At 70.2% G+C, this 56,186-nt stretch carries 52 protein-coding genes (2 of these 52 running past the window's edge); 25 read left to right on the top strand and 27 right to left on the bottom strand.

Annotation, left to right across the window (positions count from 1 at the left end; translation table 11 throughout):
• The 4 genes from ABTX18_RS17235 to ABTX18_RS17220 form a co-directional block, all read right to left on the bottom strand.
• Positions 1–4,496, bottom strand: partial view of a polymorphic toxin-type HINT domain-containing protein gene (locus ABTX18_RS17235; RefSeq protein WP_352123514.1) — the 5' portion only. The gene continues 2,245 nt to the left of window position 1, outside the view; the window shows 4,496 of its 6,741 coding nt (coding positions 1–4,496); the start codon lies at positions 4,494–4,496; its stop codon lies beyond the left edge, outside the window.
• Between the two features lie 179 nt (positions 4,497–4,675).
• On the bottom strand, positions 4,676–8,254 hold the full coding sequence (locus ABTX18_RS17230) for a laminin G domain-containing protein (protein ID WP_352123513.1): 3,579 nt from the start codon (positions 8,252–8,254) through the stop codon (positions 4,676–4,678).
• 113 nt (positions 8,255–8,367) lie between these two features.
• The gene (locus ABTX18_RS17225; RefSeq protein WP_352123512.1) at positions 8,368–9,897 is read right to left on the bottom strand and encodes an FG-GAP repeat protein; all 1,530 of its coding nucleotides are present in this window, start codon (positions 9,895–9,897) and stop codon (positions 8,368–8,370) included.
• A gap of 458 nt (positions 9,898–10,355) precedes the next feature.
• Positions 10,356–10,760, bottom strand: coding sequence for a hypothetical protein (locus ABTX18_RS17220; RefSeq protein ID WP_352123511.1), 405 nt, complete (start codon positions 10,758–10,760; stop codon positions 10,356–10,358).
• An 84-nt stretch (positions 10,761–10,844) separates the two neighbouring features.
• Between ABTX18_RS17220 and ABTX18_RS17215 the strand changes: the two genes are divergently transcribed.
• From ABTX18_RS17215 to ABTX18_RS17195, 5 genes are all read left to right on the top strand, one after another.
• On the top strand, positions 10,845–11,660 hold the full coding sequence (locus ABTX18_RS17215; protein WP_352123510.1) for a helix-turn-helix domain-containing protein: 816 nt from the start codon (positions 10,845–10,847) through the stop codon (positions 11,658–11,660).
• Positions 11,660–11,905, top strand: coding sequence for a DUF397 domain-containing protein (locus tag ABTX18_RS17210; protein WP_352123615.1), 246 nt, complete (start codon positions 11,660–11,662; stop codon positions 11,903–11,905). The genes ABTX18_RS17215 and ABTX18_RS17210 overlap by 1 nt, the downstream gene beginning before the upstream one ends.
• Positions 11,906–12,111: 206 nt before the next feature.
• Complete coding sequence (locus ABTX18_RS17205; RefSeq protein WP_352123509.1) at positions 12,112–13,341, top strand: FG-GAP-like repeat-containing protein; 1,230 nt, start codon at positions 12,112–12,114, stop codon at positions 13,339–13,341.
• A 277-nt stretch (positions 13,342–13,618) separates the two neighbouring features.
• Positions 13,619–14,866, top strand: coding sequence for an eCIS core domain-containing protein (locus ABTX18_RS17200; RefSeq protein WP_352123508.1), 1,248 nt, complete (start codon positions 13,619–13,621; stop codon positions 14,864–14,866).
• 40 nt (positions 14,867–14,906) lie between these two features.
• A complete protein-coding gene (locus ABTX18_RS17195) occupies positions 14,907–15,536 on the top strand; it encodes a hypothetical protein (protein ID WP_352123507.1) in 630 nt (209 codons plus the stop codon).
• 21 nt (positions 15,537–15,557) lie between these two features.
• Here ABTX18_RS17195 and pspAB read toward each other — a convergent pair whose 3' ends face one another.
• The 3 genes from pspAB to ABTX18_RS17180 all read right to left on the bottom strand — a co-directional run bounded on the left by pspAB (position 15,558) and on the right by ABTX18_RS17180 (position 17,890).
• Positions 15,558–16,142 carry a PspA-associated protein PspAB gene (gene pspAB, locus ABTX18_RS17190; RefSeq protein ID WP_352123506.1) on the bottom strand — a complete coding sequence of 195 codons (585 nt, stop codon included), beginning with the start codon at positions 16,140–16,142 and terminating at the stop codon, positions 15,558–15,560.
• A 36-nt stretch (positions 16,143–16,178) separates the two neighbouring features.
• The gene (gene htpX / locus ABTX18_RS17185) at positions 16,179–17,090 is read right to left on the bottom strand and encodes a zinc metalloprotease HtpX (RefSeq protein ID WP_352123505.1); all 912 of its coding nucleotides are present in this window, start codon (positions 17,088–17,090) and stop codon (positions 16,179–16,181) included.
• A gap of 107 nt (positions 17,091–17,197) precedes the next feature.
• Positions 17,198–17,890: a pyridoxine/pyridoxamine 5'-phosphate oxidase gene (locus ABTX18_RS17180; protein ID WP_352123504.1), complete on the bottom strand. Its 693-nt coding sequence runs from the start codon at positions 17,888–17,890 to the stop codon at positions 17,198–17,200.
• A gap of 172 nt (positions 17,891–18,062) precedes the next feature.
• On the opposite strand from ABTX18_RS17180, the gene ABTX18_RS17175 reads away from it, so the two are divergent.
• The gene (locus tag ABTX18_RS17175) at positions 18,063–18,341 is read left to right on the top strand and encodes a type II toxin-antitoxin system Phd/YefM family antitoxin (RefSeq protein WP_352123503.1); all 279 of its coding nucleotides are present in this window, start codon (positions 18,063–18,065) and stop codon (positions 18,339–18,341) included.
• Entirely contained in the window at positions 18,334–18,738 is a 405-nt protein-coding gene (locus tag ABTX18_RS17170; protein ID WP_352123502.1) for a type II toxin-antitoxin system VapC family toxin, read from the top strand. The genes ABTX18_RS17175 and ABTX18_RS17170 overlap by 8 nt, the downstream gene beginning before the upstream one ends.
• Before the next feature lie 20 nt (positions 18,739–18,758).
• Here the strand turns inward: ABTX18_RS17170 and ABTX18_RS17165 are convergent, their stop codons facing one another.
• A complete protein-coding gene (locus ABTX18_RS17165; RefSeq protein ID WP_352123501.1) occupies positions 18,759–19,931 on the bottom strand; it encodes a thiolase C-terminal domain-containing protein in 1,173 nt (390 codons plus the stop codon).
• A 161-nt stretch (positions 19,932–20,092) separates the two neighbouring features.
• Here ABTX18_RS17165 and ABTX18_RS17160 point away from each other — a divergent pair, with 161 nt between their 5' ends.
• Together ABTX18_RS17160 and ABTX18_RS17155 are read left to right on the top strand one after the other, a co-directional pair.
• Entirely contained in the window at positions 20,093–21,310 is a 1,218-nt protein-coding gene (locus ABTX18_RS17160) for an acyl-CoA dehydrogenase family protein (protein WP_352123500.1), read from the top strand.
• Positions 21,310–21,807, top strand: coding sequence for a nitroreductase family deazaflavin-dependent oxidoreductase (locus ABTX18_RS17155; RefSeq protein WP_352123499.1), 498 nt, complete (start codon positions 21,310–21,312; stop codon positions 21,805–21,807). Before ABTX18_RS17160 ends, ABTX18_RS17155 begins: the two co-directional genes overlap by 1 nt.
• Before the next feature lie 149 nt (positions 21,808–21,956).
• Here ABTX18_RS17155 and ABTX18_RS17150 read toward each other — a convergent pair whose 3' ends face one another.
• The gene (locus ABTX18_RS17150) at positions 21,957–22,604 is read right to left on the bottom strand and encodes a TetR family transcriptional regulator (protein ID WP_352123498.1); all 648 of its coding nucleotides are present in this window, start codon (positions 22,602–22,604) and stop codon (positions 21,957–21,959) included.
• Positions 22,605–22,930: 326 nt separating this feature from the next.
• On the opposite strand from ABTX18_RS17150, the gene ABTX18_RS17145 reads away from it, so the two are divergent.
• Both ABTX18_RS17145 and afsK read left to right on the top strand, forming a co-directional pair.
• Entirely contained in the window at positions 22,931–23,731 is an 801-nt protein-coding gene (locus ABTX18_RS17145) for a VOC family protein (protein ID WP_352123497.1), read from the top strand.
• 179 nt (positions 23,732–23,910) lie between these two features.
• Entirely contained in the window at positions 23,911–26,286 is a 2,376-nt protein-coding gene (afsK, locus tag ABTX18_RS17140; protein ID WP_352123614.1) for a protein serine/threonine kinase AfsK, read from the top strand.
• 153 nt (positions 26,287–26,439) lie between these two features.
• Here afsK and ABTX18_RS17135 read toward each other — a convergent pair whose 3' ends face one another.
• Complete coding sequence (locus ABTX18_RS17135; RefSeq protein ID WP_352123496.1) at positions 26,440–27,042, bottom strand: hypothetical protein; 603 nt, start codon at positions 27,040–27,042, stop codon at positions 26,440–26,442.
• Positions 27,043–27,291: 249 nt separating this feature from the next.
• On the opposite strand from ABTX18_RS17135, the gene ABTX18_RS17130 reads away from it, so the two are divergent.
• Positions 27,292–27,852 carry a hypothetical protein gene (locus tag ABTX18_RS17130; protein ID WP_352123495.1) on the top strand — a complete coding sequence of 187 codons (561 nt, stop codon included), beginning with the start codon at positions 27,292–27,294 and terminating at the stop codon, positions 27,850–27,852.
• A gap of 13 nt (positions 27,853–27,865) precedes the next feature.
• Here the strand turns inward: ABTX18_RS17130 and ABTX18_RS17125 are convergent, their stop codons facing one another.
• From ABTX18_RS17125 to ABTX18_RS17115, 3 genes are read right to left on the bottom strand one after another with little or no spacing between them, the layout of a single operon-like run.
• Positions 27,866–28,642, bottom strand: coding sequence for an enoyl-CoA hydratase/isomerase family protein (locus ABTX18_RS17125; protein ID WP_352123494.1), 777 nt, complete (start codon positions 28,640–28,642; stop codon positions 27,866–27,868).
• 6 nt (positions 28,643–28,648) lie between these two features.
• On the bottom strand, positions 28,649–29,092 hold the full coding sequence (locus tag ABTX18_RS17120; protein ID WP_352123493.1) for a Zn-ribbon domain-containing OB-fold protein: 444 nt from the start codon (positions 29,090–29,092) through the stop codon (positions 28,649–28,651).
• A gap of 13 nt (positions 29,093–29,105) precedes the next feature.
• Entirely contained in the window at positions 29,106–30,254 is a 1,149-nt protein-coding gene (locus ABTX18_RS17115) for a lipid-transfer protein (protein WP_352123492.1), read from the bottom strand.
• Positions 30,255–30,369: 115 nt separating this feature from the next.
• Here ABTX18_RS17115 and ABTX18_RS17110 point away from each other — a divergent pair, with 115 nt between their 5' ends.
• Positions 30,370–31,932, top strand: coding sequence for a FadD3 family acyl-CoA ligase (locus ABTX18_RS17110; protein ID WP_352123491.1), 1,563 nt, complete (start codon positions 30,370–30,372; stop codon positions 31,930–31,932).
• Positions 31,933–31,959: 27 nt separating this feature from the next.
• On the opposite strand, the gene ABTX18_RS17105 is transcribed toward ABTX18_RS17110, so the two are convergent.
• Together ABTX18_RS17105 and ABTX18_RS17100 are read right to left on the bottom strand one after the other, a co-directional pair.
• Positions 31,960–32,358, bottom strand: a complete 399-nt coding sequence (locus ABTX18_RS17105; protein WP_352123490.1) for a type II toxin-antitoxin system VapC family toxin — start codon at positions 32,356–32,358, stop codon at positions 31,960–31,962.
• Positions 32,355–32,636, bottom strand: coding sequence for a hypothetical protein (locus tag ABTX18_RS17100; protein WP_352123489.1), 282 nt, complete (start codon positions 32,634–32,636; stop codon positions 32,355–32,357). Before ABTX18_RS17100 ends, ABTX18_RS17105 begins: the two co-directional genes overlap by 4 nt.
• Before the next feature lie 170 nt (positions 32,637–32,806).
• Here ABTX18_RS17100 and ABTX18_RS17095 point away from each other — a divergent pair, with 170 nt between their 5' ends.
• Both ABTX18_RS17095 and ABTX18_RS17090 read left to right on the top strand, forming a co-directional pair.
• Positions 32,807–33,082, top strand: coding sequence for a hypothetical protein (locus ABTX18_RS17095; protein ID WP_352123488.1), 276 nt, complete (start codon positions 32,807–32,809; stop codon positions 33,080–33,082).
• Positions 33,082–33,477, top strand: coding sequence for a hypothetical protein (locus ABTX18_RS17090; protein ID WP_352123487.1), 396 nt, complete (start codon positions 33,082–33,084; stop codon positions 33,475–33,477). The genes ABTX18_RS17095 and ABTX18_RS17090 overlap by 1 nt, the downstream gene beginning before the upstream one ends.
• 55 nt (positions 33,478–33,532) lie before the next feature.
• Here ABTX18_RS17090 and ABTX18_RS17085 read toward each other — a convergent pair whose 3' ends face one another.
• From ABTX18_RS17085 to afsR, 3 genes are all read right to left on the bottom strand, one after another.
• Entirely contained in the window at positions 33,533–33,700 is a 168-nt protein-coding gene (locus ABTX18_RS17085; RefSeq protein ID WP_352123486.1) for a hypothetical protein, read from the bottom strand.
• A gap of 197 nt (positions 33,701–33,897) precedes the next feature.
• Positions 33,898–34,062 carry a hypothetical protein gene (locus ABTX18_RS17080; RefSeq protein ID WP_352123485.1) on the bottom strand — a complete coding sequence of 55 codons (165 nt, stop codon included), beginning with the start codon at positions 34,060–34,062 and terminating at the stop codon, positions 33,898–33,900.
• 206 nt (positions 34,063–34,268) lie between these two features.
• Positions 34,269–37,229: an SARP-family global regulator AfsR gene (gene afsR / locus ABTX18_RS17075; protein ID WP_352123484.1), complete on the bottom strand. Its 2,961-nt coding sequence runs from the start codon at positions 37,227–37,229 to the stop codon at positions 34,269–34,271.
• Between the two features lie 233 nt (positions 37,230–37,462).
• On the opposite strand from afsR, the gene ABTX18_RS17070 reads away from it, so the two are divergent.
• Positions 37,463–38,683, top strand: a complete 1,221-nt coding sequence (locus ABTX18_RS17070) for an amidohydrolase family protein (RefSeq protein ID WP_352123483.1) — start codon at positions 37,463–37,465, stop codon at positions 38,681–38,683.
• A gap of 61 nt (positions 38,684–38,744) precedes the next feature.
• On the opposite strand, the gene ABTX18_RS17065 is transcribed toward ABTX18_RS17070, so the two are convergent.
• Both ABTX18_RS17065 and ABTX18_RS17060 read right to left on the bottom strand, forming a co-directional pair.
• Positions 38,745–39,572, bottom strand: a complete 828-nt coding sequence (locus ABTX18_RS17065; protein ID WP_352123482.1) for a MerR family transcriptional regulator — start codon at positions 39,570–39,572, stop codon at positions 38,745–38,747.
• A gap of 313 nt (positions 39,573–39,885) precedes the next feature.
• Positions 39,886–40,089, bottom strand: coding sequence for a cold-shock protein (locus tag ABTX18_RS17060; RefSeq protein ID WP_003967102.1), 204 nt, complete (start codon positions 40,087–40,089; stop codon positions 39,886–39,888).
• A gap of 388 nt (positions 40,090–40,477) precedes the next feature.
• Between ABTX18_RS17060 and ABTX18_RS17055 the strand changes: the two genes are divergently transcribed.
• The 4 genes from ABTX18_RS17055 to ABTX18_RS17040 all read left to right on the top strand — a co-directional run bounded on the left by ABTX18_RS17055 (position 40,478) and on the right by ABTX18_RS17040 (position 45,574).
• Positions 40,478–41,356, top strand: a complete 879-nt coding sequence (locus ABTX18_RS17055; RefSeq protein WP_352123481.1) for a menaquinone biosynthetic enzyme MqnA/MqnD family protein — start codon at positions 40,478–40,480, stop codon at positions 41,354–41,356.
• Between the two features lie 386 nt (positions 41,357–41,742).
• A complete protein-coding gene (locus ABTX18_RS17050; RefSeq protein ID WP_352123480.1) occupies positions 41,743–43,569 on the top strand; it encodes a serine/threonine-protein kinase in 1,827 nt (608 codons plus the stop codon).
• Positions 43,570–43,720: 151 nt separating this feature from the next.
• Positions 43,721–44,920 (top strand): cyclic dehypoxanthinyl futalosine synthase, encoded by a 1,200-nt coding sequence (gene mqnC / locus ABTX18_RS17045; protein WP_352123479.1) that lies wholly within the window; start codon positions 43,721–43,723, stop codon positions 44,918–44,920.
• A gap of 12 nt (positions 44,921–44,932) precedes the next feature.
• Positions 44,933–45,574 carry an imidazolonepropionase-like domain-containing protein gene (locus ABTX18_RS17040; protein ID WP_352123478.1) on the top strand — a complete coding sequence of 214 codons (642 nt, stop codon included), beginning with the start codon at positions 44,933–44,935 and terminating at the stop codon, positions 45,572–45,574.
• 15 nt (positions 45,575–45,589) lie between these two features.
• Here ABTX18_RS17040 and ABTX18_RS17035 read toward each other — a convergent pair whose 3' ends face one another.
• From ABTX18_RS17035 to ABTX18_RS17020, 4 genes are all read right to left on the bottom strand, one after another.
• Entirely contained in the window at positions 45,590–46,285 is a 696-nt protein-coding gene (locus tag ABTX18_RS17035) for a DUF3152 domain-containing protein (protein ID WP_352123477.1), read from the bottom strand.
• 101 nt (positions 46,286–46,386) lie between these two features.
• Entirely contained in the window at positions 46,387–47,148 is a 762-nt protein-coding gene (locus tag ABTX18_RS17030; protein ID WP_352123476.1) for a DUF3152 domain-containing protein, read from the bottom strand.
• A gap of 91 nt (positions 47,149–47,239) precedes the next feature.
• The gene (locus ABTX18_RS17025) at positions 47,240–48,148 is read right to left on the bottom strand and encodes a hypothetical protein (protein ID WP_352123613.1); all 909 of its coding nucleotides are present in this window, start codon (positions 48,146–48,148) and stop codon (positions 47,240–47,242) included.
• 16 nt (positions 48,149–48,164) lie between these two features.
• A complete protein-coding gene (locus ABTX18_RS17020; protein ID WP_352123475.1) occupies positions 48,165–48,674 on the bottom strand; it encodes a SigE family RNA polymerase sigma factor in 510 nt (169 codons plus the stop codon).
• A gap of 231 nt (positions 48,675–48,905) precedes the next feature.
• Between ABTX18_RS17020 and ABTX18_RS17015 the strand changes: the two genes are divergently transcribed.
• Positions 48,906–49,598, top strand: coding sequence for a demethylmenaquinone methyltransferase (locus ABTX18_RS17015; protein WP_352123474.1), 693 nt, complete (start codon positions 48,906–48,908; stop codon positions 49,596–49,598).
• A 92-nt stretch (positions 49,599–49,690) separates the two neighbouring features.
• Here the strand turns inward: ABTX18_RS17015 and ABTX18_RS17010 are convergent, their stop codons facing one another.
• Positions 49,691–50,215, bottom strand: coding sequence for a GNAT family N-acetyltransferase (locus ABTX18_RS17010; RefSeq protein WP_352123473.1), 525 nt, complete (start codon positions 50,213–50,215; stop codon positions 49,691–49,693).
• 97 nt (positions 50,216–50,312) lie between these two features.
• On the opposite strand from ABTX18_RS17010, the gene ABTX18_RS17005 reads away from it, so the two are divergent.
• Positions 50,313–51,596, top strand: a complete 1,284-nt coding sequence (locus ABTX18_RS17005) for a geranylgeranyl reductase family protein (protein ID WP_352123472.1) — start codon at positions 50,313–50,315, stop codon at positions 51,594–51,596.
• Here ABTX18_RS17005 and ABTX18_RS17000 read toward each other — a convergent pair.
• Positions 51,593–52,792 (bottom strand): MFS transporter, encoded by a 1,200-nt coding sequence (locus tag ABTX18_RS17000; protein ID WP_352123471.1) that lies wholly within the window; start codon positions 52,790–52,792, stop codon positions 51,593–51,595. The genes ABTX18_RS17005 and ABTX18_RS17000 overlap by 4 nt on opposite strands.
• Before the next feature lie 224 nt (positions 52,793–53,016).
• A complete protein-coding gene (locus ABTX18_RS16995; RefSeq protein ID WP_352123470.1) occupies positions 53,017–53,865 on the bottom strand; it encodes a C40 family peptidase in 849 nt (282 codons plus the stop codon).
• 781 nt (positions 53,866–54,646) lie between these two features.
• Here ABTX18_RS16995 and ABTX18_RS16990 point away from each other — a divergent pair.
• The 3 genes in view from ABTX18_RS16990 to ABTX18_RS16980 are tightly spaced (at most 17 nt apart) and all read left to right on the top strand, a layout consistent with a single transcriptional unit that may run on beyond the window.
• The gene (locus ABTX18_RS16990; protein WP_136328529.1) at positions 54,647–55,006 is read left to right on the top strand and encodes an NADH-quinone oxidoreductase subunit A; all 360 of its coding nucleotides are present in this window, start codon (positions 54,647–54,649) and stop codon (positions 55,004–55,006) included.
• Between the two features lie 17 nt (positions 55,007–55,023).
• Complete coding sequence (locus tag ABTX18_RS16985) at positions 55,024–55,578, top strand: NuoB/complex I 20 kDa subunit family protein (RefSeq protein ID WP_111337185.1); 555 nt, start codon at positions 55,024–55,026, stop codon at positions 55,576–55,578.
• Positions 55,575–56,186 carry the 5' portion of an NADH-quinone oxidoreductase subunit C gene (locus ABTX18_RS16980; protein ID WP_352123469.1) on the top strand. The gene runs 108 nt beyond the window's last position, so only the first 612 of its 720 coding nucleotides appear in the window; it begins with the start codon at positions 55,575–55,577; the stop codon falls past the right edge of the window. The genes ABTX18_RS16985 and ABTX18_RS16980 overlap by 4 nt, the downstream gene beginning before the upstream one ends.

Here is a 56,186-nt window from a genome sequence, read left to right as displayed (position 1 = left end):
CCGCCGGCGTCGTAGGTGTAGCGGGCGTCGTACGCCACCGAGGTGGCGTTCTCCACATCGACCCGCGCGTTGATGAGGCGCGAAGTGCCCTGTTCGTATGAGTAGGACAGCCAGGTCTTCTTCGCACCCGTCTCGCCGGTGGTCAGTTCCAGCTGCTCGACGTTGTTGGTTGGCGAGTAAGCCACCTTGGAGACGTAGCTCATCCCACCGAGCGAGGTGTCCAGTGCGGTCGGGCGCTGAAGGTCGTCGTACTGGTAGCCCAGCGTCTCTGCCGGGAGACCGCCTGCGGCCGGGGAGTTCTGTGTCCTGACCGTGCCGTCCTGGTTGTACTGGGTGTCGAACTGGTAGGTGCCGCCCAGCTCCGGCTCGGCCGTCTTCGACAGGTAGTACTTGGTGGTGGTCGGTTCGAGGTCGTCGCTCAGGGCCGGGTAGGTCACCGACGAGAGGACGGCGCCGTCCTTGTACGTGTACGTGCCGTACAACTCTCCCTTCGCCACCGTGTCGTACTTGGAAACGGACAGCTTGGTCCCGGTGGCCGGGGCACCCTGCCATGTCTCCGTGACGCGGCCGATCTTGTCGTAGACCGTCGCCGTGGCGTTGGACCGGGAATCCGTGGTCGAGATCAGCCGGTCCAGGTCGTCGTACTCGTAGGTCGAGGAGCCGGCGTCCGGATCGGTCGCGGTGTGCTTACGGCCGCGCTGGTCGTAGGTGTACGTCCAGGCGTTGGCCTTGTTGTCGGTTACCTTCGACAGCTGTCCGGCCGGGGTGTACGCGTACTTGGTCGCGACGTAGTCGTTCGCGGTACCCGGCAGGACCGGCTTGTCACCCTTGTACTGGCGCAACTCGACGGTGCGGTCTCGCGCGTCCGTGATGGTCGTGGTGGGCGTCCGGCCGTTCGGGGGATCAATGGTGACCCGGTCGCCACCGTAGGTGTAGGTGGTGCGGTTCTTCTCGGTGCCCGCGACATTGAGGACCGTGGCCGTTGTACGGCCGGCTCCGTCGAACTCGGTCACGGTCTGCGCGTCGATGTCCGCGTTGCGGGGGACGAACAGCGTGGCCGACGGGGCGCCGGTGGCGTAGTAGGTGTCGTTCGTCTTCACCACGCGACCAGAGCCGTCGTAATAGGTGTCCGCGAGCAGGCGTCCGCCGCCCTGACCCTCGGTCTGGACCTGGCGGGGCCGGAGCAGGCCGTCGTACAGGGTGTACTCGTGGCCGTACGACGCTCCGTCCTTCTCGATCTTCTGCGTGTGCAGGTAGCTCGGTCCGGTGTTCCGGATGCCGTACTCGTATTTGATGCTGGGGGTGAAGCTCCCCTTGGCGCGGTCCGGCATCCAGACGGAGACGACACGTCCAAGGGCGTCGTACTCCAGATCGGTGCGCTTGCCGTTCATGTCGGTCTGCGACGAGAGCGTGCCCCACTCGGGCGCGTACTCCGTGGTCGAGACCCAGCCGATCGTGTTCGTCTCGGTCTTGGATACCGCCAAGCCGTAGGCGTTCTCCTTGTAGACCGTGGTCGTGGGCGTCTTCGCCGCGTCCGTGACGACCAGCGGTCGGCCGTAGGCGTCGAACGTGGCGGTAGATACCTCTTGGTAGGTGGCCGTGGTGCCGTTGTGCGATGCCAGGCGCTTCACCAGCGTCGGCTCACCTTTGGTCGGCGCCGCTGCGAGCGTCGTCGAGCTGTCGTAGAAGGTCAGCTCGTCGGACACGACGACCTTGGAGCGGTCGGGGGCGGTCGTGGCGCAGTCGACGGACAGGGTCTCGACGCGCGATACGTAGCTGTAAAGGTGCTTGCCAGAGTTGTCGGCATACTCCGTGCGTGTGCACTGGTTGTCCGCGACGTTCGTTTCGCCGTAGTCCGCGACCTGGACGGCCCGGCCCTTGGCGTCGTACGACGTGGTGGAGGCGGTCTGCCGCCACGTGCCGCCTTCCAGAGCCTCGTAGGTGTCGGACCTGCCGGCCCGCACGAAGCGGGCGTAGGACGTGCCCCAGTCCTTGACCCGGGTCGCGGTGACCTTGGTCCAAGGGGTGTTGATCGACTTGGAAACGACCTTGTCGCCGTTGTAGGTCGTCGTCTCCAGTTCCGTACCGGACTTCCAGTCGGAGTCGTCGTACGTGGTGCCGTTGGTCCCGGTCACGCTGACCGACCGTGTGCCTCCGTCGGGGTCGGCGTCTCCGTCCAGACCGCGGAAGAAGACGTGCTCAGTCTTCGTGTTGGACGGCGTGATGCTGCCGTCGGAGGTTTCTACCCGGACCTTGCCGTAGCCCCGCCAGTCGCTCCAGGTCAGGTAGTCGGTCTTGGACAGGCCGTCGGGCTTGCCCTTTCGCCAGCCCGCGTCACCGAGGTATGTGTACGTGGTGATCTGGTCGGGGCTCTCGCCGACCAGGTCCGTATCGATCACCGAGGTGACCACGTATTTGTTGAACCAGTCGGTGATCGGGTCGGTGACCCCCGGCGGGTTCCATTTGACGGGGTAGCAGCGGACCGTCGACTTGCCAGGAGTGGGCAGACTGGAGGATGTGCACTGCGGGGCGGAGTAGTTGGCCGTCAGTACACTGCCGGACTCGCTCTCCACACCGCTCAGGCGGAAGCGGTTGAAGGACTGGATGTTGTCGTTCGGGACATCGACGCGGTTGGGGAGCTGGTTGCCGTACAGCCGGATGGAGGGGACGGGCTTATCGGTCCCTACCAGGCCGGTGTGGTCGATGGTCTTGAGCCAGAGGGACTTCGACCCGTCACCGTTGTCCACGTACGAGTGGTCGAGCTTCCATCGGTCGACGTCCTCGTAGGTGTCGTCACCGTTGCGGATCTGCGTGGTGATCTCGGTGAGCTTCTGACGTGTCCAGAAGGTCGGGGAGTTCTGACCGGGGCACTTGGTTCCGGCCTTGCAGTTGCGGTCCCACGGCACGTCCGGCCAGTCGCTTGCCGTGCCGTCGTTCAGCGCGGCGGGCGAGCAGTCTGTGAGGTCACCCACGCAGCGCTCGAGGGTGCTGAACACCACGCGGCCTGCGGCCTTGGTCGAGTATGTCTTACCCTCGCGCTGCCCGTAGTCGATGCGCTTGAGGTACCCGCCGCGGATGTACGGCTTGCCATTCTCGGTGGTCTTCAGACCCTGTGTGTAGTAGTTCGTCTCCGTGCCGTAGAAGTACGACATGGTGTTTCCGTGCGGGTCCACGACGTAGTCGAGGTTCCAGCGCCATGCCTGGTTGCAGTAGGCGTCCGCGAAGGTGGCCTTGTAGCACGGCTCACCGGCATCGTCGCCGTAGACCGGAACCGTCCAGGCCGAGTTGGTGGCCTCGTTGCCGGATACGTAGCCCGGAAGCTGGTTGCGGCCGAAGAAGTACTGGGTGCCGTCTGCGGACGTGACCTTCCAGTACTCGCCGTCATTGTCCACATTCGTGGTGCCGGTGACCCTCTCCACCTTGGAGAGGTCGTCGGAGCTGACGTGCCACTCGCCCGTGGTGTCGTCCTTGATCAGCTCACCCGAGGTGCCGCCGGCCAGGGAGATCGTGGCGTTGTCGTAACCCCAGCACTGGTCGCTGTTGGTGTCGTCATGGCCGTCCTCGGCGCAGGGCTTGTAACGGCGTTCGATGAAACCGGGTTCATAGCTGAAGCCCTCGCCGATCCACGATCCCTGGTTGTTGGTGGTGGCGGTCTGCCCGTCCACCGACTGCGAGGTGTAGGAGAGGGAGACGCCCGGAGCCAGCCCCCCGGGCACCGGCGGTGCAGTGATCGGGTAGGACCAGTTGAAGGCGCCGGAGGAGTTGGAGACGCTCCACTGCGACGAGGGCTGGAGTGAGGTGGCGCCGAAGTCACCCTGGTCGCCTGCGGCCCCGGCCGTCGCGGCCAGCACCGTCACCGAGGGCATGGAACGGGCGCTGCCCGCGGCGCTCACTGCCGTCGAGGCCGGAACGGCGGAGACCTTCGCGCTGAGCGTGGTGGTGTTCGTGTCATTGGTGGTGACCAGAGGAGTCGCTGTGGCGCACTCCGGACGGTCGGGCGTGGTGAGCACGCACTCCGGATAGGTCACCAGGCGCAGCCGCGAGCCGTAGCCGCCTCCGTATGCCTCGGCGAAGTCTCCATAGTCGAGGGAGACCTTGACCGGTCCGCTGCTGGCTGTGCCATCGGTCCGGGCCACTGTCATCAGGGGGCCGTCGGCACCGGCCGCCGTGGCCTTCTTTCGGTCCAGGACAGCCAGCCGGACGGATCGAGGGCTCGTGCTGCCGGTCGCCGCGGCCTTCAGCGGGAGACCTTCGGCCTGGGTGCCCTTGGACCCCTTGGCACCTACGGTCACTTCGTCGGCGGTTGCCTTGGGCCAGCGTGTGACCGCGGCCTTCGTGACCTTGGCACGGGTGGCCGGGTCGGTCTTTGACTGCTTCCGGACCGTGCCGTTCCTGCCGGTGACCGGATCGTCCAGATTGCTCTGGGTCTCGGGCCGCGTGACACCGTCACGCGCGGCCGCTTGCGGGGCGTACTGGGGCAGCAGGCCCAGTGACAAGGCGACAGTCGCCGTTAGTACAACACCACGCACCGAGCGGGCTGATATGCGGATAAATGGTCTTCCGAAGGGCGAGGCTCGCATGAGAACTCCGTCAGGTAATGAAGGGATCAGTGTTCTGAGGACGGGGCGCGGCCGGGGCCGGACCCTGTGGTCCGGCCCCGGCCGCGGTGATCGGATCAGGAAAGGGTCGCCTCGATGCTGGAGTCATCGGCGAGGCCGGTGACGACGTTGACGAGGCTGGCGTCCAGGGCGCCCTGGAACAGCCGCACTTCGTCGACCGAACCGGACAGGAACGAGCTGGGCGTGGGCCCGTCGAGCTTGCGCCCCACCTGGACCGAGGCAGTGGTGAAGTCCCAGGTGTTGTCCCAGGGCACGCGTGCGCCCTCAGTGCCGTTGACGTACAGCACCACGTCACCGAAGACCGCCGAGTACACGAGGGCGAGGTGGTCGCCGTTGTTCCCGGTGCTGGGCAGGAAGCCCGTAGCCTTCGCGGTGGTGGTCACCGGAGTGGCCGTGTCCGCGTCGGTGGCCGTAAGGACCCAGCGGCTGTCGGCTGCGGAGTAGCCCACCGTGATCGCACTGCCCCGGCCACCGGAGAGCGCCAGCACGGTCTGGTTCTTCGTCGGTGACACGGAGGAAAGCCGGGCACGTGCGGTGATGGCGAAGCTGTCCTGCTTCGACAGCAGGCCGGCGTTCCGGGTCGCGTAGGCGTCGGTGCCGTTCAGGACCAGATGGCCGTCACCCCACATGGGGTTCTCGGGAGCGGTCTCCACGCATTCCGGATCCGCTTCCGGGTCACAGCCCGGCGCCGGGACGTAGATGGAGGCCCCACCGCCGAGGGTGAGACCGGTGCCGCCGTACGCCTCCGGGGCGATGCCGCCCGGTGCGGTGTCGACGTCCCAGTAGGCGAGCTGCTGGGCCACGATGCCACCGAGCTCCGCACTTTCAGGCCCGGTCACGACGCGGTCGTAGACCTGAACATCTGCGATGCCACCCTTGAGGTGGCTGGTGTAGCCGTCCGGAGCGAGCCTGCGTCCGATCTGAACCGTGCCCGTCGCGTTCCACGGAGTCGTCCGCTTCACAGTGGTGGTGATCGCTACCCCGTTCACGTAGAGCCGCATCAGGCCGGAGACGCCGTCGTAGGAGCCGACGAGGTGCGTCCAGGAGCCAGGTACGACCCGGCCTCCGGTGACCTGCCAGTCACTCAAGGACTCCATGTCGTTGAACGGCATGCGGAAGACCCAGCTTCGGGTGTCACCGTCATAGCCCAGGTCAAAGCCCGACAGACCGGTCCCGTCCTGGCTGATCACCGTCTGGTCGCGGTTCGGCACCTCGGGCAGGTTGACCCAGGCGCTCACCGCGAACCCGGAGTCGGTGTTCACGATGTGCCGGCCGGTGTCCAGGTAGGCGTTCTCCGTGCCGTCGAGCGCCGCATAGGTGTCGGCCGCGCCGAGGGGGCCGGGCTTGGCCCCGAAGGCGACACCGGTGCCGGGTGTGGCGGGGAGCGAAGAGCCGGTGCCGGCCGCCGAGGTGGCTCCCTTGACATCGCCGAGGGTCCAGCCGCCGATCGGGGCCCGGCCGTCGCTGACGAGGAACTGATACCCCATGGGCGTCTTCTGCGCGTTGCCTGCGGCGTCGACCGCCTTGGCGTCCAAGGTCCACGTGCCCTCGGAGGGCGGCATGAACTTCACGGTCGCGGGTCCGCCGGGGGTGGCCGTGTTCACGGTCGACCACGCACTACTGCCCTTGAACCGGTACAGGTACTGCTTGACGTCGGTCGAGGGCGAGTCGAACGTGAAGCTGCCGTAGTCACCGATTCCCGCATGCCAGACGTCGTCGTCCGGGTACTGCGCGGAGGTGATCACAGGAGCGGCCGGTGCGGTGGCGTCGTACTTGAACTCGCACCGAGTGGCGCTGCCGGTGGAACTCCACGGCCCCCACGCTGTTCCGTCAGAACCCTGGACCTCCCAGCCGATCGTGGTCGCGGGGTTGGCCGGGAGGCTGAACCCGGCGTCCGAGTCCGTACTGAGGTTGGAGCCGACTGTGTACTTGAACGAGGCCGAGCCCGTCTGGCCGGTTCCGGTCGTCGAGTGGCTGGCGGTCGTGGCGTAGTGGTCGACCTGCGTCGTGCCGTTCATCCAGAAGACGTGGAACCTGGCTTTCAGGCTCTCCGACTTGCCGGCGATGTCGTTGTGGTCGTAGTCCTTGATGGTGGCGTTGAGGACCGGGAGCGAGGAGGTGTAGTGCTCGTCGGCCTTCCCGTACTCGCACTTGCCGCCGGGCGACATGGTGAGATCCCCCATGTCCGGTGCCAACGGCGGTCGGTTGTAGGTCACTTCGAGCTGGGCATTCCCGCAGAAGCGCTTCCAGTACGAGTACTCCCCCTCGACACCTGCACGCAGCCGGAAGGTGGTGGTATCCCAGCCTTCGTCGGCCGCGAGCTGGACGGTGGATTTCGCGTCGAATCGCACGTTCTGGTTGGTCGATGTGCACGAACCAGCGGGATTGGTTGGCGACTTGCTGTCAATGTCCGCCTTCCACGACGGCTGGTTGCCCCAGTTGGTGGAGGAGCTGATCGCACTCGCCCCGGTGGAGTTGACCCGGCTGAGCTGCACGCTCTTGGCAGCAGTGCTGTACGTGTGGACCATCGTCACGGCGAACTCGGCCTTGATGATGTCCTTGCCCTCGAAGACCGCGGTCGGAATGGCGAAGAATTGTCGCTTCGTGTCACTTGAGCTGGCGCACTGGTATGACACATCGGAGGGACAGCGGCCCACGCCTTCGTGGTCACTGAACTTCCAGAACTCCGCCGACGAGTAGTACGACGACACCATGGTCCAGGTGCTTCGGCTGGCTGTCTTGAACACCGGGTCGATGTACACCGGGTACACAGTGTCGTTACCCGTCAGCAGCGAGCTGTCCGGAGTCAGGGTCATCGTGTCCGGACTGACCTGCACGTCCACATCTGCTACTTGCGTGCCGTCCGGCGGCGCGACCGCCAGGTCGTCACTGGAGGCCTGCGCAACCCTCGCCGCGGGCCCGCCGGTCTCGGCCGCCTTGCCCTCGCGGCTGTCCCACATCAGCGGAGCGGGGGCCTCGAAGACCGTTCCACCGGACGCATCCGTCGCGGTCAGACCTCCGTCCGCGGACTCCTGGACGCCGACCCCAGTGGCCCTGACCGGCAGTTTCAGCTGAGCCAACTCCGGGTTGTCTGCCGCTTGGGCGTTCTTGACGACGATCAGGTGCGAGAAGCCCTCGGCGCTTGCGGACACCTTCAGGTCGACACCAGGCAAGACCTCCGCATAGGTCGCAGTGGAGCCGTCGACCGTGGGCTCGGGGAGCTTCCCGGGCCAGTCCAGAGACAGCACACGGCCGTCTTTCTGGATCGTGCCGAACGTGGTTCCGCCGCCACCGGAGAACGACATGGCAGTCACGGCGGCTTTCGGCGCGTACGATCCGTCCGCCTGCTTGACGAGGGTGGTGTCGATGTCCGTCCACTCCCCGTCCTTGCGGGTGCGCACGGGCTGCACTGCGGTTGTGGTGGTGAACGTACCGTCGGGATTGGCCACCGTGGTGTTGTGTTCGTCGCGCAGGTTCAGCACCTCGACAGGCGCGTCGGTCTCCGCGGCCTCCTGCTGCGCAGCTTCCGTCCCGGTTGCGGTCCGGCCCTCGACGGGCGCTGCTACAGCTGCCGGGATGCCACCTGACAGCGAGGGCATGCCGAGTCCCCCGGCGAGGAGAGCCGTCAGTGTCACCGCGACAAGGGGGCCGCGGCTGCGCGGCCGTCCTCTGCCGGCGTGTCTCTTCACTTGCGCCTTCTGCTCTCTCTTGGTCTCGTCACTGTGCCGTCGCCCGCGTTCCACGCCGGTCATCCGACGCTCGCGAAAGCAGTGCCGATGCCGGAGAGACCGCCGACTCCCGGCTGGAACGTCTTGGTTCCCACGTTCGTCGTGCCGTCGATGTCGGTCCACGGCATCGTGTAGAGCACACCCTTGGACGTCGCAGGGTCCTTGCTGTAGGGGATGCCTACGTACAGGACGCTGGCACCGGATCGAAGTGCGATGCCGGCGTAGTCACGGGCGCGGGGTGCACCTGGCAGCACTGCTGATCCCCGCTTGATGATCTTGTCAGCGCTCCCCGAATCGGTGTCGAGCGGGTTGAAGACATGGATGACTCCGGCGTCCCTGACCCCGTCGACATCCCGGCCCGGGACACCCACAGCCAGTCGAATGGTGGACGCGCTGCTGACGACACTGGCGTCGGTGTTGGTGATGGCCACCCTCTGGCCGAAGTAGTCTCCCGCGACAGGCTCGCCTTCCACGTTCGGGACGGCCGCGTCCACGCCCTTGATCTCGGTGAACGCGCCCGAGGGTTCGATGCGCACCACTACGGCGCTACCTGCGCCGGGAACGGATCCGATCGCTTCGCCCGGGGCGCCAATGGCGAGCAGAGCATCCGAGTTGTAGGTCGCGCTCGCCGGACGGTAGACGGTCATCGACAGCGCGGCCCCGAACCGGTCACCGGATTCGGTGCCACCGGTGATCCCTTCACCCTGGTCGACCCAGGCGAGCGGAGTGGGCATGCCGGCTGTCAGCGTGTGGCTGAAGACAGTCACCCCGCCCGCAGCCGCGGCGTCGTCCAGGGTCTCTCCAGGTTCACCGGCGGCGAAGTATCGACTCGTTCCCGCGAGCGTGGCCCCGAACTGGTCGTCGCTTTCCACTCCGCCGGGCACCCCAGCGCTGTCCTGGGTGATCGTGACCGTGTCGCCGCCCTGCATGTAGGCGATGCCGCCGGCGTTCGGGTGATTGACGTCGTCCACGACGACGCCCTCACCCGGAACACCGACGGCGAGGTACGGCTGACCCGACCCGGTGGTACCCGCCTGCAGGGCATATCCGAACAGATCCCCGGCTTCGTTGGTGCCGGGAGAGAAGGACGCCTGGCCGTAGAGAACTGATGCCTGGCCGGCGCCGAGCCCTGCAGGCGATCCGTAGATGATGTGCAGAATGCCGGCATCCCTGATAGCGGAGCCGCCGTCGCCGGTGTCCTCGTACGGGGTGCCCACGGCGAGGTCGGAGCAGCCGTCACCGTTGAAGTCGGTCCAGGCTATGGCCGAACCGAACTGATCGCCGCGCTCCGGCGCGACCCCCAGCCCCGGAGTCGACTGCGTGAGCTCTCCGACCCCGGCGTTACCGGCGTACAGCACCCGAATCAACCCGGCGCCCTCGACTCCGTTCACGGTCGCCTGCGGATCCGTGACGACGTTGTCGACTAGTCCGTCCCCGTTGTAGTCCGAGCTGACGCCCGCGCAAACCGCCGCCGCGGCCGGTACGGCGCCCGCGAGTGTCAAACCCGTCGCCGCCACCAGCAACCCTGTCACAGCGGCTATTCCGGACATGCCGAATCTTCGTTTCACAACCCCACCCCTTGAGAGAACCTGCGCGCCCGCACCCCCGATGCCCGATTTCTTGACAGCGCACAGCAGGGCGAATGCAATAACGCGCTCACCTGGCTTGTCAATGACATGCCCGATAGGTCCATTAAAGGGTCAGTTGATGCGAGGTCGGCGACGAAGGGCGACATCACGCCTCTATGGACGGTAAGTCAGGTAATGGATGGTCGGTGCCTTGATGCAACCTGGTCGCCGGTTCACGTCAGGCGCAGGAGCAGTAGCCCGAATCTCGGGGATGGCGAAATCCTCAACGGGGCTTTACCTGGCCAGAATTCCGTCACAGATGTGGCTGGAATTCCGCGCGCCACGATTGTATTTCACCGAACAGGGCGTCCCCGGAGTTACGATCGATTCGCCCAGCCATGCGAGTTGAGTAGTACGCCCAAGCCCTGATTCCCGCCCGGTCACTCCTCGGCCACGAGCTGCGCCGTCACCACCCCGTGCAGCAGCTCCGCGTCCACGAAGTCCCCGACCTCGGGCGGCCCGCACCGCCAGCTCAGCGGGTACGTGTTGCCGTGGGCGGCCGGGACTCCCACGTACTGGTCGCGGGCCGCCGGCCCGAAGCACTTCGCGCCGGGCGGCCAGTCGAAGTGCCGGCTCACACCGGGCGCGAGCAGGAAGTACGTCCACCGCCCGCCCGCGACCTCCCGCACGACGGGCCCCGGATCGCCGTCGGTGAGGGTCGCCAGGTGATGCAGCACCGCCTCGCCGCGTACGCCGCGCAGCCGGATGGCGTCGAAGTGGACTCCGGTGAGGTGGAGTTGGAGGCCCGAGGCGGGTACCCATTCGGGGTGCTTCTTCTGCGTCATGGCTATGAGCATTCCGATGGATGCGTAGCGTGACCAGGAGGGCACGATCCACATCGGGGCGATGTGGGGAGGGTGGTGAGGGCTGTGGGGACGAGTAGCGAGACGACACACGGGCGGCGGCTGGTGGGGGAGCTCATCCGCATCCACCGGGTGCGGGCCGGGCTCACGCAGAAGGAGGCGGCGGAGCAACTGCTGATCTCGGAGTCGCTGATGGGTGCGGTAGAGCGGGCGGAGCGCATTCCGTCGCGCGACCTGCTGATCGACGCGGACCGGGTGTGCGGGGCGGGCGGGGCGCTGAAGGCGTGCTGCGAGCTGGTGGACGAGGAGAAGTACCCGCCGAAGTTCCTGGACTGGGCAAAGCTGGAACGGAACGCGCGGGTCATCAGCGCCTACGAGACGATGCTGATCCCCGGTCTGCTCCAGACGGAGGCGTACGTGCACGCGCTGTACCGGTCGCGCGTACCGGCGTACACGGAGGACGAGATTCTCCGGCACGTCGGAGCGAGGCTGGAGCGGCAGACGGTGCTGTCGCGCACGCCACCACCGCGTGCCGGGTATGTCATCGAGGAGTCGGTCCTGGACCGGACGCTCGGAGGCCCCGAGGTGCTCAAGGAGCAACTGCGGCATGTGCTCGACTGTGTGGAGAGGTGCAATCACCTGACGGTGCAGGTGATGCCGTCGGCTCAGCACACGCATGCGGGGTTGATGGGTCCCATGCAGTTGATGTCCACGGCGGAAGGCCGCAATCTGATGTATGTGGAGGCACAGGGCGGCGGTAGGTTGATCTCGAAGCCGGAGCAAGTGAGCGATCAGCTCGACCTTTTCGGCATCCTGCGGGCGCAGGCGCTCAACCCCTGGAAGTCCGCGGAGATCATCGAGACGAAGGTGAGGCAACTGTGATCCACGGACCCCGGCTGACCTGGTTCAAGTCCAGCTACAGCGGCAACGAGGGAGCGGCCTGCATCGAAGTCGCCTACGCCTGGCACAAGTCCAGCTACAGCGGCAACGAGGGCGAAGCCTGCGTAGAAGTAGCCACCTGCCCCCACACCGTCCACGTCCGTGACTCCAAGCTCACCGACGGCCCCACCTTCGCCGTCGCCCCCGCCGCCTGGACCGCCTTCCTGGGTCACGCCGCGAACAGCTGAGCAGCGCGTGCCGCCATCCCGTGGGGCGGCCGGCGAAGCCGCCTGTCCCGGTCCTGCTCACGAGAGCCCCCGCTGTCCTGGTCCAGGATCCCTTCATGGCAGTGTGTGCCTGCGCCGACGAGCAGCCGCACCAGCAAACCGGAGGACCCGGTGCGCTGAGGGCCGAGGGACATCGGCGCACATCCATGGGGAGGGGAACACCACACATGCGCAAGCATCTCGTGCGGGGCCTGGCGACGCTCGCCGGTCTCACGCTTATGTGTACCGGCCTGAACGCGGCGAGCGCGGAGTCGGCCGCTGCCGAGGACGTGTACGGCTGCACGGTGGGCTACTGGTGCGGATGGTCGCGCGCGGACGGCACCGGGACGCGGTACATGACGAAGAAGAACGTCGCGGACCTGGGGAGCTGGGACAACAAGGTCCGGTCGCACGTCAACCGCACGAACGTCATCGCCTGCACCTATGACGCGAAGAACTACGCTGCGGGGGGAGGCTACTTCGCCGAGGATCCCGCCGGTTCCAGCCTTGCGTACAGTGCGGACTTCCCTCCGACGATCAGCTCGATCAAGTTCGTCCGTACGGAGCGTGAGTGCGGATGGACAGCCGCTCCCTACTGGTACTCCGAGACGTCTCCCAAGGCCCTGGGCTTCGGTGACATGAACGGTGACCGCAGGGCCGACGTGCTGGCCCGCGACAAGGTGGGACGGCTCTGGTTCACCTCGGGCAACGGGACCGCCCGCCTCGTCGGCACGGGCGGCTGGAACGCCATGAACGCCCTCACCCGGCACGGGGACTTCAGTCGCGACGCCCGCGAGGACCTCATCGCCCGCGAGGCGTCCACCGGCAAGCTCTGGCTGTACCCGGGCACAGGCACCGGCTCCCTCGGCGCACGCAAGCTGATCGGTACGGGTGGCTGGAACGGCATGAGCAACATCACCGCCTTCGGTGACCTGACGGGCGACGGCCGCTCCGACCTGATCGCGCGCGAGGTGTCCACGGGCAGGCTCTACCTGTACCCGGGCACGTCGACCGGCAAGCTCGGAGGTCGCAAGCTCATCGGCACCGGCGGCTGGAACGCCATGAGCGCGCTCGCCGGCGCCGGCGACGTGAACGGCGACGGCCGCCCCGACCTCTACGCCCGCGAGGCATCCACCGGCAAGCTCTGGCTCTACCCGGGCACGTCGACCGGCAAGCTCGGTGGGCGCAAGCTCATCGGCACCGGCGGCTGGAACGCCATGGCGAACTTCATCGCCGTCGGCGACTCCACCGGCGACGGCCGTCCCGACCTCGCCACCGTGACCAACACTACGTACGCCATCAACGGTTACCGGGGCAACCCGGGCTGGCTCCTCACCTACAGAGGCCTGAGCAACGGCTCCCTGGCGTCCGGCGAGCAGACCAACGGCGACTGGTGGGGCCTGAACGGCTTCAGCTAGGCCATTTCGTTCGGATCTTGCGAGGCTTGCCTTACTTCCCGAGTGGGGCTGGCCGAGGAGGCAGCGAGTGGTTGGCCTGGCAGACCAAAGAAAGATCCCGGCGACGTAGAGTCCGGCCAGGTAGACGGTCGCGGTCTCCGGAAGGGCGCGATTCGCCGCTTCCTCCAGGGAGTTGACGTCCGCCCGGGCCAATCAACTGTGCCCCGGGGGACCTGGAACCGGAGCCGCGTCGCACGGTATGCAGGGAGAGTCATTCTCCTAGCAGGAAGAGGTCTCCATGCGCAGCCAGGACGGTGCTGAGAAGACCGGTGCGGCTCACGGTCCCGCCCAGGCCCGCAAGCCCGCGCCCGGCGCACCGCTCGCCGGGCGCCTCGCCCTGCAGGGCACTATCGGGAACGCGGCCGTCGTCCAGATGCTGCGGGCCGCCGGGCACCCGTCCGCCCAGGACAGGCACCGCCACGGGGCCGGCTGCGGACACGAGCAGGCGGAGGACCGGCCCTCGGTGCAGCGCTCGGCCGTCAGGGACGTACTGCGCAGCGCGGGGCGGCCGCTGGACAGCACGGTCCGTTCCGACATGGAGTCCCGGCTCGGGGCGGACTTCTCCGATGTCCGCATCCACAACGACGCGGCCGCCAGGGCCTCCGCCGCCGAGGTCGGCGCCCGCGCCTACACCTCCGGCCACCATGTCGTCATCGGCGACGGCGGAGCCGACCGGCACACGCTCGCCCACGAGCTCACCCACGTCATCCAGCAGCGCCAAGGGCCGGTCGCCGGCACCGACAACGGTTCAGGACTGAGCGTCTCCGACCCCTCCGACCGGTTCGAACGGGAAGCGGAGGCCAACGCCACGCGGGTCATGCGGGCACCCGCACCGGGCCGGCGCGAGGACGACCTCAACGCCCAGCGTTCCGTTTCCTCGGGCGCCACGCTCCAGCGCGTGCCGCTGCCCGTCGTGCAGCGCGCTCCGCTCCCGGGCTACAACAAGCGGGTCGACTACCCGCAGGGAGCCCACACCGTCACGGTCAATGGCACAGCGGGCGACGTGGGGGTGGAGATGAAGGGGGAACTCTTCGCCGGCCAGCTCGGCACGGGGCAGGCGCCCACGGTGCAACCCGCCTGGTGGCCGCCCAGCGGCACCCCGATCGGGGACTGGTTCAAGAACTACATGGTGCAAGGGCACCTTCTGAACCACAACCTGGGTGGTTCGGGAAAGAACCTGGAGAATCTGACTCCACTGGTAAGGCAGGCCAACAGCCAGCATCACGCGAAGGTCGAGAAGAAACTCAAGGGTGCCATTCTCCAGTCGGGACACACGGCCCGCTACCATGTGACGGCTGATTTCAGCTTCCACCCGACATCGGCCGATATGAAAATGACGCCAGGGTCTCCGGAAGCCGTAGCCTTCGACACCATCTATCGATTCGGCATTCCGGGGAAAATTTCGGCAGAATATACCTTGTACGACGCCAAGGGCAAGGAAGTGGGCTGGGACTCATGGGAGATCGAAAACAACAACTTGAAGTGATGGCGGCACGCTGATTCAACCCCCGAAGGGAAACGTATTCATGAACGATCCAAGGCGCCGACTCGACGGGCTGGTCGCCGGCCTCCGAGAGAACCCCCGCGTCGAGCTGCTGGATCACGCCCTGACCGAGTCCCTCCCGGCCGACCGGATCTCCCGCCTCATCGAGGAGTCGGGGGCCCGGCTTCCCGACGGAGTGGAGGAGTTCTATCGTCAGGTGGGGTCGTTCAGGCTCGACTGGCGGTGCACCGTCCCTGAAATCCAGGAAGGGGACAGGTCCGATCACGGCCTGGTCAGCATCCTGCCCCTCGATGAAGTGCTCGGAGACTGGAGCGGGGTGACCTGGTTCCCGGGGGGCGAGGAGGAATTCCGCCCGGTCGTGCCCTTCGACTTCTTCACCCCGGAAGCGTGCGTGGCATTCGAGCGGGGGGACGACGGCGTCTTCAAGGAGGCGCTCAGCTATCACTACTTCGGCGAGGAGCTGGCCTCCACGAACCGCACCTTTGCCGAGTACATCGATCTCCTGATCGCCTCACGCGGGTACTGGTACTGGCCTAAAACGCTGTGTGCCGGATACGAGGACAGCGCGGAAGTCGCCGGCTTCCGGCGGAACATGCCGTGCATCTTCCCGGACTACGACGACGCGTTGTTCCGTCCGCGGCCGGAGAAGTGACGTACGGCAGCCGGCCCCGCCTCACAACCCCGGCGCCCCCCACACCGGGAACCACCGCGCCAGGTCCTTCTCCACGCGCAGGTCGTCCCCGAGGGCGGCCCGGACCTGCAACTCCCGCTGGCTGTCGCGCTTCTCGCCGCCTCCCGGCACCGGGGCGAACGGGTAGAACGTGCCGCGCTTGTACAGGTAGACCAGCGCCAGGGAGCGCCCCTCCCCGTCCCGGAAGCCGATCAGCGAGCAGAGCAGCTGCGGGCCGAAGCCGCCGTCCTGGAGCAGCGTGTTGACCGCGTGCAGGTCGTTGACGAGGGCGGCGGTGTCCTCTGGTGGCTGGCGGGCGAGCAGCCAGGTGTAGCCGTACGCGTCCCGGCTGAACTCCACCGGGACGCCACCGCGCCCCGTGTCCGCGTCCAGCAGCTCCCGTACGTCCTGCTGGATACGGGCGAAGGCACCGCCCTCGACGCCCGCGAAGCACACCGAGCCCCGCCCGGTCGGCGTGAAGCCGGTCGCCGCCTGGAGGGTGAGGGCGGCGGACGGGACGGCGAAGAGCTGGTCGAGGTCGGGGCGGACCGGCTTGCTGCGGCCCAGGATGGTGTCGAGCAGACCCACGGGGGCTCCTTACGTTCCTTGTGTTCCTTACGTTCCTTACGGGCGGGACAGGTCGGCGGAGATGCGGGCGAGCTGGTCCAGCCGCTGCTCCAGCGTCGGATGCGAGGAGACCAGTCGGCTCAGGCTCTCCCTGGAGGAGAAGGCCGGGACGAAGTAGAAGGCGTTGTACGGCTCAGCCTTGCGCAGGTCCTGTGTCGGAATCCGGGCCATCTGCCCGCTGACCTTGGTGAGCGCGGAGGCGAGGGCCGAGGGGCGGCCGGTGAGCAGGGCGGCCGTGCGGTCTGCGGACAGCTCCCGGTAGCGCGACAGCAGGCGGGTCAGGAGGAAGCTGAGGGCGTAGACAACCGCGCTGACCAGGGGGATCAGCATGATCGCGATGCCCAGTGGGTCGTTGCTGCGGCTGTTGCGGGAGAAGCCGCCCCAGAGCGCGACGCGGGTGATGATGCCCGCGAGCACGCCGAGGAACGAGGCGATCGTCATGACGGCCACATCGCGGTGCGCGACGTGCGACATCTCGTGGGCGAGGACGCCCTCCAGCTCCTCCGGCTCCAGTCTTCGCAGCAGCCCCGTCGTGGCGCAGACCAGGGCGGTCCGCTCGCTGCGGCCGGTCGCGAAGGCGTTCGGTACGTCGCTCTCGGCGACGGCGACCCGTGGCTTGGGCATGTCGGCGAGCGCGCAGATCCGGTCGATCGCGCCGTGCAGCTCCGGCGCCTGCTCGGGGGTGACCTCGCGGGCTCCCATGCTGAAGGCCGCGATGCGGTCGCTGAACCAGAACTGGGCGACGAACAGGCCCCCGGTGATGATCAGGATGACCGGCCAGGCGCCGCGCAGGGCGGCCAGCAGGACGCCGACCAGGACCACGTACAGCAGACCGATCAGAAACATGGTGGTGACCATGCGCGTGGTCAGACCGCGGTCGGGGGCGTACCGGCTACGGGTGCGGGTCATGGGTGACCTCCAGCCTCCAGCTCCTCACCTGCCTCCCATGGTGCTCCTTGGCCGTTTGAAGCGGTAAAGCGGATAAGGCGGTACATCGACATGGGGAGCCGGGCCGGTCAGGGCCAGAGCAGCTCCCGCTCCCAGGCTCCGCCCCCGTACCCGTCCCCCCGGCGGTAGCGCAGCCGTACATGCCGTCGCCGGGCATCGCCCTGGAAGAACTCGACCTCGCGCGGCTCGACCACGTACCGCGTCCAGCTCGCCACCTCAGCGTCCGGCTCCTCCTCCGCCCGCTGCCACGCGGCGTCCGAGGCCCGGTCGAGTTCCCCGGTCGAGCCCAGCACCTCGCTCTGCCGCCCCACCAGGGCCGAGGCGAGGGCCCCGGTCGAGCGGGCGTGCAGATCGGCGCGGCTCTCGGCGGGTGAGCAGGCGGTCACCGGGCCCCGGACCCGTACCTGCCGTCCCTGCGCGGGCCAGTAGAAGCCGAGCGCGGCGTACGGACGGGCGGCGAGCTGGCGGCCCTTCGCGCTGGAGGCATGCGATGCGAAGTGCCAGCCGCGCTCGTCGGCGTCGTGCAGCATCAGCGTGCGCACGTCCGGCAGCCCCTCCGCGTCCACGGTCGCCAGCGTCATCGTGTGCGCCTCGGCCTGCCCGGCGGCGACCGCCTCGGCGAACCAGGCGTGGAAGAGGGGGAGGGGTGTGGGGGGTGCTGCGGCCGGGTCGAAGGCGGGGAGCTCGATGTCCCAGACGCGCTGGGCGTGGAGCAGGTCGAGAAAGGCGGGCTGTCCGGCGGGGTTCGATCCATCAGTCATGCGTCCATTCCAGCCGGTGGGGGAGTCGAGAGCGAAGTGGGCGCGGCGCAGACGGCCGGGGGCAGGGCCGGATGCGTGGGCGAGCGCCCGCATCACGCGCCACTCCGATCGAAGGATCGCGTCCGGTGGAGAAGCGGTAGCACCATGAGACACGGGGGGCTACGTTGGGCGTATGAAGACCATCACGCAGCGGGAATTCCGGAATCGGTCCGCAGACATCATGAATGCAGTGGAGGAGGGGGAGATCTTCCACATCACGCGTAACGGGATAGAGGTCGCGGAACTTCGGCCCCTCACTCGCAAGCGGAGCCTGAGCGCGGAGGAACTGGTGGCCCGGCACCGGCGGCTTCCCCGCGTGGACGGGGCGCTGATGCGTCGCGAGGCGCACGAGCTGTTCGGTGACGAGGACCGAGTCGGGGATGACGATCCATGGGAGCGTACGCGTGGCTGAGCGCTATCGTGCGGGGGTCCTCGACACCTGTGCGTACATCGACCTCGACCTGTTGCGCGCCGAGGACCTGCCCGCCTTCCCGGCGCTCACCGTTGTGACGATGGCTGAACTGCAGCAAGGCGTGGCGATGGCCGCGGATCCAGCCGGGAGGGCGGCGCGCATGGAGAAGCTGGGAGCCGCCGTGGCTGATTTCGAACCGCTTCCCTTCGACGGGGACGCCGCTGCTCGATACGGAAGCATGGTGTCCCTTGTCGTTGCGGCGGGCCGCAACCCTCGGCCTCGGCGCATGGACCTGATGATCGCTTCCATCGCCTCGGTCAGGGGACTGCCGCTCTTCACCCGCAACGCGGACGACTTCAAAGGGCTGGAGGACGTCCTCACCGTCGTGGCCGTGTGAGCCCGCGCCGGGGCGCAGTCTCACCCCCGCCCCAGCACCACCGTCCCCGACGAGCAGAACCAGCCGCCCGTCCCCGATGCCACCGCCAGCTCCGGCAGCCGGCCGCCCGCCTTGCGCACCTGCCGGGTGCCCGCCTCGCCGCGTAGTTGGCGTACCGCCTCCACCAGCAGGAACAACCCGCGCATCCCGGGGTGGCAGGCGGACAGGCCGCCGCCGTCCGTGTTGACCGGGAGCTCGCCGGTGAGGCCCGTGCGGCCCTTCTCGACGAACGCGCCGCCCTCGCCCTTCGCGCAGAAACCCAGGTCCTCCAGCGTCACCAGCGTCATATAGGTGAACGCGTCGTAGAGCTCCGCCAGGTCGATGTCCGCGGGCCGTACCCCCGCCCGCTCGAACGCGAGGCGGCCGGACACGGCCGCAGGGGAGAGTGTGAAGTCGTCCCACTCCGACATCGCGGAGTGCGAGACGTGCTCGCCGGTGCCGAGGATCCAGACGGGAGCCTTCGCCGTGTCCGGTACGTACTCCTCGGCCGCCAGCAGCACCGCGCAGCCGCCGTCGCTGCGGATGCAGCAGTGCAGCTTCGTGAACGGGTCGGCGATCATCGGGCCGGACAGCACCTCGTCGACCGTGACGGGGGTGCGGAACATGGCGTCGGGGTTGGCCGCCGCGTTCGTCCGGGCCTGGACCGCCACCTCGGCGAGCTGTTCCAGGGTGGTGCCGTACTCGTGCATGTGGCGGCGGGCGGCCATCGCGTACTTGGCGATCAGCGAGTGGCCGTACGGCACCTCGAACTGGAGCGGGCCCCGCGCCCCGAAGGAGAGGTTGGCCGTGCGGCGGCCCGCCTTGATGTCCGCCCGGGCGGTCGATCCGTACACCAGCAGTACGGCGTTGGCGCGGCCCGCCGCGATGGCGTCCGCCGCGTGGGCCGCCATGACCTCCCAGGTCGATCCGCCGACCGAGGTGGAGTCCACCCAGGTGGGCTTCAGCCCCAGGTACTCGGCGACCTCGACCGGGGCGAGCGTGCCGAGCCCGGCGGAGGCGAAGCCGTCGACGACCGAGCGGTCCAGGCCCGAGTCGGTGAGGGCCCGGCGGGCGGCCTGGGCGTGCAGGGCGTATGGCGTGGCCGTGTCGACGCGTCCGCAGTCGGCGAGGGATATGCCGACGACAGCGACCTTGCGGCGGTGGGAAGAAGGCATGAATCTGACGGTACATCAGATAAGGGGGGAGTGGACCGCCTCGGAGGTCATGCGGCGCGCATGCCGCCTGCGCGACTCTGGGAATCTCGCCGCCCCGCCCCTAGCATGACGTGCCGTCAGATCGGAGGCCGTCTCGGCCTCCGAGGGGAAGGAGTCCGACGATGGATGCCGCCTTCACCGCGGAACAGGACGAGATCCGCCGCACCTTGCGCGAACTGCTTGACGGGGCCGGGGCCGGGAACGCCGCGGGCGCGCCGGACGGATATGACGCCGCCCTGTGGCGCCGGCTCGCCCAGGACCTCGGGCTGCCCGGACTCGCCCTCCCGAAGGAGTACGGAGGCAAAGGGCACGGCCCCACCGAGCTTGCCGTCGCTCTGGAGGAGGCCGGCCGCGCCCTGCTGCCGTCCCCGCTGCTCGCCACCGCCGTACTCGCCGCCCCCCTGATCCTCGCCCTCGGCACCGAGGAGCAGCGCGCCGCCCTGCTGCCGGCCCTCGCGGCGGGCGAGCTCACCGCGGCGCTGGCCGTCCCGGGCGGCTCGCTCTCCACCGCGCTCGGCCTCACCGGCGATCTCACCGGGGGCGCCTGGGCGGGCGGCGGCCGGGCGGGCGGCGTGCAGGCCCGGCCGGCGGGAGGCGACGGCGGGTGGCGGCTGTACGGGGAGGCTGCCCGGGTGCTCGACGGGCACGGCTCAGGGCTGCTCCTGGTCGCCGCGCACACCGGCGGCTTCCCGCGCAGCCGCACTCTCCTCTTCCTGGTCCGGGCGGAGGGGCCGCAACCGCCCGCCGGACTCGCCCGTACCCGGCAGGCCTCGCTCGACGTCACCCGGCCGCTCGCCCGCATCCAGCTGCGCGACACCGAGGCCGAACTCCTCGGCGCGGACGACACCGTGGACGTGACGGCCGCGCTCGCGGCCACCGGGCGCACGGCGGCCGTCGCGCTCGCCGCCGAGGCGGCCGGGGCGGCGGCGAGCGCGCTGGAGCGGACGCTCGGCCACGTCGGGGAGTGCGAGCGGTCCGGCCGCGCGGCCGGTTCGTTCCAGACCGTGAGACTCCGGCTGGCGGACCTGTACGTACGCGTGCGGTCGGCCCGTTCCGCCGCGTACTACGCCGTCCGGGACCCGGAGTCCGGCGCTCTCGCGCTCGCCCAGGCGCTGGAGGCGCTGCGGGTCACCACCGCGGAGGCTGTGCAGCTGCACGACGGCTCCGGTTCCACGGGGGAGGACGAGGCGCGGCTGTACTTCAACCGGGCCGCGTCCGACGAACTGCTCCTCGGCCCCGTCCACCGGCTGCGCGACCACGCGGCGCAGCGGGCCGGGCTGTTCGGGCGGGCGGAGGCCGGTTCCGCCGGGCACGGGCCGGCCGGACGGGTGGCCGTCTGATGCGGCCGGGAGCGGCACCAGGCGTCCGGCTCGTCCAGAAGGTGTCGTCGACCCGCGTCTTCGCGCGCATCGCCCCGCACGTCGTGCCCGCCATGGACCGCACCGTGCACCGGCTGACGCGCGGCCGGGTGCTGCTCAGCGCGCAGATGCTGCCGGGGGTGGTGCTGACGGTGCCGGGGGCGCGCAGCGGGCAGCTCAGGGCCACCCCGCTGGCGTGCATGCCGCAACCGGGTGACGGCGGGCCGGGGAGCTGGGTCCTGATCGGCAGCAACTTCGGCCGCCCGGGTCATCCCGCCTGGACGGCCAATCTGCTGGCGCATCCGGATGCGGCCGTCATCAACTGGAAGGGCGCCGACATTCCCGTACGCGCGAGGCTGCTGGCGGGGGAGGAGCGGGCCGGGGTGTGGGAGACGGCGCTGACGTTCTGGCCGCCCTATGCCGCTTACCAGGCGCGGATCGACCGGGAGATCCGGCTGTTCCGGCTGGAGAGGCGCTAGCCGTCTACGTGACGGGAGCGAGGGCCGGGAACCGAACCGTCCGGGTACGCCGACGGCGGACCACAGGCGTGGTCCGCCGTCGGTGAGACAGGACCTGGGGGCGCCCGGGATCACCGTGCGTCACCCAGTACGGGACTGCGGCGCGGGCGCTACTTCGTCGGCTTCTTGCCGGTGATGCCCAGGTGTACCAACAGGGCCAGATTCGGCTTGAGTTCGGCCTGCTTGACGCCCCAGGTGGTGAAGCCCTTCTGGTGCGAGGCGACGGCCGCCAGCATCGCGACGAGGGAGCCCGCCATCGCCGCGGGGCTGATGTCCTTGTCGACCTTGCCCTTGGCCTGGAGTTCCTTCACCGAGTCCGTAAGGGAGTTGGTGACGGAGTTCAGGATCTTCATGCGGATCTTGTAGAACCGCTTGTCGCCCTCGGCCGCGCCGAGGTCGACGACGCGCAGGATGGCGTCGTTGCGCCGCCAGAAGTCGAGGAATCCCTCGACGAGTTCTTCGGCTGTCTGCCAGCCCGACTTGCCGACCCAGGAGCGTCCGGCGACCAGTTCGGTCAGCCCGGCACCCTCCTTGGCCATCTCTTCGGCGATTTCGAGGACGGCGCCCTCGACGTCGGGGAAGTACTGGTAGAAGGTCGCGGGTGAAGTCCCCGCCTTCCGGGCGACGTCGATGACTTTGACGTCCCGGTACGGCGAGGAGCTGAGCATCTCGCTGAGGCAGTCGAGCAGCTTCTGCCGCGTCGCCTGTCCGCGTCGACCGGCCACGCGGCCGTCGACGGTGCGTACTTGTCCTGTCATGCCGTCAGCTTACCGACGGGTGATCGGAGCGCGATTCGGCCGACTGCAAATGGGGAGTGGGGCAGCGGCGGTGGGGGGAGTGGGCGGTTTTCGGGGGATGCGCCCCAGGGGCGGCCCACCGGTTCCCACAGCTTGATTAGTGTTATCAACAGCCTGTGGACAACTTCGGTGGATAACTTTCCGTGACGGGGGCGCGCGGTGGTGTGTGTATCGAAAATGCGTTCGCATCGGAGAGGCGGGGGCGCGGACGGACCGGGGCGCGGTTACGTTGGGTGTGACGAGCGTCACCACGGTTGAAGAGCACCACGACGGAAGGATCCGGGCCCATGGCCGCATTCGCGCAGTCCGCGCCGTGCTGGGTGGATGTGCAGCTTCCCGACCTCGAAGCGGGCAAGCGCTTCTACGGGGAGCTCTTCGGCTGGACCTTCCGGGCGGGTGAGGGGCCGTACGCCGACGCGCTCAGCGACGGCGCCCTCGTCGCCGCCCTCGCCGCCAAGCAGGACGGCCGGATGCCGACCGCCTGGGGCGTCTATTTCGCCACCGACGACATCACCGCATCCGTCGCCCGGATCCGCGAACACGGCGGCCAGGTGATCACCGACCCCGTCCGGGCCGGCCGCTCCGGGGTGCTCGCCCAGGCCGCCGACCCCGGCGGTGCGGTGTTCGGCCTCTGGCAGGCCGGTGAACGCAAGGGCTTCCAGAAGCAGAACGAGCCGGGATCCTTCTGCTGGACCGAGGTCTACACCCGGCAGAAGGACAAGGTCGACGCCTTCTACGAGGAGGTCTTCGGCTTCCGCTCCGCCGCGCTCGACGACACCGCAACCGGTGATCCCGGCACCGCGGAACCCGGCGTCGACTTCCGCATGTGGTCCCCGGCCGGCACCGAACCGGGCCCCGACACCGCGGTCGGCGGGCGCAGCGTCATCACGGACGCCTTCCCCGCCGAGATGCCCAGCTACTTCCTCAGCTACTTCGCCGTGGCGGACTGCGACGCGTCGGCCGAGACCGTCAAGCGGCTCGGCGGCCGGATCTCCGCGCCGCCCTTCGACATCCCCTACGGGCGGATGGCGGTCCTCCAGGACGACCAGGGTGCCGTGTTCGGCGTACTTCAGCCACCGGTGTCCTGATACGGCACGGAGTGGGACGGGACACCCGTATCCGCCCCCGGGTTCGCAACCGGCGCCCCGGCCAGGAACAATCGGGGTGCGCACCGCCGGGTGGTGCCCACTGATGAGACGCTGCACACGGCGGGTTTTTCGCGGACCTCTCCTCACAGAGGTCCGTACGGGGAGGTGGCAGGCAAGTGGTGGAGCAGCTGACGCAGCACGACCCGAGGCGGATCGGTCCTTTCGAGGTGCTGGGACGGCTCGGGGCCGGCGGCATGGGGCTGGTCTATCTCGCCCGGTCGGCGTCCGGCCGGCGCGTGGCGATCAAGACGGTCCGTACGGAACTGGCCGAGGACCAGCTGTTCCGGGTCCGCTTCACGCGTGAGGTGGAGGCCGCCCGCGCCGTCAGCGGTTTCTACACGGCCGCCGTGGTCGACGCCGACCCGCGGGCCGCGGTGCCGTGGCTCGCGACCGCCTACGTGCCCGCGCCCTCCCTCGAGGAGATAGTGAATGAGTGCGGGCCCATGCCGACCCAGGCCGTGCGCTGGCTGGCGGCGGGCATCGCGGAGGCCCTGCAGTCCATCCACGGGGCGAAGCTCGTCCACCGCGATATGAAGCCGTCCAACGTGCTCGTCGTCGAGGACGGCCCCCGGGTGATCGACTTCGGGATCGCGTCCGGGGTCTCCAACACCCGGCTCACCATGACGAACGTCGCCGTGGGCACGCCCGCGTACATGTCGCCCGAGCAGGCGCGGGACTCGCGCAGCGTCACCGGGGCCAGCGACATCTTCTCGCTCGGCTCGACCCTCGTCTTCGCCGCGACCGGCCACGCCCCCTTCCACGGGGCCAACCCGGTCGAGACGGTCTTCATGCTGCTGCGCGAGGGCCCCGACGTGAGCGGGCTGCCCGACGACCTGCGGCCGCTGATCGAGTCGTGCATGCAGATGGACGCGTCGCTGCGGCCCACCCCCGCCGAGCTGCAGGCCCAGCTCTCCCCGCACCTCTTCGCCTCCGGCAGCGACGACAGCGGCACGGCCTCGGCCTGGCTGCCCGCCGTCGCCACCGAGATGATCGAGAAGCGCCGCGGCGGCGGGCGTTCCGTCGCCGCCGCGCCGCCCGTCCCGCCCGCGCCCGTGGCGCCGCCCCCGCGGCAGCCGGAGGCCGACCGGGACCACGCACCGGCGGCCTGGCACAGCGGCGCCGGAGGGCACTCGCCCGCGCAGTCGCCCGACGGCGGTCCGGTGCGGCTGTCCGGCGCGCAGGTGCCGATCGGTCCCGGCCCGCGCGCCCAGGGCGGGCGCGCGCAGTCGGCCGCCGCCGAAGCCGGTCCGGCGACCGGCTGGGTGCGCCCGCCCGCCGGGGTGGCCGCGTCGGTCACCGCCCCGACCGCGCCCGTACCCGCTCCGGCGCACGCGCCCGAGGCCGCACCCGACGGGCCGGGGCGCTGGCGGCCCTGGCGGTTCCGGATGTCGAACGACGTGTGGGGGACCCCGGTCGTCGTCGGTGACCTCCTCTACGTCACCTCCTTCGAGGTGCACGCGCTGGACACCGGCAACGGGCGGCGCCAGTTCAAGACCCGTGACGTGGCGTGGGCGATGGCCGTGGACGGCGGCAGCATCCTCGCCTCCGACGGCCCCTCGCTCTACGCCCTGGACGCGGCGACCGGCGCGGAGCGGTGGCGGCTGCAGTCCGACGCGTGGGTGTACTCCCTGAAGGCCGAGCGCGGCACGATCGTCACCGGCACGCGGGGCGGCGGCGTCCAGGCGTGGGAGGCGTCCACGGGCGAGAGACTCTGGGAGATCCACGGCGCCCAGACGGACTTCGAGACGGCGGAGGCCGGACCGGCGCTCCACGACGGCACGGTCTACCTCTGGCAGGACGCCCGGCTGCGGGCCGTCGACGCCCGTACGGGCACCGAGCGCTGGTCCTACCCGGTCGGCGACGCCGCCTCCTGCGGCGGGGTGCCGGTCCGGGTGACCACGGCGCCGGACGGTTACGTGTACGTCGCGGCAGGGACCCGGGTCCTCGCCGTGGACATCGCCTCCGGCCGGGTGCGTTGGCACTTCGAGTCGCCCGCGGTCTTCCTCTCGCCGCCCGCCTTCGCCCCCGGCCCGGCCGTCACCGGCGGAGGGGTGTACCTCGCGGACTACCTCGGCACGGTGTACGCCCTCGACGCCTCGACGGGCAAGGACCGCTGGCGCATCGCCACGGAGTCCCGCCAGTCGATCGAGCCGGTGCTGGTGGTGGCGGGCAACGTGCACGTGGGCAGCGGCAGCGCGCTGTACACGCTGGACGCGGTCACGGGCACTCCGAAGTGGCGGTTCGCCGCGGGCGGCGAGGTGGTCGGCGCGCCGGTCGTCGCCGACGGCCGCGTCCACTTCGGCTCCGCGGACCACGTGCTGTACACGCTGGACGCGGCGGGCGGCCAGCTCCGCTGGAAGCTCGCGACGGGCGGCGAGATCACGGGCTCGCCGGTGGCACAGGGCGGGGTGGTCTACGCGTGCAGCAAGGACCGCTGCGTGTACGCGCTGGACGCCCTGAAGGGCACAGGCACGGGCACCCGCCCCCGCACGTAGGCCTCCGGCCCGGGCTGCCCGGCGCTTGGCTTGCCGCCCACCTTCAGCCCGTTGGGGGTCCCCCCGGACGAGGTCAGGGGGAGTTTGAGGACGGAACCGTGGCGGTGGTGGGCGGTGCACAGAGGGCCCGGGGGCCGATAGCCGCTTCCGTCCTCAAGGGCCGGACGGTCTTGAATTGCTCGGCCCGTCCGGAGGACCCACGTACGGGTCCACCTCCGGTTCCGGCCAAGGGCTCGTCTGGACCGACGGCCCGGGCTCCCGCGTAGGCGGCCACGTGTCCGGGTCCGCCGACCCGGGCGCCGCGTACGGCGCGTCGCGGCGGCGAACGCGGCGCCCCGCCCCGCCCCCGCGCCCCCGCATCAGCGCCGCCCCCAGCAGAAGCAGCACGCCACCGCCCACCGCGCCCGCCACCCCCACCCGCAGTCCCGAACCGTCGCCCGCGACCGTCAGGCTGCCGTCCGCCTGCCCCTGGCGCACCATCCACAGCACCGTGAACCCGAGCACCAGCACACCCGCCACCGCGACCATCGGCCGGAAACGGAGTACGACGCCCACGACCGCCAGGACCGCGGCGAAGAGAAAGGGCAGCAGGACCGAACCGAGCACGCCGGGGTGTGCCCCTGTGATGCCGGTGACGAGGTCGTCGATGCCGTAGTGCCGCCCGAGGCGGCCGTCGTACCAGTCACGGAAGGGGCTCAGCACGGCGGCCGCCGCTCCTAGGAGAGCGAGGACCGGGCCGAGGACGCTACGGATCATGTCCGACCTCCCGCGGGCGCGGGCGACGCGCACCGTCGGCCGACGACGCGGATCCCCACCGCTCTCGACTCGACGCTACGCCGGCACCATGACCCCCGCCACCAGGCAGATGATGACGAGACCGTGACAGGGCCATGACCGGGCCGCCGGACAGCGCCCGCCAAGCTGTGCGCTACGGTGTCGCGCGGCCGTCCGGCCGTCGGGCCGGAAGGCAGCACACACGACGAACAACCCAAGGGGGACGTAACGATGGTGCGGCAACACGTGAAACTCACCGTGGTCCTGGTCGCGGTAGTGCTCGCGCTCACCGGCTTCTCCACCTCCAGCAGCGGAGGCAAGGGCGGCAGCAAGAGCCGGAGCGGCAAGAGCAAGTCGAGCAGCGGTGGCGGCGGCGGGTGCTCCAGCTCCAAGAAGAGCAACGGCACCTACCACGACACCGACTCCGACAACGACTACGACGACTACAGCTCGTCGAGCAGCAGCTCCGGTTCCACGTACGGCACTCCGACCCCCACCGCCACCGCGACCGATGCCCCGCAGGCGTACGTCTTCCGCTGCGCGACCCCCCGCAAGGGCAAGCGCAAGGCCGTCACCACCTCCACCGTGCGGCTCACCGCCAACGCGGTCGGCAGCCACACCTACGAGGTCGACGTGACCTTCCTCGACGCGGTCGGCAACACCGTCGACACCGGTGAGGCCACCGTGGAGGCCGACGGCGGCGAGACGAAGACCGTCTCCGTCCGGATGGACAGCCCGCGCACGGTCTCCCGCGTGAAGAAGTGCACGGTCACGGCCGAGCTCAGCTACTGACCCGCGCCACCCGTCACCGCAGCCGGAATCCGCCACCCCCGCCCCGGCCCCCGAACAGCTCCGCCTGCTGCTCCGGCGGCAGGTTCCCGAGCGCGATCAGGTGCGGGGCGTGGGCGAAGGCCTGGGCCCGGGCAGCCTCCTTCGCGGACCAGAGCGCCCGCACCGTCCCCTGAACCGCCCCGGTCGGGTACGAGGCCATGACCGCAGCCGCCCGCAGCGCCGCCGCCACCGCGCCGCCGGGCGGCGTCACCTCGCTGACCAGCCCGGTCTCGTACGCACGACGGGCCGTGACCCGCTCCGCCGTTCCCATCAGGGCCATCCGGGCCACCTCGCCGAACGGCATCCGCTGCGCCATGGCGATCGCCTCATAGGCGCTGACCATGCCGTACGCGGTGTGCGGGTCGAAGAACGTCGCCTCGTCGGACGCGATGACGAACTCCGCCTCGCCCAGCAGATAGAACGCCCCGCCGCACGCCATCCCCTCCACGGCCGCGATCACCGGCTTCCACAGGTCGTTGGCCTTCGGCCCGATCGTGAGCAGCGGATCGTCGATCGTGTACGGGGACGAGGGCTGCGGGACGTCCACGCCCCGGTCGATCCCGGTGCAGAACGCCCGTCCTCCCGCCCCGGTGATCACGACGGCCCGCACCTCGTCGTCGTACCGCAACCCCCGCCAGGCGGCGGTCAGTTCGGCGGCCGTCGCGAGGTCGATCGCGTTGTGCTTCTCGGGCCGGTCCAGGGTGAGGAGCGCCACCCCGGTGTCCTTGTCCGTCTCCGTGCGCAGCGCCATCCGCGGTCACCGCTCCAGCAGCCAGCGGACGAGGGGCGGCGCGTCGGGGGAGACGGGGCAGAAGACCGCCTTCACCGCCGCCCCGATTCTCAGCCGCGCCGGGTCGACGGAGTTCAACGGTGCGCCGGGCCCGCTGACCACATTGCCGACCAGCCGGATCTCCGGGGCGTCGGCCAGCTCGACGATCACGGCGTTGTACGGGGCCTGGTCGGCGTACGCGGGCAGCAGTGGCGGATGCGGCAGCACGTACGACCAGATGCGGCCGCGCCCGCTCATCTCCCGCCACTCGCTCGCGAACGACTGGCAGTGCGGGCAGCACGGCCGGGGCGGGAAGCGGAGCCGGCCGCAGTCGGGGGCGGCGCACGCCTGGACGCGCAGTTCGCCGCGGGCCGCGTACTCCCAGAAGGGCGCGCCGTCCTCGTCGACGACGGGCAGCAGCAGTCCATCCATGTCTGTCAGCTCCTCAATTCCTCAGCAGGACGGCGGACGTGGGGACACCCTCGCCGGCGGTGACCAGGCAGGTCGAGGCGCCCGGCACCTGGGCGGTGGAGGTGCCGCGCAACTGCTTCACGCCCTCGTTGATGAGGTTGAAGCCGTGCACGTACCCCTCGCTGAGCCCGCCGCCGCCGGTGTTGAGCGGCAGCCGCCCACCGCTCTCCAGCGCCCCGCCCTCGGTGAACGCGGCGCCCTCGCCCCGTCCGCAGAATCCGTACCCCTCCAGGGAGAGCGGGATGAGCGGCGTGAACGCGTCGTAGATCTGGGCCACATCGACGTCTTCCGGGACGAAGTCGGCCTGCTTCCACAGCTGTCGGGCCGCCGTCCAGGCGGGTCCGGTGAGCGGGTCGTCGTTCCAGTAGTTGACCATCCCGTGGTGCTGGGCGGGCAGGCCCTGGGCGGCGGAGTGGAGGTAGACGGGCTTCTGCCGGCAGTCGCGGGCCCGTTCGGCGGAGACGATGACGCAGGCCAGCGCCCCGTCCGTCTCCAGGCAGTTGTCGAAGAGGCAGAGCGGTTCGCTGATCCAGCGCGAGGTCATGTACATCTCGCGGGTCAGCGGCCGTTCGTACATCACCGCGGCCGGGTTCTGGTTGGCGCGGTTGCGGCAGGCGAGCGCGACGTTGAAGAGGTGATCGCGGGTCGCGCCGTACTCGTGCATGTACCGCCGGGCCAGCATCCCGATCTCGTCGGCGGGCCGCAGCAGTCCGTACGGGCGCGTCCACTGGGCGGGGGTGGGCAGCTGCACGGCGGTGTTCTTCCAGGGCCGCGGCCCGGAACCCCGCTTCCGCGACCGCCAGGCGACACCGACGCTCGCCTGACCGGTGGCGATGGCTGCCGCCAGGTGCGCGAGCGTCGCGCAGGAGCCGCCGCCCCCGTACCCCACCTTGCTGAAGAAGGTGACGTCACCGGCCCCGATCGCCTTGGCGATCTCGACCTCGTCGGTCTCCTCCATCGTGTACGAGGCGAACGCGTCCACCTCCGACGCGACGATGCCCGCGTCGTCGAGCGCCGCGAGGATGGCCCGGCAGGCCAGGGTCTTCTCGGAATCGGGCAGGTGCTTCGCGAACTGTGTCTGCCCGATCCCGGCTATCGCCGCCTTGTCCTTGAGCGTCGCCACCCGCCACCTCCGAGGCCGTCATGACTGCTGACAGCGCAGCAGGCTACAGCTAATCTGACGGATAGTCAGCTACGGAGCGGCTGCGGCCGTTTCCGGTTCGACGGGAGGGTACGAGATGCGCGGCGACGAGGAATGGTCCACCGTCCCGGACCTGGTACGGGCGGCGGCCGGACGGTACGGCAACCGGGAGGCGGTGGTCGAGGGCCGCACCAGGATCACGTACACGGAACTCGGCGAACGCGTGGAGCGGGCCGCCGCCGCGTGCATGGCCTCGGGCGTCGAGCAGGGCGACCGGGTCGCGGTCTGGGCGCCCAACACCCTCGACTGGATCGTCTCCGCACTGGGAGCGGTGACCGCGGGCGCGGTCCTCGTCCCGCTCAACACCCGCTTCAAGGGCGCGGAGGCGGCGTACGTCCTGGAGCGGAGCCGCGCGAAGCTGCTCTTCGTCACGGGCACCTTCCTCGGTACGTCGTACGTGGCGTCCCTGCGCCGGTCCGAGGCCGAACTCCCGCACCTGCAACGGATCGTGGTGCTAGCCGACTCCGCGCCCGACGCCGACGACTACGTCACCTGGAAGGACTTCCTGGCCTCGGGTGAGCGGATATCCGCGGAGCAGGTACGGGCACGGGCCGAGGCCGTCCCGGCTTCGTCCCCCTCCGACATCATCTACACCTCGGGCACCACGGGCCGGCCGAAGGGCGCCGTCATCAGCCACGCCCAGACGCTGCGCTGCTACGCGATATGGAGCGAACTGGCGGGTCTGCGCGAGGGCGACCGCTATCTGATCGTGAACCCGTTCTTCCACACCTTCGGCTACAAGGCGGGCATCATCGCGTGCCTGATGCGGGGCGCGACGATGATCCCGCAGCCGGTCTTCAACGTGGACACGGTCCTCGCCAACATCGCCGCCGAACGCATCTCGGTCCTCCCCGGCCCGCCCACCCTCCACCAGTCCCTCCTGGACCACCCCGCCCGCGCGTCCCACGACCTGTCGGCCCTGCGCCTGGTGGTGACGGGAGCCGCGGTGGTCCCGCTCCAGCTGGTCGAACGCCTCCGCACCGAACTGAACATCGCCACGGTTCTGACCGCGTACGGCCTCTCCGAGGCGAGCGGCATCGTCACCATGTGCCGACGGGGCGACCCGGCGGAGGTGATCGCCGCCACCTCGGGCCGGGCGATCCCCTGCACGGAGGTCCGCGTACTGGCCCCGCCCGGCAGCCCCGGCGAGATCCTGGTCCGCGGCTTCAATGTCATGAGCGGCTACTTCGAGGACCCGGAGACGACGGCCGCCACGATCACCGCGGACGGCTGGCTGCACACCGGTGACGTGGGCGTCCTCGACGAGGACGGGAACCTGCGGATCACGGACCGGATCAAGGACATGTTCATCGTCGGCGGCTTCAACGCCTACCCCGCGGAGATCGAACAGCTCCTGGGCCTGCACCCGGACGTGGCCGACGTCGCGGTGATCGGTGTCTCCGACCCCCGCCTCGGCGAGGTCGGCAAGGCGTACGCGGTGCGCCGGCCGGGCGCGACGGTGACGGCGGACGACCTGATCGCGTGGTCGCGGCGGGAGATGGCGAACTACAAGGTGCCGAGGGCGGTGGAGTTCGTCAGCGAGCTCCCGCGCAACGCGAGCGGCAAGGTGGTGAAGGGGGAGCTGCGGGGGCGGGGGTAGGGATGCGGGTTGGTAACGCTTGGCCGGTCAGACCTTCTCCGCCACCACGCGGGGATGATCTGCGGTGAGTATCCCGAGGTCCTCCACGTCGGAGGTCAGAATCGTGACCCGACCCGGGCGTGCCAGCGCGGTCGCGCAAAGCATTGCGTCGATGGCGTACTTGTGACCGTGCAGCCCGGCGTTCTGGAGCAGTGCTGCGGCGGAGTTTGCGATGGAGTGGCTGAGTGGTTCGACCCGCAGGCGGGAGAGTGTCCAGTCGAGTGCGGCGCGGTTGATTCGTGGGTGGATCACCTCGACAAGGACGACAGCCGAGGTGATGACGGGAATATCCGCTTCGCGTGCCGCCTCCAGCCACTCCTGGACTACCCGGCCGCGTAGAACCGCTTGCGCCAGTCCTTCGCTGTCGAGGACCAGGGTCCCGCTCACGCGGCTGTACCCGACTCGGGTGTGCTGTTGCCCGTGAGCCGGGTTCGTTTGTCGCTCACCGCACGAGGATCGGCCGGTCCGTTGATCTTCTCGAAGTCGGCGAGGAGCTCATTGAGGTTGTCGCGTTCGATCTGGCGCTGTGCGGCCATTTCCAAATAGGCGGAGACGCCACGCTTGCCAACCCGCTCGCGGATCGCCTGGAGCGTTCCGGCGGTGAGGGTGACGGAGATCCCGCTGCTGGGCCCGTCGCCGAGTGGGAAGCCGGAGCTCTCATTCATGGAGTAACTATAGCATTGGAAATGCTATAGTTACTGTGCGTAATCTGACGAGTGGGCCAGGGCGGCCGGCGGCAGGTAGTGATGGTTGTACGTCAATGGCCGCGGGGTGCTGTCACCTCATGGGGTGAAGCTGCTGGCGGGCCCCTTTCGGCCTCGGTATGGTGATGGGTATGGCAACCAAGAAGTACACCGTCACCCTGCCGGAGGAGCTTGCGGAGGAGATCCGGAGCGAGGTGGGCCCCGGGGCGTTCAGTGCGTATGTCACCCGCGCCATAGAGCGTCAGCGCGAGCACGACCGGCTGGGGGAGCTGGTGGAGCGGCTGGAGGGCGAGTACGGCCCGGTGACGGATGCCGATCTGGCGGCGGCCGAGGCCGAGCGGCGTGAGATCGAGCGGTGGTTCGAGGAACAGGAAGCGGGCGCGGCGCCGGACCGGAAGGCGGCCTGATGTCGGACCTCTCGTACGTACTGGACTGCGAGGGGCTCTCCCGTGCCGCACTCGGAGATCCTGCGATGAAGGCCATCCTCAAGGACGCCCACCGTTCGGGCATTCGTGTGGTGACCAGCGCGATGACCTTGGTCGAGGCTTACCACAGCAAGATCAGAAAGCCGGTCTGGGACTGGGCGATGTCGGGCGTCGTGGTCGAGCACGTCACCCAGAATGTCGCCGACGAGGCGATTCGCTTGCTCAGGTCCACCGGCCTTCACGGCCACAAGTACGCCATCGACGCGGCGCTCGCGGTGATCGCCGGGCGGCAGCGGGGGCGAGTGGTCGTCTTCACCTCGGACGAGGACGACATGGGGAAGCTGTGCGGGGCTGGGGTTCAGGTCCGGGGGTTGTAGGGGTACGGCAGTGGGGCCCGAGCCGGGTGGCTCGGGCCCCACTGCGAGGTCCCGCTCAGGTTGCGTGCATGTCCTGGGTCGTCACCGAGGTTGCGTGCATGTCCTGCGTGGTGACAGGAGTTTCCCCGGTCGCGTGCATGTCCGCCAATGCAGGCGACGCGCCGCCGATGCCGAGGGCCACGGCGAACGCAGCGGCGACGAGCGTCTTCTTCGTGCGGGTCATTCCAACTCCTGTGATGGGAGCGAGTTTCCGGACGCGAAGTGACGCTAGTGACAGGGGGGCGATGGCGGAACCCCTCTGGCGGGAAACAGCTGAACGTTGGCGCGATCGCCTCAACAGGCCCGGGACATGCAGCGGCCGCGACGGCTCCCCCTCCGCGCCGCCGCGGCCGCTCCCCCGTACCCCGTCGAATTGCAGCTCTAGATGGCCGGCTTGAACGGCTCCGACGTGGCGTGCTGGTCGAGAGTGGTGACCTCTTCGCCCGTCGCGTGCTGGTCCTGCGTCGTCACCGGGGTCTCCGGCTCGCCGGTGGCGTGCTGGTCAGCCGGCTTGAGGATCGGGTCCTGCTTCTTGGCGTCGGCCATGATTGTCAGCTCTCCTTCTCTGCGTGCACTGCGCGCTGGGTGGACGAGGCCCGTCCGGCTGTTCCCCCGTGGACTGCCGGACGGGCCTCTCGGGCCGCTCACATTAATGGTGCGGCCGCTGTCGCCCCCGTCTGCCCCCCGACGCGACGGATCGACAGGTACGACAATGGCGGGTGGCGATAAACGAACGATGAACGCGCCGTTCTTCAGGTTGCCGTGGCAGGAGCCAGCAAAGTCCGGACGACTTGCGCCTCCTGGGAGCCGAGTTCTTGGTAGATGCCGAGGGCCTCATGCCAGCAGACCTGGGCGCGCCCGGTCTGCCCGATGCCGTCAAGCGCCCGTCCCAGCGCGGTCAGTACATTTCCCCGTCGCCACTCTCCACCGATTCCCCGCAGGACTGTGAGCGCCAGCTCTGAATACTGGGCCGCCTGAGCGAAGTGACCTGCGGCGAGATCGACTTCGGCCAGGCGGAACAGCGTCATGCCTTCCCACAGCCGCTGTCGGCTGTCGCGGAACACTGTCAGGGCCTCGTTCAACTGGTCCGTGGCAGCGGAAAGGTTCATGTTCTGTGTCAGAGCGAGCCCGAGGGCGTAGCGCCCGTTGGCGCCGCGTAGTGCGTGGCCCAGGGAGTCGTAGATCTCGATGCCCGACCGGGCGAGCGTGATTGCGCTCGCGGTGCGGCCGGTGGCCAGATGGATGCGCGAGAGGTTGCACAAGGCGCTCGCCTCACCGGGGCGGTTTCCGTCGCTCCGGAACGCCTCGATGGCCTGCGTCAGGAACGCCTCGCCATCGGCATGGCGGTTCTGGTAGAGCGCGATGATGCCCCTGGCGTTGGCAGCCCAGCAGACGGGCAGCAGATCCTCGACCGTGTTCGCCAGTCGCATGGCCTCTTCAGCCTCGCGGTCAGCGTGGTCGAAGCGCCCCGCGAGTTGGTGCACGTTGGCGAGGGACATGACAGCGCGGCCCTCGGCCCGTGGATCGCCGCAGTCATGGGAAGCCTCTCGCACCGCAAGGGCGGCAGCTTCGTACTGCTTGGAGTTCGCCCCTGATTCGCCCAGATCGAGAGCAGCGTAGAGAAGGTCGACGGCTCGACGCAGCGTGGCAGGGGGCGATGCCTGGCAGACGCACGCGAGCAGGTTGGTGGCCTCCGCGTACAGCCAGTCCAGGGCGGCATGCCTGTTGGCGAACGACAACCCCGCATGCTCCGTCGGCTCCAGGTGATCCACCAACCGGTCCCCCGGCCGCTCCAGCGCGTACACCCCCGCAGCCGTCGCCAGATAGAAGTCCAGCAGCCGCGACAACGCCGACTCCCGCTCCTCCGGAGCCTCCTCGTCCCGCTCCGCGCACGAACGCGCGTAGAGGCGCACCAGGTCGTGGTAGCGGTAGCGGCCCGGCGCCGCCGACTCCACGAGGGACGTGTCGACCAGGGCCTCCAGGAGGTCCTCCGCCGTGTGGGTCTCCAGGTCGAGGAGGGCCGCCGCGGCTGCCAGGGAGATGTCCGGGCCGTCCGCGAGGCCCAGGAGGCGGAAGGCGCGGGCCTGGGCCGGTTCCAGCTGGCCGTAGCCGAGTTCGAACGTGGCCTTCACCGCGAGGTCGCCCGCCTGGAGCTCGTCCAGCCGGCGGCGTTCGTCCGCGAGTTTCGCGGCCAGGACCGAGACCGTCCAGGTGCGGCGGGCCGCCAGGCGGGAGGCGGCGATGCGGATGGCGAGGGGGAGGAAGCCGCAGGCGGCCACCACGTCGAGGGCCGCCTCGCGCTCGGAGTTGATGCGCTCCTGGCCCACGATCCGGGTGAAGAGCTGGAGCGCCTCCTCGGGCGACATCACGTCCAGGTCGACCAGGTGCGCGCCCGCCAGGTCGACCATCCGGACCCGGCTGGTGACCAGCGCCGCGCAGCCCGCCGTGCCCGGGAGCAGGGGGCGGATCTGGGCCGCGTCGTGGGCGTTGTCCAGGAGGACCAGGATGCGGCGGCCGTCGAGGGTGGAGCGGTAGAGCGCGGCGCGCTCGTCCAGGGAGTCGGGGATCGCCGAGTCCGCCGTGCCCAGGGCGCGCAGGAACGCGCCGAGGACCGTCTCCGGCTCGGCGGCGCGGGCGCCCGCGCCCTGAAGGTCGACGTAGAGCTGGCCGTCCGGGAAGTGCCGGCGGGCCTGGTGCGCGACGTGCACGGCGAGGGTCGTCTTGCCGACGCCGCCGATGCCGGCGAGTGCGGAGACGGCCATGACGGACCCCTCGGCCGTGGCGAGGCGGTCGCCCAGTTCGCGGACGAAGGCGGCACGGCCCGTGAAGTCGGGGACGGTGGCGGGGAGCTGGGCGGGGCGGACCGGAGCCGCGGCGGGCGCGGGCTCGTCGGCCGGGCGGGCCAGTTCCTCGTCCGCCCGCAGGATCCGCTGCTGGAGCGCGGAGAGTTCGGGGCGCGGGTCGACGCCCAGCTCCTCCGAGAGCAGCCGCCGCGTGTCGGCGTACACGGCCAGCGCCTCGGCCTGGCGGCCGCTGCGGTACAGGGCCACCATCAGGAGCTCGCGCAGCCGTTCGCGCAGCGGGTGCGCGGCGGTGAGGGCGGTCAGTTCGGAGACCGCCTCCGCGTGGCAGCCGACCTCCAGGTCCAGGTCGAGACGGGTCTCGGTGAGCTGGAGCCGCCACTCCTCCAGCCGGTTGCGCTGGTAGTCCGCGTACGGGCCGGGCACCGAGGCCAGCGCCTCGCCGTCCCAGAGGGCCAGCGCCTCGTTCAGCAGGGTCCGGGCGCGGCCGCGGTCGCCGGATGCCCGGGCCTTCTCCGCTTCGGCCGCCCGGTCCTGAGCCACGCTCAGATCGAGCGCCTCGGGCCCGATCCGCATCGCGTACCCGCCGGAATCGCTCGCCAGGGTGAGCGGGCCCAGGGTCTTTCGGAGCCGGGAGGCGTACGTGCGCACAGCCGCCAGCGCCTGGGAGGGCGGGTCCTCGCCCCAGATGGCGTCGATGAGTTCGGCGGCGGTGGCGGTGCGCCCACCGCGGAGCAGCAGAGCGGTCAGCAGGGCACGCTGCTGGGGCGAGCCGGACGGCAGCGTCTCGCCGCCCCGCCGGGCCCGTACCGGACCGAGCACACAGAAGTGCAGACCGGTGTCCTCCACCGGCCCCTGCTCCGGGGAGCGTTGTTCCGGAACACGTACGCGCGGCCCGTCGTCACGGCCCATTGGTTCCTCCCGTCCTGCTCGATGCGCTGCCCGGCACGGTCGCACATGTCCGGATTCCGTGTGGGCCATCCGGATTGCTCCATACCGTTGGTATCGCCGTCAACAGTCTGCCTTGTGAAGGGCGGCCTCGTCAGCAGTGGGTGACTCTCTGCACAAGCCCTCGACAACGATTGTGGAACGGGGCCCCTCGCAGAGAGCTGACGGTTCGTCAGATCAGCGCTACGGTGGCATACATGGAGACCTTCCCGAAGATCATCTCGGTGGACGACCACACGGTGGAGCCCGCTCATGTCTGGCGGGACCGGCTCCCGTCCAGGTACGCGGACTCCGGACCGCGCATCGTCCGCGCGCCGCTCAAGGAAATGACCTTCATGGGCGGCAGATTCGCGCCCGTGATGGGGGCCAAGGGGGACGACGGGCCGATCGGCGACTGGTGGGTGTACGAGGACCTGCACCGCCCGCTCACCCGGCTCGACACCGCCGTCGGCTACGACCGGGACGAGATCAAGCTCGAAGTCATCACGTACGAGCAGATGCGCCCCGGCTCGTTCTCGGTGCCCGAGCGGCTCGCCGACATGGACGTCAACCACGTCCAGTCCGCCCTCTGCTTCCCGACGTTCCCCCGCTTCTGCGGACAGACGTTCACCGAGGCGAAGGACCGCGAACTCGGGCTGCTCGCCGTGCGCGCATACAACGACTGGATGGTCGAGGAGTGGTGCGGGCCCGACGCGCACGGCCGGCTCATCCCGCTCACCCTCGTCCCGCTCTGGGACGCGCGACTGGCCGCCGACGAGGTGCGGCGCAACGCCGCGCGCGGGGTGCGGGCCGTGGCGTTCTCCGAGATACCGCCCCACCTCGGACTGCCGTCCATCCACACGGACGAGTGGGACCCGTTCCTGCGGGCCTGCGACGAGACGGGGACGGTGATCGCCATGCACATCGGCTCGTCCTCGAAGATGCCGTCCACCTCCGCCGACGCCCCGCCGGCCGTCGGCTCCACCATCACCTTCGCCAACTGCTGCTTCTCGATGGTCGACTGGCTGATGAGCGGCAAGTTCGAACGCTTCCCGAACCTGCGGATCATGTACGCGGAGGGCCAGATCGGCTGGATCCCCTACATCCTGGAACGCGCCGACGTCGTCTGGGAGGAGAACCGCGCCTGGGGCGGGGTGGCCGACAAGGTCCACCGGCCGCCGTCGGAGCTGTTCACCGAGCATGTGTACGGCTGCTTCTTCGACGACGCCTTCGGGCTGAAGAACCTGGACGCGATCGGGGTGGGGAACGTCCTGTACGAGACGGACTACCCGCACTCCGACTCGACCTGGCCCAGGTCCCGCGAGGTCGGCGAGGCCCAGATGGGACACCTGGACGCGGACGTCGTGGACCGCATCGTGCGCCGTAACGCGATCGATCTGCTCGGGCTCACGGCCGACGGGCTGTGGGCGGGGGCGTGAACGGGGAGGGGGCCGGGGGTGCTCCGTATACGAGCCGCCCCGGCCCCTCCCCGGTCGGCCGTCAGGCCCGGGTCACCGGTTCCTGGAGCTCCGTCACCCACTTGTCCCGGTCGTCGGGGCACTCCAGATTGACCTCACGCGCGTATCCCGCCGACCGGTAGCCGCCCGCGTCGATGCCCCGGGCCAGGGCCTGGGCCGTCGGCAGGATGCCGTCCATCGAGCCCCGGTGGACGATGGTCGCCGCCTCGAACGGGGGCAGCTCGACCACCGTGACCCCGGTGTCACCCACCGGCCCCACTGGGGCGGAGACCGTCACCCCGGCGTGGACGACGATCGCGCCGCCGCCTTCCGGGGCGTCCTCGTACCGTGCGATGCCGGGGCCGGTCGGGGTGATCCCCGCCTCGCCCAGCAGGGGGAAAAGCCGCTCGTACAGCGGGCCGATCACCGGGGTGATGTCCTGCGGGTCGTACCCCGCAGCCACTGCGGTCAGCTCCGCGACCCGTACCGCCGGAACGCTCTTGATCACGACATCGTCAACGGACATGTGTCCCTCGCTCTCGATCGACCGGAGCCTCGCCTCGACCTGGGCCATGCGCGCCGCCGCCGCGGCCATGGAAGCCTCCAGCTCCGCCCGCCGCAGCCGCAGCATTCCGCGCAGCTCCTCCGGACCCACCTCCTCGTCCAGGACGGCCCGCACCTGCTGGAGCGTGAAGCCGAGGTCCTTGAGGGCGATGATCCGGTTGAGCCGGGCGAGCTGGGCGGCGCCGTAGTAGCGGTAGCCGGTGGCCGGGTCGGTGCGGTCGGGGGGCAGCAGTCCTGTCGCGTCGTAGTGACGCAGCATGCGGGCCGACACCCGTCCGTACCTGGCGAAGTCTCCGATGGTGAACATGATGTCTCCGAGTGCACGGCCTGACACGGTGTGAAGGTCAAGCGTCCTGCGAACGCCCGTACAAAAGGCAGGAGCCCTCTCCCCCGCCGGGGCGGGGGAGAGGGCTCCTTGGGTACTGCTATACCGGCCGCGATCGGCCGACCCGGGCAACCCCGGGCCTCTCGTTCGGATCATGCCGGGCTCGCGTGCCCCGGTGCCGCACCTCGCCGCGTTGTCGTCGGTCGCCATGGCTCCGCCATGACTCCCTCCTCCGCCTTGCGATGCACGGCACCGGACCCCGCTCCCTGATCCGGCCTGATCCGAACGAAAGACCCTAGGCCGGGGTGACGTTCTCAGCCTGCGGACCCTTGGGTCCCTGAGTGACGTCGAAGTTCACGACCTGGTTCTCCTCGAGGGAGCGGAACCCGGACGCGTTGATCGCGGAGTAGTGGACGAAGACATCCGGGCCGCCGCCGTCCTGGGCGATGAAGCCGAAGCCCTTTTCAGCGTTGAACCACTTGACGGTTCCGGTAGCCATAAGCCCTCCTTGGGCCAAAGGGTTGCCCTGCTCCAGAACCTGCAAAGAAGTCTGAAAACTACAAAAGCCTGCGGGTTACATGCTCCGCAGGCTCTGTACTGCAAGGGAAACCAAACTGCAACTTGGCGACGAGCCTAGCACGCAGCATGTGAGGAAGGGTAGAGGGAAAGATCACTCCACCTGGATGTTTGACAGCCCTGCACAGGGGTGCTCCGCATCGGCCATCCGGGTGACTCCCGGACCTCTCCCGAGTGACCTTCGGCGACCCTTCCGAGGGGCGCAGGAGGGGGCCCTTCCGCGGCCTTTCCGGTGGACCGGAAGAGGGGCCGGCGCTACGGCGCGCGCCCCCGGTGAGGCCGTCCGCCCGGCGCGGGTCTAGCCTCGCGATGTGGACAATTCAACCGTCTCAACCGTCGCAGGCGACGACCGTCGCAGCCGGCCGCGCGTCGGCCACATCCAGTTCCTCAACTGCCTGCCCCTCTACTGGGGGCTCGCACGGACCGGAACCCTGCTCGACCTGGAGCTCTCGAAGGACACCCCGGAGAAGCTCAGCGAGCAGTTGATCAGAGGCGATCTGGACATCGGCCCCGTCACCCTCGTGGAGTACCTGCGCAACGCCGACGACCTGGTCGCCTTCCCGGACATCGCCGTCGGGTGCGACGGGCCCGTCATGTCGTGCGTGATCGTGTCGCAGCGCCCCCTGGAGGACCTCGACCGGGCCCGGGTGGCCCTCGGTTCGACCTCCCGCACCTCCGTACGGCTGGCGCAGCTGCTGCTCTCCGAGCGGTTCGGCGTCACCCCCGACTACTACACCTGCCCGCCGGACCTCGGCCTGATGATGCAGGAGGCGGACGCCGCCGTCCTCATCGGTGACGCCGCGCTGCGCGCCAACCTGCACGACGCCCCCCGGCTGGGGCTCCAGGTCCACGACCTGGGCGCCATGTGGAAGGAGTGGACGGGGCTGCCGTTCGTCTTCGCGGTCTGGGCCGCGCGCAAGGACTACCTGGCGGCCGAGCCCCTCGCGGTCAAGAAGGTGCACGAGGCGTTCCTGGCCTCGCGGGACCTGTCCCTGGAGGAGGTCACCAAGGTCGCGGAGCAGGCCGCGCGCTGGGAGGCCTTCGACGCGGAGGTCCTGGAGCGCTACTTCACGACCCTCGACTTCCGCTTCGGACCCGCACAGCTCGCCGGGGTCACGGAGTTCGCCCGCCGGACCGGTCCGACCACGGGATTCCCGGCCGACGTGAAGGTCGAGCTGCTCGGCGGCTGACGTTCCACGGCTCTCCCGCCGGGTGCGCTACGGCCGTCCCCGGCGGGAATGCCCGGCCATTCCCGCGACTCCGGCCGTTCCCTTGTACGCGGCCGCGCCCAGGTGGCCCGAGCAGGGGTGGCCCGTGCAGATGTACGGATATCGATTCGGGTGAATTCGCGCGGAATGGCCGTTGGGCGAGAGGTCCGGGAGTACGCCCCCCGACCCCTCCCGTAATCGCCCCGCAATCACCCGGGGAACGGCACATTCACGCCTTTTGTTGGGGCGAATGACGTCGTTCGTTCCCTTGGGGTCGAAATCGGCGGATGGTTTCCCCTGCGACCCGATGACCTTCGCCCATAGGCTTCGGTCGGAGGTCCGGCCAGGTCCACAAGGGGAGTCCGTATATGCAGCCGCTCGAAGCCGGCGAACCGCTGAGCATCGGTGCCTACCGGCTGCTCGGCCGACTCGGGGCGGGCGGCATGGGCCGCGTGTACCTGGGCCGCAGCGCGGGCGGCCGGACCGTCGCGGTCAAGGTCGTCCACCCGCACTTCGCGCTCGACGAGCAGTTCCGGGCCCGGTTCCGGCGCGAGGTGGAGGCGGCGCGGCGGATCGGCGGGCAGTGGACCGCCCCCGTCCTGGACGCCGACCCGGACGCCCCCGTTCCGTGGGTCGCCCACGGCTACGTGGCCGGGCCGCCGCTCTCCGCCGCGGTCACCGAACACGGCCCGCTGCCCGAGCAGGCGGTACGCACCCTGGGCGCCGGTCTCGCCGAGGCCCTGGCCGCGGTCCACGGACAGGGCCTGATCCACCGGGACGTGAAGCCGTCCAACGTGCTGCTCGCCCTCGACGGCCCCCGGCTGATCGACTTCGGCATCGCCCGGGCCATCGACGCCACCGCCTCGCTCACCTCCACCGGCGTCTCCGTCGGCTCACCCGGCTACATGGCGCCCGAGCAGATCCGCGGCCAGGACATCTCCGGCGCGGCCGACATCTTCTCGCTGGGCGCGGTGCTGGCCTACGCGGCGACCGGGTCCGCGCCCTTCCTCGGCGACTCCTCCGCCGTACTCCTCTACAAGGTGGTGCACGAGGAGCCCGAACTGGGCGAGCTGGAGGGCGGCCTGCGCGACATCGTCGCCTCCTGCCTCGCGAAGGACCCGGCCGGCCGGCCCACCCCCGCCGAGCTCGCCCGTCAGCTGGCGCCCGACGGTGCGTCGGCCGCGGTGGCGGTGGGGTGGCTGCCCGGTCCGCTGGTGCGCGAGGTCAGCGCCTCGGCGGTCGCCCTGCTTGACCTGGAACCGCAGGAGGCGCCGGTGCAGTCGGGGCCGGTGCCCTTCACCAACGCCTCGTTCGGTGCGGGCGGTGCGGGTGGGGCGGGCGGTGCCGGTGGGGAGGGCGGTTCCGGTGGGCCCGGTGGGGCGTTCAACCCAGGCGACGCGGGTGGCCCGGGCGGCCCCGGCGCCCCAGGCGTTGCGGGCGGGTCCCTCGGCGTCTTCGGTCCGCCGGTCGAGCCGCCGCCGGCCGCCGGACCGACCTCGCCGCCGCGGGAGCCCTTCGGCGGGACGGACGGGGTGCCCGGGCAGCGCACCCCCGATCCCCGGTTCGGCCTGACCATGAGCGCCGGTTCCGGGCCGGGCGAGCAGCGGGGGCGCAGGCTCAGCTGCACCGTCGCCCTCGCGGTGGCCGGTGCGCTCGCAGCGGTCACCGTGGGCAGCGCGTTCCTCTTCGACCTGATGCCGGGAGGGGGTGACGCCGACAGCGCCGGGCACGGAACCGCGGACCCGTCGGCCACGTCCCCGGGCGCCACCTCGTCCGGCAGGCCGCCGGCGTCCGCCACCGGCTCGCCGGGCCGGATCGCCGAGCTCCCCACGGCCTTCGTCGGCACCTGGCGGGGGCCGCTCACCGAGAAGACGACCGGAGCCCCGCACGGCACGCTCACCGCGGTGTTCGAGAAGGGGAAGAAGGGCGACGACGTCGTCCACATGATGACCACCATCACGGGCCTCGGCGTGGAACTCAGCTGCTACAGCGTCGCCACCCTCACCTCCGGCACCGACAAGGAGCTGAAGCTGCGGGAACGCGCCGACCCCGACCGCCCCAGCGCCGTGGGCGTGTGCACCACCACGACCGCCGACGTCCACTTCACGCGCACCGGCGACGGCGGCCTGCGGTTCCGGTCCGACGAGCGCGGCGCCGGACTCCCGTACGGAACGCTGACCCGGTCCGGCGGCTGACCCGTAAGGGCCGGGCACACCCGTACGGCACAACCGTGCAGCAACCCCGTGCAGCACACCGGCCCGGTCCGCCCGCTGACCCGTGCGGGCGCTGGCGTACGCTGAACCGGTCCGTAGATCCGTTGAAAAACCGCCGAAAGGTGACAGCCCGGTGACCGAGAAGGCCGACCTCCAGCCCATCCTCGACCGAGCCGCCGAAGGCGGCCGGATCACTCCGGCGGAGGCCCTCGACCTCTACCGGTCGGCGCCCCTGCACGCCCTGGGCGCGGCCGCCGACGCCGCGCGCCGGCGGCGGTACGCCGGTACGGAGCACATCGCGACGTACATCATCGAGCGCAACATCAACTACACGAACGTCTGCGTCACCGCCTGCAAGTTCTGCGCGTTCTACGCCGCGCCCAAGGACACCGCCAAGGGCTGGTCCCGCGACCTCGACGACATCCTGCGCCGCTGCGCGGAGACGGTCGAACTCGGCGGCACGCAGATCATGTTCCAGGGCGGACACCACCCCGACTACGGCGTGGAGTACTACGAGGAGCACTTCGCCGCGATCAAGAAGGCGTTCCCGCAGCTGGTCATCCACTCGCTCGGCGCCTCAGAGATCGAGCACATGGCGCGGATCTCCAAGGTCTCCGCCGAGGAGGCCATCAGCCGCATCCACGCCGCCGGTCTCGACTCCTTCGCCGGCGCGGGCGCCGAGCTGCTCCCGGCCCGGCCGCGCACCGCGATCGCCCCGCTCAAGGAGTCCGGCGAGCGCTGGCTGGAGATCATGGAGATCGCCCACGGCCTCGGTGTCGAGTCCACCTCCACCATGCTGATGGGCACCGGCGAGACGAACGCCGAGCGCATCGAGCACCTGAGCATGATCCGTGATGTGCAGGACCGCACCGGTGGCTTCCGCGCCTTCATCCCGTACACGTACCAGCCGGAGAACAACAAGCTGAAGGGGCAGACGCAGGCCACGCTCTTCGAGTACCTGCGGATGATCGCCATCGCCCGGCTCTTCCTGGACAACGTCGCCCACATCCAGGGCTCCTGGCTCACCACCGGGAAGGAGGTCGGCCAGCTGTCGCTGCACTACGGCGCGGACGACCTCGGCTCGATCATGCTGGAGGAGAACGTCGTCTCCTCCGCCGGTGCCAAGCACCGCTCCAACCGCCTGGAGATCATCGACCTGATCCGCAAGGCGGACCGGGTTCCCGCCCAGCGCGCCACCACCTACGAGCACCTGGTCGTCCACGACGACCCGGCGAACGACCCGGTCGACGCGCGCGTCGTCTCGCACATCTCGTCCACCGCGATCGAGGGCGGCACGGCCCATCCCGAGCTCAAGCTCCTCAACGCCAACTAGGGCCTTGAAGCCTTGCTGACGATTCACGCCGCCGCCCTGCTCCTGCCGGGCGGCGGCCGTGCACCCGTGCCCGGCGGGGCGGTCGCCGTGCAGGACGCGGTGATCGCGGACTTCGGACCGTACGGGGAACTGGCCGCCGCCCACCCCGCCGCCCGCATCCGGCGCTGGCCCGGCGTCCTGACCCCGGGGCTTCTGCAGTGGGACGCGGTCCGGCTGCTGGAGGAGTCCTACTTCCCCGATCCGCGCGAGGCGGACACCCTGGGCACGGCGCCGCTGACCGGCGAGGCGCTCGACGCGCTCGGGCCCGACGACACCTGGCGGGCCGGAAGCGTGCGGCGCGGGCTGCACCGGATGCTCCGTCACGGGACGACCGCGGTGGCGGCGGGCCCCACCGCACCACCCGCACTGATCACGGCCATGCGCAGGTCCGGGCTGCTGGTCGTACCCGGATCCGCGCGTGCCGGGGAGCCGGTGCTCGATCCGCTGGCAGGGGCCGCGGCGGTGGACACCGCGATCGCGGCGCCGCTCACGGCCGGGGGACGGGCCGACCTCGCCGCCTTCGACGCGCCGGACGAGGCCGCGCTGCTCGCGGCGGGCGGGGCAAGCTGCGTGGCGACGGTGGCGGCCGGGCGCCTGGTGTACCGGGGCCGGTAAGGCCGTGCCCGTACGTCAGGGAACGGCGGGGCCGCCGAGGTAGTGCCCCTTGGTGTCGTAGGGCCAGGCGTTGGAGACGCATCCCTTGAGGCCGTATATCTGCTGCATCATCGCGGGGGCGGGCTGTCCCTTGCCGGGGCAGGTCTCGTGGCCGTGGCCGAGCCAGTGGCCGACCTCGTGGTTGACGATGAGGGCGCGGTAGTCGGCCAGCGGGCCGTGGAACTCCGGCGAACCCTGCTGCCAGCGCTTCAGGTTGACCATGACGTCGGCGCCGACGCGGCAGTTGACCTCGCCGTGCGTGTCGAGGCCCCCCTTCCCGCAGATGCGGTCGGTGGTCCCGGGTGTGGCGATGCGGATGACGAGGCCCGCGGGGCCCTCGGCGATCTGGCGGAAGGCGTGCTCGCCGTGGTGCGACCAGCCCCGGGGCGCGGCCAGGATGCGGGCGACCTCGGCGGCGGCCCGGTCCGCGTCCAGACCGGAGCCGTTCTCCACCTCGACCCGGTAGGCGTCGCCCCTGCCGTTCTGCGAGACGCCCTTGCGGGCGACCGTGAAGGTGCCGGACGCGGAGGACGCCTTCGCGTCGTGCTCACCGTTCCACCGGATGCCCACGACGGCCGCCGCGAGCACCAGCACGGGCACGACGGCCTTGACGAACAGCCGGTTGGGGCCGCGTTCCCGCTGCCCGCTCCGGCGCACATTCCCTGCGGACATCGCGCCCCTCCCCAGTCCTCGGTGTATTCCACTCCCGCTGTAAGGACCGCTGTCGAGGCTGATTGGTTCAGTGCGCAAGCAAAAGGGGCGGCACTTCTACGTCACGGTACGGCGGGGCCGCCGAGGTAGTGCCCCTTGGTGTCGTAGGGCCAGGCGTTGGAGACGCATCCCTTGAGGCCGTATATCTGCTGCATCATCGCGGGGGCGGGCTGTCCCTTGCCGGGGCAGGTCTCGTGGCCGTGTCCGAGCCAGTGGCCGACCTCGTGGTTGACGATGAGGGCGCGGTAGTCGGCCAGCGGGCCGTGGAACTCCGGCGAACCCTGCTGCCAGCGCTTCAGGTTCACCATCACCACCTCGGACAGCCGGCAGTTGACCTCGCCGTGGGTGTTCATGTTGCCCGTCGCGCAGACGCGGTCGGTGGTCCCCGGGGTGGCGATCCGGATGACCAGCCCGGCGGGACCGTCGGCGACCTGGTGGAACGAGTGCGCCCCGGCGTGCGCCCAGCCGCGCGGCGCTGCCAGGATGCCGGCGACCTGGGCGGCCGCCGCGTCAGGATCGACGCCGGAACCGTCCTCCACCTCGACCCGGTAGGCGTTCCCGTTCCCGGACGAGGCGCCCGCGCGGGCGACGGTGAACGTGCCGGGTCCGGACGCGGGGATGTGCGGGGGCCGGTGGGTGGCGGAGGGCTTCACGGTGGTCTTCTTCGGCTTCGCGGCGGGGGAGGGCGACGTGCGGGCCGGGCCCGGGCCCCGTCGGGGGCCCGGGGACTCCGGCGCGGCCGCCGCGGCCGACAGGTCGTCCCCGCCCGCCCATCGGGGCGCGGCGATCACCGCGACGCAGATCAGCGCCGTCGGGACGAGCACCGCGGCCAGTACCCGTATCCGGCTGCGACGCCGGCGCTCCCGTCGCCTTCCTTGCCGCCCTCCTTGGTGTCGTCCTCGCTGTCGTCCTGTCTCAGCCGCCACGAACCGTGTGCTCCTTCTCCTCCATCGGTCGTCCGTCCGCGTACGCCACGAGCTCCAGGAACCTGGGGTCCTCCGCAACGGCGAGCAGTTGCTCCGCGGTGACGGGCGCCGACACCATCGAGGTGTCGTCCCCGTCGACCGAGATCCGGACCCTGCTGTCGCCGTAGGCGAAAGCGAGGTTGACGCCGGTGATGGTCTGCGTCCCCCTCGAGTTGCCCTCCGCGGTCATGAGACGGGCCTTGATGCCGCCCGGCAGCATCGCCGTCCTGCACTCGAGCCCCTTCAACGGGGTGTCGCGGCACGGCGGATCGGCGGGGGCGTCGCCCGGGTCGCCCTGGGGGCGTACGGAGAAGATGACCGGGAACGTGTTGCCGTTCCGCCCGCCCTGGTAGCGGGAGACGGCCAGATCGACCGGCCGGACCGGGCCGAGCTGCCGGGGAAGCAGCTCGTCGAACAGCGCCGCGGCCTGCTGCTGGAACTGCTCCCGCCGGATCCGTTCGGCCGGGGGGAGGTCGGCCATGCTCGTCTCACCCTCGGTCGGCTCGATGTGCACGGGCGTGGGCACGGGCCGGGCGGTGGCGGCCGGGGACGGCGGCGGGGTGACGGTCGTGGTCGTGGTCTGCGAGGCCGCGGACCAGGTCTGCGCAGGCTGCGTACCCCCTCCCGAGCTCCACATCGGGAGCACCGCGCCGAACACCCCCAGGGCCACCACGCCGGTCACCCCCGCCCCGATGGCCGCCCGGGCGCGGGTGCGGCGCCTGCGGCCCTGGGCCAGGGCGACGGGCACCAGATCGGGCAGCGCCGGCGCGCCTTCGGCGGCCTGCTCCATGGCCGCTCTGATCAGCAGGCTCTCGGCCTCGGGGTCCGGGCCCCGGCCGGGGGAACGGTCGGTAAACATGTCCACGGCGGTCTCCTCAGCTTCGGGTGGTGTAGAGATGCGCGTCGCCCAGGCGGGTGCGCAGGGTGGCGAGCGAGCGCGAGCACTGGCTCTTCACGGTGGACGGGGTGCAGCGCAGCAGCTCGGCGACCGTCTCCACGCTCAGGTCCTCCCAGTACCGCAGGACGACCATCGCCCGGGCGCGGGCGGGTAGTTCGGCGAGCGCGGCCAGCAGCGTGACCGTCAGCTCGGGCCCCACCGCGGGCGGCGGCGCGGCAATCGGCGTATGGGCACGGAAGTCACGCAGCCGGCGCCGGCGCTCGGCGATATAGGTACGGGTCAGCACGGTTCGCGCGTAGGCGTCCGGATGATCGGCCGCGCTCGCCCGGCCCCAGTGCTGGAACAGCTTCGCCAGCGTGGTCTGGGTGAGATCGCGGGCGGCGTCGGCATCCCCGCACAGCAGATACGCGGTGCGGTACAGCCGTCGCTGGCTCGCGCGGGCGAATTCCTCGAAGCCGGCGGCGTCCGGTCTGCGTCCGGCGGTCATCCGGCCTCCTGTGCGGTCTGTCGGTGGTCACTACGCCTGTTACTGAGTGCCGACGGGCCGAAAAGGTTGAAGCCGGTTCCGTATCGGTCCCCGATGCGGGGACGCGGGGGGCGCGGCGGGCGGCATCCCGCATCCAGCCGGCCGAGGCGCTGCGCCGCTGATCGGCGGCGCGGGGTCCCGCCACAGCGGGCCCGGCCCGGGGCGGTTCGGCCGGGCTGCTTGAATGGGCGGGTGACCCGAGCCTCCCTGGACAAGCAGCCGCACGAAGTCGCCTCGATGTTCGACGACGTGGCGGCGAACTACGACCTCACCAACGACGTGCTCTCGCTCGGCCAGGCACGGCTGTGGCGCAAGGAGGTCGCCGCCGCGGTGCACGCCCGGCCCGCGGAGAAGGTCCTGGACCTGGCCGCCGGGACGGCGACGTCCTCATTGCCGTTCGCCGCGACCGGGGCGTACGTCGTGCCGTGCGACTTCTCCATCGGCATGCTGCGCGAGGGCAAGAAGCGCAACTCCTGGCTGCCGTTCACCGCGGGCGACGCCACGAAGCTGCCGTTCCGGGACGAGACGTTCGACGCGGTCACCATCTCCTTCGGGCTGCGCAACGTCCAGGACACGGACGCGGCCCTGCGCGAGCTTTACCGGGTGACCAAGCCGGGCGGCCGGGTCGTCATCTGCGAGTTCTCCCAGCCGGTCTGGGCGCCGTTCCGGACCGTCTACACCGAGTACCTGATGCGGGCGCTGCCGCCGGTCGCGCGTGCGGTGTCGTCCAACCCCGACGCGTACGTCTACCTCGCCGAGTCGATCCGCGCCTGGCCCGACCAGGCCGGGCTCGCGGCCAGGCTCCAGCGGGCCGGCTGGTCGAAGGTCGCCTGGCGCAACCTCACGGGCGGCGTGGTCGCGCTGCACCGGGGCGTACGCGCCTGAGGCCGGGGGTACGGCCTCGGCGGGAGCGCCCGGCCGGTGAATCCGGGGCCGAACAGCCGGGTTGACCCGTCACCCCCGACCGGCCGGCGGCGTCACCCGTCGAGCTCCAGGCGGAAGCACCACGCCTCCTGGCCCGCCCGCGGCGTCGTGAAGCTCTCCGCACGCTCCATGCCGAGGCGGCCGGCCACGGCGATCGACCGTTCGTTGCGCGCGTCGATCGTCGCCACCACCCGCTCGACCCCGGCCGCGCGCAGCCGCTCCAGCGTGAGGCGCGCGGCCGCGGTCGCGTAACCACGGCCCCAGGCCGGCCGGGCCAGCCGCCAGCCGATCTCGGTCTCGCCCACGGGGCCGTACGTGTCGTGCGGCCACGGCTGCGCCCCCGTGAAGCCGAGCACCTCGCCGTTGCCGTCGAGCACGGTCCACAGGCAGTAGCCGAGTTCCGCGTCGTGGCGGCGCTGGCGGGCCGTCCACTCCTCGTACATGGACAGCTCGTCGGACGTACCGCCGAAGAACTCCATCACCTCCGGGTCGTCGAAGACGCGGTGCCAGGCCACGGCGTCCTCGTCGGTGGGTACGCGCAGAGTCACGACGGGGAGTGCGGGAGGTGCGAGCGACATCGGGGAGCCCTTCGGACGGTTGATCAGCAGGCCCCCATAGACTGCACGGGACATGTGCCGCGCGGCACGCGATTTCGAGTCTTCGGGAGATCCGACCGTGACCGAGCCCCTGTCCGAACACAGCGCGGACGTGATCGTCGTCGGGGCAGGCCCAGCCGGCTCCACCACCGCGTACTACCTCGCCAAGGCCGGACTCGACGTCCTCCTCCTGGAGAAGACCGCCTTCCCGCGCGAGAAGGTCTGCGGCGACGGCCTCACGCCGCGCGCCACCAAGCAGCTCGTCTCCATGGGCATCGACATCTCCGAAGAGGCCGGCTGGCTGCGCAACAAGGGCCTGCGCATCATCGGCGGCGGCGTCCGGCTCCAGCTGGACTGGCCGGACCTCGCCTCGTACCCGGACTACGGACTCGTCCGCAAGCGCGACGACTTCGACGAGCAGCTGGCCCGCCAGGCGCAGAAGGCCGGCGCGCGGCTGTACGAGCGCTGCAACGTCGGCGCGCCCATCAAGGACGAGCGCACCGGCCGGATCACCGGCGTGGAGGCGAAGCTCGGCGAGGAGAAGACCCCGGTCACCTTCCACGCCCCCCTCGTCGTCGCCGCCGACGGCAACTCGACGCGGCTCTCCGTCGCGATGGGCCTGCACCGCCGCGAGGACCGCCCGATGGGTGTCGCGGTCCGTACGTACTTCACCTCGCCCCGCCACGACGACGACTACCTGGAGTCCTGGCTGGAGCTCTGGGACCGGCGCGGGACCGAGGACCGGCTGCTGCCCGGCTACGGCTGGATCTTCGGCATGGGCGACGGCACGTCCAACGTCGGCCTCGGCATCCTCAACTCCTCCTCCGCCTTCAAGGAGCTGGACTGGCGCGAGGTCCTCAAGGCCTGGTGCGCCTCCATGCCGGAGGACTGGGGCTACACCCCCGAGAACATGACGATGCCGATCCGGGGCGCCGCACTGCCGATGGCCTTCAACCGCCAGCCGCACTACACCAAGGGCCTGCTGCTCGTCGGTGACGCGGGCGGCATGGTCAACCCGTTCAACGGTGAAGGCATCGCGTACGCCATGGAGTCGGGCCAGATCGCCGCGGACGTCATCGTCCAGGCGCACGCCCGAGCGACCCCGGCCCAGCGCGAACTGGCGCTGAACAACTACCCGAAGGTGCTCAAGGAGACCTACGGCGGTTACTACACGATGGGCCGCGCCTTCGTGAAGCTGATCGGCAACCCGAGGGTCATGAAGATCGCCGCCCAGCGCGGTCTCACGCACCCGCTGCTGATGAAGTTCACCCTGAAGATGCTCGCCAACCTCACCGACCCGACGGGCGGTGACGCGATGGACCGCATCATCAACGGCCTGACGAAGGTCGCGCCGCGCGCCTAAGGGCGGTCCCTCGTCCGTACGAAGTGGACCGGGGCCGCGAGCACCCCGAGAGCGGCCGTCGCGGCTCCGAGCCACATGACCGTGTCGAGTGAGGCATGGTCGACGACGTAGCCGCCCGCCAGTGCGCCGGCGGCGATCGTCGCCTGGAACGAGGCGGTGAACAGGACCGAGGCCGCCTCGGGGGCGCGGGGCGCCGCGCGGGCGAACCAGGTCTGTGAGCAGACCGGGACCGCGCCGTAGCCGAGCCCCCACAGGACGAGGAGTGCGAGCGCGCCCCCTTCGGACCGGCCGAGGGCGGGCAGGAGCGCCGTCGCCGCGGCGATCGTGGCGGCGGCGGCCCCGAAGGCGGTGTGCGGGCGGCGCGTCACCAGGGCGGCCCCGAGGAAGTTGCCGGCGACGCCGGCCGCACCGTAGACGAGCAGGAAGCCGGTGATCAGGCCCGGGCCGGCATGGGTGGTCTCGCGCAGCAGCGGTGTCACGTACGTGTACGTGCCGAAATGTGCCAGTACGACGAGGAACGTCATCAGCAGGGCGGACCGGGTGTCCGGGCGGTGCAGCAGGGCGCGGAGCACGGCGGGGCGGGTGGCCCGCTCCGGCGGCAGCGCGGGCAGGGTCAGGAGCAGCAGGGCCAGCACGCCCGTGGACAGCAGCCCCATCGTGACGAACGCGGTTCGCCAGCCCGCCAGATCGCCGATGAGGGTTCCGGCGGGGACACCGAGCACGGATCCGAGGGGGACGGCGGCGAAGACGACCGCGGTCGCCCGTGCGGCGGACGGGGCGGGGACCAGCCGGCCGGTCAGGCCGGCGCCGACCGACCAGAATCCGCCGATGGTGATGCCGACCAGGACCCGGGCGACGAGCACGACCCAGTAGGCGGTCGCGGCGGCGGTGAGGAAGTTGGCCACCGCGAGGAGCAGGACGAAGGCGGCGAGCATCAGCCGCCGGTCGGCGCGGGCCGTCGCCAGGGTCACCACCGGGGCGGCGACGGCGGCGAGGAGGCCCGGCATCGTCATCATGAGGCCCGCCGTGCCGTCCGCGACGGCGAAGTCGGCGCCGATCGGCGTCAGCAGACCGATCGGCAGGATCTCGGTGGTGACGACGGCGAAGATGCCCAGCGTCACGGAGAGCACGGCCAGCCGGCCGCGCAAGGGCGTGGGAGACGCGACGTCGGCGCGGGGGGCGGTGGTGGTGGACATGGCGGGGCCGTCCTGTGTTCGGTGGCGCGGGAGCTGTTCGCTCCAGTTCACAAGCCCCCGGGTACGGAGTCCGGCAGGTTCCCGACGTCACCCGTGGCCGCTGAGGGTGGTGTCGGGAACCTGCCGGGAACGCCGAAGGGCCGCGGATCCCGAGCGGGGGACCTGCGGCCCTTCGATGTGCGCTGAGGCGCTTGTGAATCCGTGAACCTTGTGAATCCGTGGGCTCAGAGGACGCGGACCGCGCCCGACGGCGGGTCGTAGTCCAGGGACTTCTGCACCACACCGGTGGAGGAGTTCTGCGCCCCGACGAACTGGCCGCCGCCCACGTAGATCCCGACGTGGTACGCGCTGCCCGCGCCGCCCCAGTACAGGATGTCGCCCGGCTGGAGGTTGCTCAGGGAGACCTGGGTGCCCGCGGTCGACTGGCTCTGCGAGACGCGGGGCAGGTCGACGCCCACCGAGCGGAACGCGGCCTGGACGAGGCCGGAGCAGTCCCAGGAGTTGGGGCCGGTACCGCCGGACACGTACGCGTCACCGATCTGCGCCTGCGCGAACGCGACGACGGCGGCGGCGGAGCCCGTGGCGGTGGAGGTGTACGAGGGCGTCTCGGAGGCCGTGGAGCCGGACGAGGACGAGCCGGTGGAGGAGGTGCTCAGCGTCGTGCGCGCGGCGGCGCGGGAGGCGCGCTCGGCGGCCTCCGCCTTGGCCTGGGCCTCGGCCTTCGCCTTGGCTTCGGCCTTCTTCCTGGCCTCGGCCTTGCGGACCGCCTCGGCCTTGGCCTTCTTGGCGTCCTTGGCGGCGGCCGTGGCCGCTGCCTCCTCGTGGGCCTGCGTCTCCAGGTCCAGGGCGACCTGCTGCGTGGCCTCGGCGGACGCCGCGACGGCGGGGGAGAGCCCGGCGGTGATGGTGGGCATCTCAATGGTCTGGGTCACCGGCTCGGCCTGGGCCGGGCCTGCAGCGCCTGCGACGGCGATGGTGCTGAGGACGCCACCGGCAACTCCGGCCCGCAGCGCCGACTTCGAGGCGTTTCGGCGGGGCTTCCGGTGGCTGGGTATGAGAGCGGTGTGGGACATGGGTACTAGCGCTATCAGGGCCTCAGGGGTCCCATCAAGAAACGTGTGTTGCGACACAGTTACGTTCGGAATCTGTGAATCCGCTTTCTGGGGCCCTTTATTGACGCCGTAACGGGCAAACCGGGCATGCTCCATTACCCCTGTGATCACTGGTTATCGGCAATACGCCCGAATTGCCCGCCACTTACCATCCGTTCACACTGTTGGCCAAGCCCGCTTCTCTGGCGACTCCGGATGAGTGACGCAGGTCACAGCATGGTCTCGCGGTGACGGGCATACGAGGGCCCTGCGCCCGGAGCGCCCCGTCGGCGGGGAACCGGCCGCCCGGGGCGGGCCATTCGCCCGATAGGGGGCCGATGTTGCGATGCGTCCACTTCGTTCCACGTGGACCCCCCGCGCGGGTGACCCCGGCCCGGCTCCGAGGGGGCGGGGCCCTTTATCACCGGTTCGCGTCCATCGCCAATTTGGCGCGAGGCGCCACCGCTTGATAGGGCGACACCCGCTTGACCAGCGGTAACGACAGGAGATGTCACGTCTCGTGATCACTCGGCCGCTTCGTGTACGAAGATCACCGCTCATCCGACTTCATGATCGTTCGTCAGGTGGTGGAGATCACAAAGACGTTGTCCCACCCCGTGTCACAGATCACAGGGTGGCAGGCATAGGATGCGGGGCAGTCGGGCTTGTGAACTGCCTCACATGTGCACGATCTTGGTGAGGTGGCGAGCAAGGTCGCCCGATGCGGTCCAACGGTCAAGGACGACTGGAAGGAGCGAGGAGCGTGAATGCCTACGCGCCCATCCTCGTGCTCGGCGCCCTCGGGGCAGGGTTTGCGATCTTCTCCGTGGTCAGTGCCACGCTTATCGGCCCCAAGCGGTACAACCGGGCGAAGCTCGAAGCGTACGAGTGCGGTATCGAACCCACCCCGACTCCAGCCGGAGGCGGCCGTTTTCCCATCAAGTACTACCTGACGGCGATGCTCTTCATCGTCTTCGACATCGAGATCGTCTTCCTCTATCCCTGGGCCGTCACCTTCGACGCCCTCGGGATCTTCGGGCTCGTCGAGATGCTGATCTTCGTGCTCACCGTCTTCGTCGCCTACGCGTATGTATGGCGTCGCGGCGGCCTGGAATGGGACTGAGGGGCTGAGGGGCACATATGGGACTCGAAGAGAAGCTGCCCAGCGGCTTCGTGCTGACCACTGTCGAGCAGGCCGCCGGCTGGGTACGGAAGTCCTCCGTCTTCCCGGCCACCTTCGGCCTCGCCTGCTGCGCCATCGAGATGATGACGACCGGGGCCGGGCGCTACGACCTGGCCCGGTTCGGCATGGAGGTCTTCCGCGGATCGCCGCGGCAGGCGGACCTGATGATCGTGGCGGGGCGGGTCAGTCAGAAGATGGCGCCCGTCCTGCGGCAGGTCTACGACCAGATGCCGAATCCCAAGTGGGTCATCTCCATGGGGGTTTGCGCGTCATCCGGCGGAATGTTCAACAATTACGCCATTGTTCAAGGTGTTGATCATATTGTCCCGGTTGATATCTATTTGCCGGGTTGCCCACCGCGGCCCGAGATGCTGATGGACGCGATTCTCAAGCTGCACCAGAAGATCCAGGGCTCCAAGCTCGGGGTCAACGCCGAGGAGGCCGCCCGCGAGGCGGAGGAAGCGGCGCTGAAGGCACTGCCCCTCATCGAGATGAAGGGGCTGCTCCGGTGAGCGAGAACGGCAACGGCAACGGCAACGGCAACGTTCCCGCCCCGCGCGACGAGCACGGCGAGGTCATCGGCGTACGCAAGGGCATGTTCGGCGCCGAGAACGGCGGCGACACCTCCGGCTACGGCGGGCTCGTCCGCACCATCGCCCTGCCCGGCGCCACCTCGCGTCCGTACGGCGGCTGGTTCGACGAGGTGGCCGACGAGCTCGAAGGGGCCCTCGAGGAACAGGGACTGCTCCCCGAGAACGCCATCGAGAAGACCGTCGTGGACCGCGGCGAACTCACCTTCCACATCGCCCGCGAACACCTGCCCACCGTCGCCAGGACCCTGCGCGACGACCCGGCCCTGCGCTTCGAACTCTGTACGGGGGTGAGCGGCGTCCACTTCCCCGGTGACAAGGGACGCGAGCTGCACGCCGTCTACCACCTGCGCTCGATCACCCACGGCCGGCTCATCCGGCTGGAGGTGTCCGCGCCGGACGACGACCGGCACGTCCCCTCGCTCGTCCCGGTCTACCCGACCAACGACTGGCACGAGCGCGAGACGTACGACTTCTTCGGGCTCGTCTTCGACGGGCACCCCGCCCTCACCCGGATCATGATGCCGGAC

Source organism: Streptomyces sp. NPDC096323 (assembly GCF_040302845.1).
In the GTDB taxonomy this organism is placed as follows: Bacteria; Actinomycetota; Actinomycetes; order Streptomycetales; family Streptomycetaceae; genus Streptomyces.
This window is presented reverse-complemented; position numbering and strand designations above follow the sequence as displayed.

Coding starts and splice junctions, on each gene's coding strand:
- afsR (WP_352123484.1), bottom strand. CDS start 37,229: ATGGGCCGTGACGACGGGCCGCGCGTACGTGTTCCGGAACAACGCTCC.
- ABTX18_RS17065 (WP_352123482.1), bottom strand. CDS start 39,572: ATGTTCACCATCGGAGACTTCGCCAGGTACGGACGGGTGTCGGCCCGC.
- ABTX18_RS17195 (WP_352123507.1), top strand. CDS start 14,907: ATGAACGATCCAAGGCGCCGACTCGACGGGCTGGTCGCCGGCCTCCGA.
- ABTX18_RS17145 (WP_352123497.1), top strand. CDS start 22,931: ATGGCCGCATTCGCGCAGTCCGCGCCGTGCTGGGTGGATGTGCAGCTT.
- ABTX18_RS17035 (WP_352123477.1), bottom strand. CDS start 46,285: ATGTCCGCAGGGAATGTGCGCCGGAGCGGGCAGCGGGAACGCGGCCCC.
- ABTX18_RS17175 (WP_352123503.1), top strand. CDS start 18,063: ATGAAGACCATCACGCAGCGGGAATTCCGGAATCGGTCCGCAGACATC.
- ABTX18_RS17160 (WP_352123500.1), top strand. CDS start 20,093: ATGGATGCCGCCTTCACCGCGGAACAGGACGAGATCCGCCGCACCTTG.
- ABTX18_RS17050 (WP_352123480.1), top strand. CDS start 41,743: ATGCAGCCGCTCGAAGCCGGCGAACCGCTGAGCATCGGTGCCTACCGG.
- htpX (WP_352123505.1), bottom strand. CDS start 17,090: ATGACCCGCACCCGTAGCCGGTACGCCCCCGACCGCGGTCTGACCACG.
- ABTX18_RS17110 (WP_352123491.1), top strand. CDS start 30,370: ATGCGCGGCGACGAGGAATGGTCCACCGTCCCGGACCTGGTACGGGCG.
- ABTX18_RS17125 (WP_352123494.1), bottom strand. CDS start 28,642: ATGGCGCTGCGCACGGAGACGGACAAGGACACCGGGGTGGCGCTCCTC.
- ABTX18_RS17180 (WP_352123504.1), bottom strand. CDS start 17,890: ATGACTGATGGATCGAACCCCGCCGGACAGCCCGCCTTTCTCGACCTG.
- ABTX18_RS17000 (WP_352123471.1), bottom strand. CDS start 52,792: ATGTCCACCACCACCGCCCCCCGCGCCGACGTCGCGTCTCCCACGCCC.
- ABTX18_RS17025 (WP_352123613.1), bottom strand. CDS start 48,148: ATGTTTACCGACCGTTCCCCCGGCCGGGGCCCGGACCCCGAGGCCGAG.
- ABTX18_RS17010 (WP_352123473.1), bottom strand. CDS start 50,215: ATGTCGCTCGCACCTCCCGCACTCCCCGTCGTGACTCTGCGCGTACCC.
- ABTX18_RS17130 (WP_352123495.1), top strand. CDS start 27,292: ATGGTGCGGCAACACGTGAAACTCACCGTGGTCCTGGTCGCGGTAGTG.
- ABTX18_RS17150 (WP_352123498.1), bottom strand. CDS start 22,604: ATGACAGGACAAGTACGCACCGTCGACGGCCGCGTGGCCGGTCGACGC.
- ABTX18_RS17120 (WP_352123493.1), bottom strand. CDS start 29,092: ATGGATGGACTGCTGCTGCCCGTCGTCGACGAGGACGGCGCGCCCTTC.
- ABTX18_RS16985 (WP_111337185.1), top strand. CDS start 55,024: ATGGGACTCGAAGAGAAGCTGCCCAGCGGCTTCGTGCTGACCACTGTC.
- ABTX18_RS17100 (WP_352123489.1), bottom strand. CDS start 32,636: ATGAATGAGAGCTCCGGCTTCCCACTCGGCGACGGGCCCAGCAGCGGG.
- ABTX18_RS17080 (WP_352123485.1), bottom strand. CDS start 34,062: ATGGCCGACGCCAAGAAGCAGGACCCGATCCTCAAGCCGGCTGACCAG.
- ABTX18_RS17200 (WP_352123508.1), top strand. CDS start 13,619: ATGCGCAGCCAGGACGGTGCTGAGAAGACCGGTGCGGCTCACGGTCCC.
- ABTX18_RS17155 (WP_352123499.1), top strand. CDS start 21,310: ATGCGGCCGGGAGCGGCACCAGGCGTCCGGCTCGTCCAGAAGGTGTCG.
- ABTX18_RS16995 (WP_352123470.1), bottom strand. CDS start 53,865: ATGTCCCACACCGCTCTCATACCCAGCCACCGGAAGCCCCGCCGAAAC.
- ABTX18_RS17060 (WP_003967102.1), bottom strand. CDS start 40,089: ATGGCTACCGGAACCGTCAAGTGGTTCAACGCTGAAAAGGGCTTCGGC.
- ABTX18_RS17165 (WP_352123501.1), bottom strand. CDS start 19,931: ATGCCTTCTTCCCACCGCCGCAAGGTCGCTGTCGTCGGCATATCCCTC.
- ABTX18_RS17085 (WP_352123486.1), bottom strand. CDS start 33,700: ATGACCCGCACGAAGAAGACGCTCGTCGCCGCTGCGTTCGCCGTGGCC.
- ABTX18_RS17135 (WP_352123496.1), bottom strand. CDS start 27,042: ATGATCCGTAGCGTCCTCGGCCCGGTCCTCGCTCTCCTAGGAGCGGCG.
- ABTX18_RS17070 (WP_352123483.1), top strand. CDS start 37,463: ATGGAGACCTTCCCGAAGATCATCTCGGTGGACGACCACACGGTGGAG.
- ABTX18_RS17090 (WP_352123487.1), top strand. CDS start 33,082: ATGTCGGACCTCTCGTACGTACTGGACTGCGAGGGGCTCTCCCGTGCC.
- ABTX18_RS17225 (WP_352123512.1), bottom strand. CDS start 9,897: ATGTCCGGAATAGCCGCTGTGACAGGGTTGCTGGTGGCGGCGACGGGT.
- ABTX18_RS17095 (WP_352123488.1), top strand. CDS start 32,807: ATGGCAACCAAGAAGTACACCGTCACCCTGCCGGAGGAGCTTGCGGAG.
- ABTX18_RS17205 (WP_352123509.1), top strand. CDS start 12,112: ATGCGCAAGCATCTCGTGCGGGGCCTGGCGACGCTCGCCGGTCTCACG.
- ABTX18_RS17220 (WP_352123511.1), bottom strand. CDS start 10,760: ATGACGCAGAAGAAGCACCCCGAATGGGTACCCGCCTCGGGCCTCCAA.
- ABTX18_RS17020 (WP_352123475.1), bottom strand. CDS start 48,674: ATGACCGCCGGACGCAGACCGGACGCCGCCGGCTTCGAGGAATTCGCC.